General features: G+C 57.6%; 40 protein-coding genes and 1 pseudogene (2 of these 41 only partly in view). 26 read left to right on the forward strand and 15 right to left on the reverse strand.

The window, feature by feature from the left end; translation table 11 throughout:
- From KQP88_RS11890 to KQP88_RS11905, 4 genes and pseudogenes are all read left to right on the forward strand, one after another.
- Window positions 1-350, forward strand: partial view of an efflux RND transporter permease subunit gene (locus KQP88_RS11890; RefSeq protein ID WP_216705788.1) — the 3' end only. Its footprint begins 2,755 nt before the window's first position; only the last 350 of its 3,105 coding nucleotides appear in the window; its start codon lies off the left edge, out of view; its stop codon occupies window positions 348-350.
- A complete protein-coding gene (locus KQP88_RS11895; RefSeq protein WP_216705789.1) occupies window positions 347-1,807 on the forward strand; it encodes an efflux transporter outer membrane subunit in 1,461 nt (486 codons plus the stop codon). Before KQP88_RS11890 ends, KQP88_RS11895 begins: the two co-directional genes overlap by 4 nt.
- 179 nt (window positions 1,808-1,986) lie before the next feature.
- Window positions 1,987-4,050 (forward strand): annotated as a pseudogene (locus KQP88_RS11900) (putative bifunctional diguanylate cyclase/phosphodiesterase); the annotation flags it as partial.
- 172 nt (window positions 4,051-4,222) lie between these two features.
- Window positions 4,223-4,969 carry an SDR family oxidoreductase gene (locus tag KQP88_RS11905; RefSeq protein WP_216705791.1) on the forward strand — a complete coding sequence of 249 codons (747 nt, stop codon included), beginning with the start codon at window positions 4,223-4,225 and terminating at the stop codon, window positions 4,967-4,969.
- Window positions 4,970-4,972: 3 nt separating this feature from the next.
- Here the strand turns inward: KQP88_RS11905 and mapR are convergent, their stop codons facing one another.
- From mapR to KQP88_RS11920, 3 genes are all read right to left on the reverse strand, one after another.
- Window positions 4,973-6,400, reverse strand: coding sequence for a GntR family transcriptional regulator MpaR (gene mapR, locus KQP88_RS11910; protein ID WP_216705792.1), 1,428 nt, complete (start codon window positions 6,398-6,400; stop codon window positions 4,973-4,975).
- 161 nt (window positions 6,401-6,561) lie between these two features.
- On the reverse strand, window positions 6,562-6,738 hold the full coding sequence (locus tag KQP88_RS11915; protein WP_216705793.1) for a hypothetical protein: 177 nt from the start codon (window positions 6,736-6,738) through the stop codon (window positions 6,562-6,564).
- Window positions 6,739-6,936: 198 nt separating this feature from the next.
- Window positions 6,937-7,908, reverse strand: coding sequence for an IS110 family RNA-guided transposase (locus KQP88_RS11920; RefSeq protein ID WP_216704101.1), 972 nt, complete (start codon window positions 7,906-7,908; stop codon window positions 6,937-6,939).
- A 683-nt stretch (window positions 7,909-8,591) separates the two neighbouring features.
- Here KQP88_RS11920 and KQP88_RS11925 point away from each other — a divergent pair.
- The 3 genes from KQP88_RS11925 to glgB are packed head-to-tail and all read left to right on the forward strand — an operon-like array spanning window position 8,592 to window position 16,197.
- On the forward strand, window positions 8,592-10,622 hold the full coding sequence (locus KQP88_RS11925) for an alpha-1,4-glucan--maltose-1-phosphate maltosyltransferase (protein WP_216705794.1): 2,031 nt from the start codon (window positions 8,592-8,594) through the stop codon (window positions 10,620-10,622).
- Between the two features lie 17 nt (window positions 10,623-10,639).
- Window positions 10,640-13,969 carry a maltose alpha-D-glucosyltransferase gene (gene treS / locus KQP88_RS11930; RefSeq protein ID WP_216705795.1) on the forward strand — a complete coding sequence of 1,110 codons (3,330 nt, stop codon included), beginning with the start codon at window positions 10,640-10,642 and terminating at the stop codon, window positions 13,967-13,969.
- Window positions 13,966-16,197 carry a 1,4-alpha-glucan branching protein GlgB gene (gene glgB / locus KQP88_RS11935; protein ID WP_216705796.1) on the forward strand — a complete coding sequence of 744 codons (2,232 nt, stop codon included), beginning with the start codon at window positions 13,966-13,968 and terminating at the stop codon, window positions 16,195-16,197. Before treS ends, glgB begins: the two co-directional genes overlap by 4 nt.
- A 112-nt stretch (window positions 16,198-16,309) precedes the next feature.
- Here glgB and KQP88_RS11940 read toward each other — a convergent pair whose 3' ends face one another.
- On the reverse strand, window positions 16,310-18,976 hold the full coding sequence (locus KQP88_RS11940) for an autotransporter family protein (RefSeq protein WP_216705797.1): 2,667 nt from the start codon (window positions 18,974-18,976) through the stop codon (window positions 16,310-16,312).
- A 193-nt stretch (window positions 18,977-19,169) separates the two neighbouring features.
- Window positions 19,170-20,375, reverse strand: a complete 1,206-nt coding sequence (locus KQP88_RS11945; protein WP_216705798.1) for an MFS transporter — start codon at window positions 20,373-20,375, stop codon at window positions 19,170-19,172.
- A gap of 154 nt (window positions 20,376-20,529) precedes the next feature.
- Here KQP88_RS11945 and KQP88_RS11950 point away from each other — a divergent pair, with 154 nt between their 5' ends.
- Entirely contained in the window at window positions 20,530-21,660 is a 1,131-nt protein-coding gene (locus tag KQP88_RS11950) for a lactonase family protein (RefSeq protein WP_216705799.1), read from the forward strand.
- A 208-nt stretch (window positions 21,661-21,868) separates the two neighbouring features.
- Here KQP88_RS11950 and KQP88_RS11955 read toward each other — a convergent pair whose 3' ends face one another.
- Complete coding sequence (locus tag KQP88_RS11955; RefSeq protein WP_201000476.1) at window positions 21,869-23,458, reverse strand: ABC-F family ATPase; 1,590 nt, start codon at window positions 23,456-23,458, stop codon at window positions 21,869-21,871.
- Between the two features lie 403 nt (window positions 23,459-23,861).
- On the opposite strand from KQP88_RS11955, the gene KQP88_RS11960 reads away from it, so the two are divergent.
- The 4 genes from KQP88_RS11960 (at window position 23,862) to KQP88_RS11975 (ending at window position 27,945) form a co-directional block, all read left to right on the forward strand.
- A complete protein-coding gene (locus KQP88_RS11960; protein WP_253950582.1) occupies window positions 23,862-24,470 on the forward strand; it encodes a flagellar biosynthesis protein in 609 nt (202 codons plus the stop codon).
- Window positions 24,471-24,938: 468 nt separating this feature from the next.
- Entirely contained in the window at window positions 24,939-25,271 is a 333-nt protein-coding gene (locus KQP88_RS11965) for a hypothetical protein (protein ID WP_216705801.1), read from the forward strand.
- A 377-nt stretch (window positions 25,272-25,648) separates the two neighbouring features.
- Window positions 25,649-27,574: a hypothetical protein gene (locus tag KQP88_RS11970; RefSeq protein WP_216705802.1), complete on the forward strand. Its 1,926-nt coding sequence runs from the start codon at window positions 25,649-25,651 to the stop codon at window positions 27,572-27,574.
- 173 nt (window positions 27,575-27,747) lie between these two features.
- A complete protein-coding gene (locus KQP88_RS11975; protein WP_216705803.1) occupies window positions 27,748-27,945 on the forward strand; it encodes a hypothetical protein in 198 nt (65 codons plus the stop codon).
- A 218-nt stretch (window positions 27,946-28,163) separates the two neighbouring features.
- Here the strand turns inward: KQP88_RS11975 and KQP88_RS11980 are convergent, their stop codons facing one another.
- On the reverse strand, window positions 28,164-29,525 hold the full coding sequence (locus tag KQP88_RS11980; RefSeq protein ID WP_216705804.1) for a phospholipase D-like domain-containing protein: 1,362 nt from the start codon (window positions 29,523-29,525) through the stop codon (window positions 28,164-28,166).
- A gap of 191 nt (window positions 29,526-29,716) precedes the next feature.
- Between KQP88_RS11980 and KQP88_RS11985 the strand changes: the two genes are divergently transcribed.
- The 5 genes from KQP88_RS11985 to KQP88_RS12005 all read left to right on the forward strand — a co-directional run bounded on the left by KQP88_RS11985 (window position 29,717) and on the right by KQP88_RS12005 (window position 35,152).
- Complete coding sequence (locus KQP88_RS11985; RefSeq protein ID WP_216705805.1) at window positions 29,717-30,340, forward strand: glutathione S-transferase family protein; 624 nt, start codon at window positions 29,717-29,719, stop codon at window positions 30,338-30,340.
- Window positions 30,341-30,382: 42 nt separating this feature from the next.
- A complete protein-coding gene (locus KQP88_RS11990; RefSeq protein ID WP_216705806.1) occupies window positions 30,383-30,808 on the forward strand; it encodes a DUF3830 family protein in 426 nt (141 codons plus the stop codon).
- A gap of 55 nt (window positions 30,809-30,863) precedes the next feature.
- Complete coding sequence (locus KQP88_RS25260) at window positions 30,864-31,214, forward strand: 2-oxoacid ferredoxin oxidoreductase (protein ID WP_253950583.1); 351 nt, start codon at window positions 30,864-30,866, stop codon at window positions 31,212-31,214.
- 124 nt (window positions 31,215-31,338) lie between these two features.
- Window positions 31,339-32,544 (forward strand): amino acid deaminase, encoded by a 1,206-nt coding sequence (locus tag KQP88_RS12000; RefSeq protein WP_216705807.1) that lies wholly within the window; start codon window positions 31,339-31,341, stop codon window positions 32,542-32,544.
- Window positions 32,545-32,668: 124 nt separating this feature from the next.
- Window positions 32,669-35,152: a UvrD-helicase domain-containing protein gene (locus KQP88_RS12005; RefSeq protein ID WP_216705808.1), complete on the forward strand. Its 2,484-nt coding sequence runs from the start codon at window positions 32,669-32,671 to the stop codon at window positions 35,150-35,152.
- Between the two features lie 33 nt (window positions 35,153-35,185).
- Here KQP88_RS12005 and KQP88_RS12010 read toward each other — a convergent pair whose 3' ends face one another.
- The gene (locus KQP88_RS12010; RefSeq protein ID WP_122320400.1) at window positions 35,186-35,443 is read right to left on the reverse strand and encodes a DUF1652 domain-containing protein; all 258 of its coding nucleotides are present in this window, start codon (window positions 35,441-35,443) and stop codon (window positions 35,186-35,188) included.
- A 335-nt stretch (window positions 35,444-35,778) separates the two neighbouring features.
- Here KQP88_RS12010 and KQP88_RS12015 point away from each other — a divergent pair, with 335 nt between their 5' ends.
- The 5 genes from KQP88_RS12015 (at window position 35,779) to KQP88_RS12035 (ending at window position 41,875) form a co-directional block, all read left to right on the forward strand.
- A complete protein-coding gene (locus tag KQP88_RS12015) occupies window positions 35,779-36,858 on the forward strand; it encodes a polyamine ABC transporter substrate-binding protein (RefSeq protein ID WP_216705809.1) in 1,080 nt (359 codons plus the stop codon).
- Window positions 36,859-37,094: 236 nt separating this feature from the next.
- Window positions 37,095-38,720 carry a methyl-accepting chemotaxis protein gene (locus tag KQP88_RS12020; protein ID WP_200992297.1) on the forward strand — a complete coding sequence of 542 codons (1,626 nt, stop codon included), beginning with the start codon at window positions 37,095-37,097 and terminating at the stop codon, window positions 38,718-38,720.
- Window positions 38,721-39,150: 430 nt separating this feature from the next.
- Entirely contained in the window at window positions 39,151-39,831 is a 681-nt protein-coding gene (locus tag KQP88_RS12025) for a hypothetical protein (RefSeq protein ID WP_200992296.1), read from the forward strand.
- Window positions 39,832-39,931: 100 nt separating this feature from the next.
- Window positions 39,932-40,783, forward strand: a complete 852-nt coding sequence (locus KQP88_RS12030; protein WP_216705941.1) for an urea carboxylase-associated family protein — start codon at window positions 39,932-39,934, stop codon at window positions 40,781-40,783.
- Window positions 40,784-40,975: 192 nt separating this feature from the next.
- Window positions 40,976-41,875, forward strand: a complete 900-nt coding sequence (locus KQP88_RS12035; RefSeq protein ID WP_216705810.1) for a polysaccharide deacetylase family protein — start codon at window positions 40,976-40,978, stop codon at window positions 41,873-41,875.
- Window positions 41,876-41,889: 14 nt separating this feature from the next.
- On the opposite strand, the gene KQP88_RS12040 is transcribed toward KQP88_RS12035, so the two are convergent.
- From KQP88_RS12040 to KQP88_RS12055, 4 genes are all read right to left on the reverse strand, one after another.
- Window positions 41,890-43,152, reverse strand: a complete 1,263-nt coding sequence (locus KQP88_RS12040) for a metal-dependent hydrolase family protein (RefSeq protein ID WP_216705811.1) — start codon at window positions 43,150-43,152, stop codon at window positions 41,890-41,892.
- Window positions 43,149-44,459, reverse strand: a complete 1,311-nt coding sequence (locus KQP88_RS12045) for an MFS transporter (RefSeq protein WP_200992292.1) — start codon at window positions 44,457-44,459, stop codon at window positions 43,149-43,151. Before KQP88_RS12045 ends, KQP88_RS12040 begins: the two co-directional genes overlap by 4 nt.
- A 177-nt stretch (window positions 44,460-44,636) precedes the next feature.
- Window positions 44,637-45,533, reverse strand: coding sequence for a LysR substrate-binding domain-containing protein (locus KQP88_RS12050; RefSeq protein WP_216705812.1), 897 nt, complete (start codon window positions 45,531-45,533; stop codon window positions 44,637-44,639).
- A gap of 12 nt (window positions 45,534-45,545) precedes the next feature.
- Window positions 45,546-46,451, reverse strand: coding sequence for a LysR substrate-binding domain-containing protein (locus tag KQP88_RS12055; RefSeq protein ID WP_216705813.1), 906 nt, complete (start codon window positions 46,449-46,451; stop codon window positions 45,546-45,548).
- Between the two features lie 168 nt (window positions 46,452-46,619).
- On the opposite strand from KQP88_RS12055, the gene ydiJ reads away from it, so the two are divergent.
- Entirely contained in the window at window positions 46,620-49,658 is a 3,039-nt protein-coding gene (gene ydiJ, locus KQP88_RS12060; RefSeq protein ID WP_216705814.1) for a D-2-hydroxyglutarate dehydrogenase YdiJ, read from the forward strand.
- A 191-nt stretch (window positions 49,659-49,849) separates the two neighbouring features.
- On the opposite strand, the gene yghX is transcribed toward ydiJ, so the two are convergent.
- From yghX to KQP88_RS12075, 3 genes are all read right to left on the reverse strand, one after another.
- Window positions 49,850-50,737: a YghX family hydrolase gene (gene yghX, locus KQP88_RS12065; protein WP_216705815.1), complete on the reverse strand. Its 888-nt coding sequence runs from the start codon at window positions 50,735-50,737 to the stop codon at window positions 49,850-49,852.
- Between the two features lie 90 nt (window positions 50,738-50,827).
- Window positions 50,828-52,876 (reverse strand): TonB-dependent receptor, encoded by a 2,049-nt coding sequence (locus KQP88_RS12070; RefSeq protein ID WP_253950604.1) that lies wholly within the window; start codon window positions 52,874-52,876, stop codon window positions 50,828-50,830.
- A 139-nt stretch (window positions 52,877-53,015) separates the two neighbouring features.
- Window positions 53,016-53,405: a DUF2946 domain-containing protein gene (locus tag KQP88_RS12075; RefSeq protein WP_216705817.1), complete on the reverse strand. Its 390-nt coding sequence runs from the start codon at window positions 53,403-53,405 to the stop codon at window positions 53,016-53,018.
- A gap of 308 nt (window positions 53,406-53,713) precedes the next feature.
- On the opposite strand from KQP88_RS12075, the gene KQP88_RS12080 reads away from it, so the two are divergent.
- The 3 genes from KQP88_RS12080 to KQP88_RS12090 all read left to right on the forward strand — a co-directional run.
- Window positions 53,714-55,003 (forward strand): arsenic transporter, encoded by a 1,290-nt coding sequence (locus tag KQP88_RS12080; protein WP_216705818.1) that lies wholly within the window; start codon window positions 53,714-53,716, stop codon window positions 55,001-55,003.
- 227 nt (window positions 55,004-55,230) lie between these two features.
- Window positions 55,231-56,769, forward strand: coding sequence for a sugar ABC transporter ATP-binding protein (locus tag KQP88_RS12085; RefSeq protein WP_216705819.1), 1,539 nt, complete (start codon window positions 55,231-55,233; stop codon window positions 56,767-56,769).
- Window positions 56,762-57,671, forward strand: partial view of an ABC transporter permease gene (locus tag KQP88_RS12090; protein WP_216705820.1) — the 5' portion only. It continues 116 nt past the right edge of the window; the window shows 910 of its 1,026 coding nt (coding positions 1-910); it begins with the start codon at window positions 56,762-56,764; its stop codon lies off the right edge, out of view. Before KQP88_RS12085 ends, KQP88_RS12090 begins: the two co-directional genes overlap by 8 nt.

Raw genomic sequence — 57,671 nt, forward strand, 5'->3', positions numbered from 1 at the left:
TCGTGAAGAAAAACGCCATCATGATGATCGACCTGGCCCTGCATCTGGAACGTGAATCAGGAATGACGCCCCAGGAATCGATCCGCAGTGCCTGCCTGCAACGTCTGAGGCCGATCCTCATGACCACGATTGCTGCCATTCTGGGTGCCTTGCCGCTCCTGCTGAGTAATGCCGAAGGTGCGGAAATGCGCCGTCCGCTGGGCCTGACGATTATCGGCGGGCTGGTCTTCAGCCAGATTCTGACCCTTTACACCACCCCCGTGGTTTACCTCTATCTCGACCGGCTGCGCCACCGATTCAATCGCTGGCGTGGCGTGCGCACCGATGCTGCTCTGGAAACCCCGCTATGACTGACCATCCGGCAATCAAATCCAACCCGCAGTGGCTTGTCCGGCCCTTGGCAACGGGGCTTTGCGTCCTGCTGCTGAGCGCCTGTGCCGTAGGGCCTGACTACCACAAGCCGTCAGTGACCACGCCTTTGCAGTTCAAGGCGGCCGAAGGCTGGCGTCAGGCGACACCGAGCGATGCCATGGCCCGTGGCGCATGGTGGGAGGTTTATGGCGACAGTGAACTCAATGCGCTGGTGGAGCGGCTCAACAGCTCCAACCAGACGGTTGCGCAATACGAAGCCCAGTACCGGCAGGCCAGGGCATTGGTGCGCAGTTCCCGTGGCGCGCTGTTTCCCACGCTGGACCTGACGGCTGGCAAGACCCGCTCGAGCCAGGGTTCCTCCAGCAGCAGTACCTCAAGTTCCAGTGGCATCAACGACTCCTACAATGCTCAACTGGGCGTGAGTTGGGAGGCCGATATCTGGGGCAAGTTGCGCCGTGGCCTGGAAGCCGACACCGCCAGCGCCCAGGCCAGCCTTGCGGATCTGGCTGCCATGCAGTTGAGCCTGCAATCGGAGCTGGTGCAGAACTACCTGCAATTGCGGGTGCTGGATGAGCAGAAGCGTTTGCTGGAGTCCACTGTCCAGGCTTACGAACGCTCCCTGACCATGACCCGCAATCAGTATCAGGCCGGTATTTCCGGTCGTGAAGCCGTAGCCCAGGCCCAGACCCAGCTCAAGACCACCCAGGCCGATCTGATCGACCTGACCTGGCAGCGTGCTCAGTTCGAGAATGCCATTGCCGTGCTGATGGGGATGGCGCCGGCCGAGTTCAATCTGCCTGCCACGACCACGATCCCCGAGTTGCCGCAGATTCCGGTGGGTATTCCTTCGCAACTGCTGGAGCGCCGTCCCGATATCGCGGCTGCCGAACGCTCGATCATGGCTGCCAACGCCAATATCGGTGTCGCCAAGGCTGCTTACTACCCGGATTTCACCCTGAGCCTGAGTGGCGGCTATAACAGCAATTCGTTTTCCAACTGGATCAGCCTGCCGAACCGCTTCTGGTCGGTCGGGCCGCAAATGGCCCTGACGCTGTTCGATGCTGGCAGACGCTCTGCGGAAGTCGATCGCATTGAGGCCGTCTATGACCAGACCGTTGCGCAATACCGGCAAACGGTCCTGAACGGCTTCCAGGAAGTGGAAAACTACATGGTTCAGCTCAAGGTTTACGAGGAGGAAGCGGCCGTTCGGCAGGAAGCGCTGGATGCTGCCCGTGAATCCCTGCGCCTGACCAGCAACCAGTACAAGGCCGGAGTCATCGGCTATCTGGACGTGGTCAATGTGCAGACCACCGCGCTGAGCAACGAGCGCAGCGTCTTGAATGTGCTGCAAAGTCGCCTGATTGCCAGTGTGCAGCTGATCGCCGCAATGGGTGGTGGCTGGGATTCCCGGAGTGGTCTGCAGATCAAGGAGTGATCAGCACATAGAGGAGGGCGGATGGCGTCAATGTGCTATCCGTCTGAAATAGTTAATTTGTATGTGGCTAATAGCCATATTTGTGAGCGCCTGACGCGACATTTTCCTGCTTTTGCGTAGAATTGCCAGCAACTGTTTGGCATGGATGCGTTAACCGGATCCATGTCACAGGAGCGCTCATGTTGACTGGTCATTACACGCCCTCACTGGTCTTCATCTCCATATTCGTTGCGATTCTTGCTTCGTATACCGCTCTCGATCTGGCAGGCCGGATTGCTTCGGCCAAAGGCCGCGCCGTTTACATATGGATGGGCGGCGGAGCCTTTGCCATGGGCATCGGCATCTGTTCCATGCACTTTATCGGGATGCTGGCTTTCCAGTTGCCCATCGAGGTGGGGTTCGATATCTCCCTGACCCTGTGGTCACTGCTGATTGCCATGGTGTCTTCGGGGATTGCCTTGTGGCTGGTCAATCAACCGCAATTACCCCTGTCTCACCTTGCGCTCGGCGCCTTGTTCATGGGTGGCGGCATCAGTGCCATGCATTACACCGGCATGGCTGCGATGAGTATGCAGCCCGGCATCGAATACGACCCCTTTCTGTTTATCCTGTCCTTGCTGATTGCCGTGGGGGCTTCAGCGGCGGCCATCTGGATTGCCTTCCGTTTGCGTAACCGGACTTCCAATGTGTTTCTGGTCCGTGCCGGGGCTGCGGTGGTCATGGGCATGGCCATCGTCGGCATGCACTACACCGGCATGGCGGCGGCCAGTTTTCCCGAAGGCAGCTTCTGCGGCGCGCTGGGTAACGGGCTCAAAACCGACGGCCTGGACAAGCTGGTGCTGGTCACCAGCCTGGCGGTGCTGACGATCGTGCTCCTGAGCTCGATCCTCGATGCCCGCCTGGAAGCCCGCACTGCCGTGCTGGCCAATTCGCTGATGGAAGCCAATCGCGAACTGACCCACCTGGCCTTGCATGACAGCCTGACCAGTCTGCCCAACCGTGTACTGCTGGCGGATCGTATCGAGCAGGCCATGAAGAAGGCGAACGAAAGTGGCGGCTATTTTGCACTTATGTTCATGGATCTGGATGGCTTCAAGCCGGTAAACGATGCGTTCGGTCATCATGTCGGCGATCAGTTGTTGCGTCAGGTCGCGTTGCGCCTGCGGGAAAACCTGCACCGCCATGACACACTGGCGCGTATCGGTGGCGATGAGTTCGTGCTGCTGATGGAGTTGCAGGATGTCGAAGATGCATTGGCCGTGGCTTCCCGTCAGGTGAATGTGATTGCCCAACCGTTCGAGATTGCCGGGCACACTCTGCAGGTTTCGGTCAGCATCGGGATCTGCATGTACCCGGGCAATGGCCAGACCCTGCATGAACTGCTGATGAACGCCGACGCAGCGATGTACCACGCCAAGGCTGCCGGCAAGAACGGTTACAGCTTCTTCGAGTCCTCGATGAACGCCAATGCCCGCAATCAGATGCAAGTCCTGCAAGACTTGCGCACAGCCATCAAGCTCAAGCATTTCTCTCTGCACTATCAGCCCAAGTTCGATGCGGTCACCAATACGCCTGTCGGGGCTGAAGCCTTGCTGCGCTGGAATCACCCGGAGCAGGGCATGCTCGGGCCGGACACGTTCATCGAACTGGCGGAAAAGACCGGTCTGATTATCCCGATTGGCGAATGGGTGCTCGATGAAGCCTGTCGCCAGATGAGTGAGTGGTATGCCCAGGGCTACACCCACTGGCGTATTGCGGTGAACCTGTCGGCCTTGCAGTTCTGTCATGCCGGGCTGGTTATGACGGTCGCCAATACCTTGTCCAGACACCGGCTCGCGCCCAATTGCCTGACCCTGGAAATCACCGAAACCACGGCCATGAGCAACGCCGAGGTCACCATGGAGGTCTTGCAGAAGCTCTCGGCCATGGGCGTCGATATTTCCATTGACGATTTCGGCACCGGTTATTCCAGCCTGATGTACCTCAAGCATCTGCCAGCCAATGAAATCAAGATCGACCGTGGTTTCGTTCGTGACCTGGACCATGACCTCGATGATGCCGCCATCGTTTCAGCCATCGTCGCCGTGGGCCGGGCCCTGGACTTGCGTATTGTTGCCGAAGGCGTCGAAAACAGTGTCCAGCAGAGCTTTCTTACCAACCTGGGTTGCAATGCCTTGCAGGGCTACCTGCTGGGGCATCCGCTGCCTGCGCAACAATTCATGAGTCATATCCAGTCGATCGAGGAGGAGTCATCGCCGAGGCTGAATGGAACGATGGTTGAAATACAGGATGGCGTTCATATCAAAACGCTGGCAGGATCGATTCTGCATGCGAGCGCCGTGGGTCCGCTAGGCTCTGTGTGAGCAACGGATCCCTGGCGATCCCTGGCCCCTGAAAAACCCACGAGAGACATTCATGGATAAAGTCCTCCTCATTACCGGCGGCTCCCGCGGGATCGGTGCTGCCACGGCGCTTCTGGCTGCTTCGCACGGTTATCGAATCTGCATCAATTACCTGTCCGACCATGCTTCTGCCGAGAAAATATGTACCCGGGTACGGGAACTGGGCGCGCAGGCCATTACGGTACAGGCCGATGTCAGTAACGAGGACGAAATCATTCGCCTCTACGCGCGTATCGATTCAGAGCTGGGGCCTGTCACTCACCTGGTCAACAACGCCGGGACCATTGCCCATACCTCGCGACTGGACGACATGTCCGAGTTCCGCATGCTCAAGATCATGATGACCAACGTGGTCGGCCCGATGCTGTGCAGCAAGCACGCCTTGTTGCGCATGTCGCCGCGCCATGGCGGTAACGGTGGCTGCATCGTCAACGTGACCTCGGCTGCCGCCCGACTGGGCGCGCCGGGGGAATATATCGATTACGCCGCTTCCAAGGGCGCACTGGATACCTTCACCACCGGCTTGTCCAAGGAGGTCGCGGGCGAGGGGATTCGGGTCAATGCGGTAAGACCGGGGTTCATCTTCACCGATTTCCATGCCTTGAGCGGCGACCCGTTTCGGGTCAGCAAGCTTGAAGGAGATATCCCCATGTGCCGCGGTGGCAAACCCGAAGAGGTGGCCGAGACGATTATCTGGCTGCTGTCGGACCAGGCCTCATACGTGACCGGCACATTCATCGATGCGGCGGGCGGGCGCTGAAACTCAGTTGTCCAGCAGCGAACGAATGATACGCCCCAGGGTTTCCATGGCCTTTTCGCAGGCCGTGGTCCAGGGGCTGCCGTAGTTCAGGCGAATGCAGTTGCCAAAACGTCGGGTCGGCGAAAAGATCGGCCCCGGCGCAATACTGATCCCTTGTGCCAGCGCCACCTGGAAGACTTTCAGCGAGTCGAGGGGTTCCGGCAACTCGACCCACAGAAAATAACCGCCTACCGGCTGGCTGACCCGGGTCTGTGTCGGGAAGTACCGACCGATGGCGCCCAGCATGGCCCGCTGCTGATCTTCCAGTGCGTAGCGCAGCTTGCGCAGGTGCCGGTCATAGCCGCCGTGCTGCAGATAGTCCGCAATGGCTGCCTGAGCGGGCATTGAGGCGCACAGTGACGTCATCAATTTCAGGCGTTCGATCTTCTGTGCATAACGGCCTGCCGCCACCCAGCCGATCCGGTAACCCGGTGCCAGACTTTTGGAAAACGAGCCGCAGTGCATGACCAGTCCGTCGGTATCGAAAGCCTTGGCCGGCTTCGGTGCCTGAGGGCCGTAATAGAGTTCGGCGTAGGCATCATCCTCGATCAATGGCACCTGATGCTCGCGCAACAACTCCACCAGCTCACGCTTGCGCGCTTCGGGCACCAGCGCGCCGGTAGGGTTCTGAAAGGTGGTCATGCACCAGCAGGCCTTGATCGGGTGGTGCTCCAGCGTCTGCTTCAACACGCCCAGATCGATACCGTCACGGGGATGCGTCGGAATCTCCACCGCCTTGAGTTTCAGGCGCTCCAGCACTTGCAGGCAGGCATAGAACGCCGGAGCTTCGATGGCCACCAGATCACCCGGCTCGGTGACGGCCTGCAGGCACAGGTTCAGGGCTTCCAGTGCGCCGTTGGTAATCAGCAATTCCTCCATGGGCAACACCAGGCCGTTGACCATGTAGCGCAAGGCAATCTGGCGACGCAACTGTGGATTGCCCGGCGACATGTCGGTGACCACCATGCGCGGGTCCATTTCACGGCTGGCGCTGGCCAGTGAGCGGGAAAGGCGCGGCAGCGGAAACAGCATCGGACTGGGGAAAGCCGAGCCGAAGGGCACGGTATTGGGGTCCTTGATGGAGTCCAGCACCGAAAACACCAGCTCACTGACATCCACCTCGGTGGATTCATTGACCTGAGTGCTGGCCTGCGGCTCGCTGAACGGTTTGGGAGCATTGCCGACAATGCTGTTGACGAAATACCCCGAGCGCGCCCGCGCCCGAATCAGCCCGCGACGCTCCAGCAGGTAATAGGCCTGGAACACGGTGGAAGGGCTGATGCCATGGGTCTGGCTTGCATAACGCACAGAAGGCACCCGCTGATCCGGCCCCAACACGCCACTGCGAATCAACTCGGCTACATCGTCGGCATACTTCTCGTAACGCTTCATGGCATCACCATTGATCAAGTGGCCTGACTATAGAGGCGAGACTGTTTGCAGAACAGATGCAGGTTGGGTTGGAAAATACGGATCAGATGTGTTCGGCTCTTCGCGACTGAAGTCGCTCCTACAGGGGGGGGTGGGAGCGAATTCATTCGCGAAAAGCCCGGTCATTTCGGCAAGTCATCCATCACAATCACAGGTGGCTCCTGCGGCGGTGGATCGCCCGCCGGTGGCTGAATCACCGGCGGCATGGTCGGTGGCGGCTCTTCGGCGGGAGGCGGCACGGGCAGGGCGGGATTATCGATATTCGGATCCGGTGTTTCGGCAGGAATGGGGATATTCATGGTGTTCACCTCGATACCAGATAAGTGGCGGTCGTGATGTTTGACAGTCGGGTGCGGTTTTGAATTCAGACTGTTTTGTCCTGAGATGACTGCGCACATTTACCTCAAAGCCATCTCTCATCAAACAAGATGGAACATGCGGCATTGTAGATACCGTCTTGATCAGCCCCTTGCAATACCGGATGTAAGGGGCGTCTTTTACACAGCCATCGCATATTTAGGATCGTATGGCTTGCCTGACTTGATCACGCCATACACCAGGTGCAAGAGCTTACGCATGGCTGCGCAGATGATCTGTTGGGGCGCTTTGCCTCGCGCCTTGAGCCTATCGCTTTGAGCCTTAATCACGGCGTTATGGCGGGAGGCCACAATGCCGGGCATATACAGGCTTTTACGCAGTCTGGCGGACCCGGTTTTGGAGATGGGCGTCGGCCCTGTGTATTCACCTGATTGGTCAGGTACCGGGTTAAGGCCGGCAAATGCCACAATGGCACGAGCCCCTTTGTACTTAAGTGGATCCCCAAGCTCTGCCAGCAGAGAGGCCGCACTTGTGTCACCCAGACCGTCGATTGATACGATCAAATCACGCTTGCCGCGCAGATCGGGATCGTCATCAATGTGCTGACGAATCTTTTTTCTGGTGTGTTCGATCTGCTCGTCAAGGGAGTCGATGAGCGACCGTATGGAGTGCTGAACGCTGACGTCGCAAACTTCCAGGCGATTGGCTTCCATCTGCCGCATTTCCTGCAAGTCCTCCAGTCGGCGTACCAGCGCCCGTAAACGCCGCTGTGACGGAGGTTCCGGTGTCCACTCTCGCAGTTTGTGAGTTCGCTCAGAACCGTACCGGGCAATGAGCTTGGCGTCTGCCTTGTCCGTCTTGACTCGCCGCAGATCCTCTTTGCCATAGGCATGAATGATGGCTGGATTGAGCACTGCGACCTTGAATCCTCTGGCGTAGAGAAATTCAGCCAAGGCTTCGTAGTAGATGCCCGTTGCTTCCATGACGACCCAGCAGGCTTTCTCTGCATGCGTTTCCAGCCACTGCTCGAACTGATTGAAACCAGCCTCCGTATTGGCCAGCTTGGCTTTGGTACGAAATTTTTGGTTGCCCTGGAGCAGAGCGATATCAAAGGTTTTCTTAGCGCAATCGACGCCGACAGCTACAGGCATATGGGCTCCTTGATCAGTTGGGTGATGATCGAGCTGCACTCTGTCCAGCCTTGCAATTCAATACGTGCTCACGTCACTGACGGGCACCAGATACCGTTCGGACTTGCTGAGTGAGGGTGGAGGGCCAGAGCTCAATCTACGTATTGCAGGCTCTGGGCCTTAGGAGCGCGACAGCTTCTTGGCCCTCCCTCGATGATCAGTCGAGAACTATCGACACCAGAAATGTCGATAGTTGCCATACAAGGAGCGCGCTTGCCCGCGACCGGCTGCGTAGCAGTCGTAGATTTTGCGAGCGCTTCGCACTCGGTCGTCGGAGTGCCGCCTAGGGCAAGCGCGCTCCTTGTTTGCTGCGCGACAGCGCGGCTCCGACTCCCACCGCTTCAACGCTGCCCGCTTGACATACCTCCCCAAAAAAGCCGACAAACGGTCGTCCAGGTTTTGCTTTCCTTAGCCGCTCAGGCGTTATGCGCTGTGGAATGGCCCAGCTCTGAGCTGACAGATTCGTCTACGCTGAGGCTCGTTCTCAAACTTTTTGAACTTTGCCTGTGCAGGCGGCTCGGAAAACCATGCGACAGATTGAGACGAATCAGGACTGTCTTTCCCTGTCCGCACCGCATCGATACAAAACCTTTTTCTGCATGGATTGCACAGGAGCGTCCCAGGGGCGTGAGGAGTGATGCTCGATGAATGTGACTGCTGATCAGCCATACGGCCCGGATTCTCTGGCCACTGATGTTCCACACCCAACCCGTCCCTTGACCCTGACCCAAGCCCTGCAATTGCCGCGCATCGTGATCGAAGACACCATGCCGGTGATCGATGGCGGGTTGTTTGCCGTGAAGGGCATCGTCGGGCAGAAGGTCACGGTGACCAGCAAGGTGTTTGCCGACGGGCATGACAAGCTGGCGGTGCGTGTCTGTTGGCGGGCCGATGGTGAAGAGAACTGGCAGGATGCTTCGCTGCGTGACCTGGGCAATGACAGCTGGATCGGTGAGTTCACCCCGACATCGGTTGACCGTTACGTGTTTCGCCTGGAGGCCTGGATCGATCAGTACGCCAGCTATCGCTACGAACTGGAGAAAAAGTTCGCAGCCGGTGTGTCAATCGAGCTGGAGCTGGAAGAAGGGCGCCTGCATCTGCTGCATGCGGCCGAACGCAGTCAGGGAGCCTTGCGTCAGCAGATCGAAAGCGTTCTCGAACGTCTCGGCCAGATAGACGCCGATGGCCGTGTCGCATTGCTCTTGCACAGTGAAACCTCGGCCTTGATGGTTCAGGCAGACAACCGTGCGTTTCTGAGCCGCAGCATCGAGTTTCCGCTGGATGTGGAACGGCAACTGGCGCAGTTCGCCAGCTGGTATGAGTTGTTTCCCCGCTCGATCACTGATGACCCGGCGCGGCATGGCACCTTCAATGATGTGCACTCGCGCCTGCCGATGATCCGGGACATGGGCTTCGATGTGCTGTATTTCCCGCCCATCCATCCCATTGGCCGCGCCCATCGCAAAGGCCCCAATAACTCGCTGACCGCAGGCCCGGATGATCCTGGTAGCCCTTATGCCATTGGCAGTGAAGACGGCGGCCATGAGGCCATTCACCCGCAACTGGGTACCCTTGAGGACTTCCGTAGTCTGGTAGCGGCCGCCGCAGAGCATGGTCTGGAAATCGCTCTGGATTTTGCCATTCAGTGTTCTCAGGATCACCCGTGGCTCAAGCAGCATCCGGGCTGGTTCTCCTGGCGTCCGGACGGCACCATCCGTTATGCGGAAAACCCGCCGAAGAAATATCAGGACATCGTCAACGTCGACTTCTATACCGCCGATGCGATTCCCAGCCTCTGGCTGGAGTTGCGGGATATCGTGCTGGGCTGGGTCGAGGAGGGTGTGAAGATCTTTCGGGTCGATAACCCGCACACCAAGCCGTTGCCGTTCTGGCAGTGGATGATCGATGACATTCGTCGTCAGCACCCCGATGTGATGTTTCTGGCCGAGGCTTTTACCAAGCCCGCGATGATGGCACGGCTGGGCAAGGTCGGTTACTCCCAGAGCTATACCTATTTCACCTGGCGCAACACCAAGGCCGAGCTGTCCGAATACCTGACCCAGCTCAATCAGGCGCCATTGCGTGATTGCTATCGCCCCAACTTCTTCGTCAATACGCCGGACATCAATCCGTATTTTCTCCATGAGTCGGGGCGCGCGGGTTTTCTGATCCGTGCTGCGCTGGCCACCATGGGCTCGGGCCTGTGGGGCATGTATTCGGGCTTCGAGTTGTGCGAGTCGGCTCCGATCCCCGGCAAGGAGGAATACCTGGACTCCGAGAAGTATGAGATCCGGGTCCGGGACTTCACGGCACCGGGCAATATCATTGCCGAGATCGCCCAGCTCAACCGCATTCGCAGGCAGAACCCGGCCCTGCAGACGCATCTGGGCCTGAAGCTGTATGCGGCCTGGAACGACAATATTCTGTATTTCGGCAAGCGCTCGGATGATGGCAGCAACTTCATTCTGGTCGCGGTCAGCCTCGATCCGTTCAATGCCCAGGAAGCGCACTTCGAGTTGCCGCTGTGGGACATGGGGTTGCCCGACGATGCTGCAACGTCGGGTGAAGACCTGATGACCGGGCATCGCTGGACCTGGTACGGCAAGATTCAGTGGATGCGAATCGACCCTTCGTATCAGCCATTTGGCATCTGGCGTATCCAGGCCGCGAATTGAAGAGGCAGGAGCCCGCAATGGCGAAGAAGAAAGCACCTAACGCCACATTCATCAACGACCCGCTCTGGTACAAGGACGCGGTCATCTATCAGGTTCACGTCAAGTCGTTCTTCGATTCCAACAACGATGGTGTCGGTGACTTTGCCGGCCTGATCGACAAGCTCGATTACATTGCCGAGCTGGGCGTCAACACCATCTGGCTGCTGCCGTTCTATCCCTCGCCACGGCGTGACGATGGCTACGACATTTCCGAATATCGCGATGTGCACAGCGATTACGGGACCATGGCCGATGCCAAAAAATTTATCGCTCAGGCTCACAAGCGCGGCTTGCGGGTCATCAGCGAGCTGGTCATCAATCACACCTCGGACCAGCACCCGTGGTTCCAGAAGGCGCGGCACTCCAAGCCCGGCTCCAAGGCTCGCGACTTTTATGTGTGGTCCGATACCGATCAGAAGTACGAAGGCACGCGGATCATCTTCCTGGACACGGAAAAGTCCAACTGGACCTGGGACCCGGTGGCCGGTCAGTACTTCTGGCACCGTTTCTACTCCCACCAGCCGGACCTGAACTTCGACAATCCCCATGTGATGGATGCGGTGCTGGATGTCATGCGCTTCTGGCTGGATCTGGGCGTCGATGGCCTGCGTCTGGATGCCATTCCTTATCTGATCGAGCGCGATGGCACCAACAACGAGAACCTGCCCGAGACTCATCAGGTCCTCAAGCGTATCCGCGCCGAGATCGATGCCCATTATCCTGATCGCATGCTGCTGGCCGAGGCCAATCAATGGCCGGAGGACACGCAACAGTATTTCGGTGACACCCACGGCCCGGATGGCGATGAATGTCATATGGCGTTTCACTTTCCGCTGATGCCGCGCATGTACATGGCGCTGGCTCAGGAGGACCGCTTCCCGATCACTGACATTCTGCGCCAGACACCGGAAATTCCGGCCAACTGCCAGTGGGCGATCTTTCTGCGCAATCACGATGAGTTGACCCTGGAGATGGTCACCGATCGTGAGCGGGACTATCTGTGGAATTACTACGCGGCCGACAAGCGTGCCCGCATCAACCTGGGCATTCGTCGACGTCTGGCTCCGCTGGTGGAGCGTGACCGTCGCCGGGTCGAACTGCTCAACAGCATGCTGTTGTCCATGCCGGGTACGCCGACGCTGTATTACGGCGATGAAATCGGCATGGGTGACAACATCTACCTGGGCGATCGCGACGGGGTTCGCACGCCGATGCAGTGGTCCATCGACCGCAATGGCGGTTTCTCGCGAGCCGACCCGGCCAGTCTGGTATTGCCGCCGCTCATGGACCCGCTGTACGGCTATCAGTCGGTCAACGTCGAAAGCCAGGAGAAAGACCCGCATTCCTTGCTGAACTGGAATCGCCGCATGCTGGCCGTACGTAAACAGCAGAAGGCCTTCGGGCGCGGCACCCTGAAAATGCTGTCGCCGTCCAATCGTCGCATCCTGGCCTACATTCGCGAATACACGGGGTCGGATGGACATAACGAGATCATTTTGTGCGTAGCCAACGTGTCCAGTGCCGCCCAGGCCGCCGAGCTTGAGCTGTCGGCCCATGCGGGCACTGTTCCGGTGGAAATGCTCGGCGGCAGTGCCTTCCCGCCGATCGGGCAACTGAGTTATCTGCTGACGCTGCCACCTTATGGTTTTTACTGGTTTCTTCTTGCCCCGGAGAATCAAATGCCCAGTTGGCACGTGGAACCTGCGCAAAGCATGCCGGACTTCCCCACGCTGGTACTCAAGAAGCGTCTTGAGGAACTGCTCGACGAGCCGTTGCGCAGCACGATGGAAAACACATCCCTGGCGGTCTATCTGCCCAAGCGCCGCTGGTTTGCGGGCAAGGACAAGGCCATCGACGATGTCCATATCGCTTATGCCGTGCGCTTTGGCGACCCGGCGCATCCGGTTCTGCTCAGTGAAATCGAGGTCACGGCCGGTGGTCAGCCAGAGCGCTATCAACTGCCTTTCGGGCTGCTGGCCGAAGACGACATCAGCAGTGCCTTGCCCCAGCAACTGGCGCTGGCCCGTGTACGACGCGGTCGACAAGTCGGTCTGATTACCGATGCTTTCACCTTGGAAACCTTTATCCGCGCAGTGATTCAGGGCATGCAGGATCAGACTGTACTGGCCAGCAGCGAAGGCGAGTTACGCTTCGAGCACACCTCGCAGCTGGCTCCGTTGGGACTCGGCGATGAGTCCGAGGTGCGCTATCTCTCCGCCGAGCAGTCCAACAGCTCGGTGGTGGTGGGCAGCAGTCTGGTGCTCAAGCTGATCCGCAAGGTCAGCGCCGGGACTCACCCTGAGCTGGAAATGGGTGCTTACCTGACCAATGCCGGTTATCGGAACATTTCGCCTTTGCTGGGTGCCGTGACCCGAGTCGGCAATGACGGGCAACCGCACCTGTTGATGATTGCCCAGGGCTACCTGAGCAATCAGGGCGATGCCTGGGAGTGGACCCAGAACAACCTTGAGCGTGCAGTGCGTGATGCCCTGGCTCATGGTGTGTCCGAGCAGGAGCAGCATTACAACGCCTTGCTGGAACTGGCGGACTTCTCCCGCTATCTGGGGCAACGGCTGGGAGAAATGCACCAGGTTCTGGCCGCTCCCACCGATAACCCGGATTTTGCGGTGCAGGTTACCAGTGTCAAGGACAGCCAGGCGTCGGCGATGAGCGTCGGCGCACAGCTTGATCGTGCCCTGGAGTTGCTCGATCAGCGCAAGGATTCGCTGGATGCCAATGATCAGCAACTGGTCAGCGACCTCATCGCCCGGCGCAAGTCCATCCAGAATCATGTGCAGGATCTGGCCAGACGCTCGGTGGGCGGTTTGCGCATGCGTGTTCACGGCGACCTGCACCTGGGCCAGGTATTGGTGGTCAAGGGCGATGCCTACCTGATCGATTTCGAGGGCGAACCTGCCCGCAGCCTGCCCGAGCGGCGCGCCAAACACAGCCCGTTCAAGGACGTCAGCGGCGTTTTGCGCTCTTTCGACTACGCTGCCGCCATGGCCGTGCGCAGCGCACAGAGCGTTGATACCTCCGAAGAGGCTGGCGTGGCCCGGAAGTCTGTGGCAGAAACCTATCTGTCTCAGGCCCGCGAGTCTTTTCTGAGCGGTTATCGCAAGGCAACCGCCGGTCTGGCCCATGAATGGAAAGACAAGACAGGGGAGAGCGCCGCGCTGGAATTGTTCACCCTGGAAAAAGCTGCTTATGAAGTGATCTACGAAGCCGAGAATCGTCCGAGTTGGTTGGCCGTGCCTTTGCAAGGCTTGCGTGGGTTGCTGGAATTATCCGATGGAGAAACCAAATGAATTTGCCTGACAAAATCGGCACGGGCCGCCAACCAATGCCCGCAGCCGTCGATATGGATGCGTTGATCCGTGCGGAGCACAGAGATCCCTTTTCCATTCTCGGGCCACATGACGATGGCGCTCACGGGCAGTTCATCCGCGCCTATCTGCCGGGTGCCTTGAGTGTCCGGGTGCTTGCCCAGGATGACGGGCGGGATCTGGGCGAATTGCAGATGAGCGAAGTGCCGGGTTTTTTCGTCGGGCATTTCGAGCAGGCACAGCCCTACCTGTTGAAGATCAACTGGGCAGGCGGTGAGCAGGTCACTGAGGATCCCTACAGTTTCGGTCCATTGTTGGGTGAAATGGACCTGTACCTGTTTGCCGAAGGCAATCATCGCGACCTGAGCAGTTGCCTGGGCGCACAGATCACCAACGTTGCTGGCATCGATGGCGTGCGCTTTGCGGTCTGGGCACCCAATGCCCGCCGGGTTTCGGTGGTAGGCAACTTCAATAACTGGGACGGACGCCGCCATCCGATGCGCCTGCGTCATCCCACCGGTGTCTGGGAAGTGTTCGTGCCTCGCTTGCAGGCAGGTGAGATCTACAAGTACGAGATTCTGGGCAGTCAGGGCATCCTGCCTCTGAAATGTGACCCGGTGGCCCTGGCAACCACCTTGCCGCCCGATACCGCATCAAAGGTCGCCAAACCTCTGCAATTCGACTGGCAGGACCACGACTGGCTGCATTCTCGTGGCGACCGCCACACCCATGCTGCGCCACTGTCGATCTACGAGCTGCATGCCGGTTCCTGGCAGATGGAGCAGAACGAGGACGGCAGCCAGTGGCGGCAATACAACTGGCGTGAACTGGCCGACAGGCTGATCCCTTACGTCAAGGAACTGGGTTTCACCCATATCGAACTGATGCCGATCATGGAGCATCCTTTCGGTGGCTCCTGGGGTTATCAATTGCTGGCGCAGTTCGCTCCCACGGCGCGTTATGGTTCGCCCGAGGACTTTGCATTCTTTGTCAACGCCTGCCATCAGGCTGAAATCGGCGTGATCCTGGACTGGGTGCCTGCGCATTTCCCTACCGATGCCCATGGCCTGGCCCAGTTCGACGGCACGGCACTGTATGAATACGGCAACCCTCAGGAAGGTTTTCACCAGGATTGGGACACCCTGATCTATAACCTGGGCCGCACTGAAGTGCATGGCTTCATGCTGGCCTCGGCGCTGCACTGGCTCAAGCACTTCCATATCGATGGCTTGCGGGTGGATGCCGTGGCGTCGATGCTGTATCGCGATTACTCGCGCAAGGCCGGAGAGTGGGTGCCGAACCGGTTTGGCGGTCGTGAAAACCTCGAAGCCATCGATTTCCTGCGTCACCTCAACGACGTGGTCGCCATCGAGGCACCGGGCACGATGGTGATTGCCGAGGAGTCCACGGCATGGCCGGGGGTGACCCAGAATACCCAGCAGGGTGGGTTGGGGTTCTCCTACAAGTGGAACATGGGCTGGATGCATGACTCGCTGCATTACATGCAGCAAGACCCGGTTCACCGTGCCCATCACCATAACGAACTGAGTTTCGGCCTGGTGTACGCCTGGTCGGAGCGTTTCATCCTGCCGATTTCCCATGATGAAGTGGTACACGGCAAGCACTCGCTGATCGACAAGATGCCGGGTGATCGCTGGCAGAAATTCGCCAACCTGCGTGCCTACCTGACCTTCATGTGGACGCATCCGGGCAAGAAGCTGTTGTTCATGGGTTGCGAGTTCGGTCAGTGGCGCGAGTGGAATCACGACGAGCAACTGGACTGGTACCTGCTGCAATATGCCGAGCATATCGGCGTGAAAAAGCTGGTATCGGACCTCAATCGTCTGTATCGCCAGGAAAAGGCCCTGCACGAGCGTGATGCCGAGCCGATGGGCTTCCAGTGGCTGATCGGTGACGACGCGGCGAACAGCGTGTTTGCGTGGCTGCGCTGGAGCAAGGAGGGCGAGCCGCTGCTGGTGGTCGCCAACATGACACCGGTGCCTCGTGAGGGTTACCGTGTGGGCGTGCCTTTTGCCGGGACCTGGGTCGAGTTGCTCAACAGTGATGCTGAAACCTATGCCGGGTCGAACCTGGGCAATGGTGGTGGCGTGCATAGCGAAGACAGCCCGAGCCATGGCATGCCGACTTCCGTTTCATTGAGCCTGCCGCCGCTGGCGGTGTTGATCCTCAAGCCTAAAGCGCAGGAGTAGCTTGAGTAGGAGCGAATTCATTCGCGAAGGTCCGTACATCCGAAGAGAATGTATCGCCTTCGATGACGTCTCGCGGATGAATCCGCTCCTACAGATTTACGCAGCGCCTTTCCTACCAACTCACTCTGACCCCCAGATTCCCCCGCAAACCATCCAGGTCATTGTCATCCAGATTGCTGCTGTAATCGGCGCTGAGGTAAAGGCTGATCTCACGGGACAATCTGGCTGTCAGACCCACTCCCATATCCGCCGTGGTGGACTTGTGTTCAGTCTTGATCCGGTCGCTGTAATCGAAGGTCAGGGTGTCCGAGCCGTCAAAGTTGTGCCACAGGTTGCCTTGCAAAAAGGGTTCGACCGGAATGCCACGCACCTGATAGCGTCCTTCAAGTCGCCCGCCAAGGCGTGCGCTGGTGTAGGGCTGTGAGTCGAAGGCGACATGGGAAATGCCATCGTTCTGGCTATCAAGATCGATACGCTGGTGGATTACTTGCGCCTGGGGTTCGATGATCCAGTCCGGGTTCAGCTCAATGGGATAACCTGCCTCGACTGAAAGACTCAGGGCATCGCCTTCAGTGTCCATACGAATTCCCCGTTGCGAGCGCGTAGAGCCATCTACCCGCGTGCCCATCGCCACGGCATCCACATACCAGCCTTTCGGGTCGATCAGGGTCCAGTACAGGCCCAGGCTGTCGCCCTGGATTTTCAGTTTGCCGGTGCGGCGATCCTTGAAGCCTTCGGCAAAGCCTTTGACGTGGCCGTCCATGCGTGTGTGAGCCACGAACAGGCCGATCCGCTGGGTGCGCCCGTTGCCGGTTTGCAGCGCCAGCAAGTCGTGGCCGATCTGATAACCCTTGAGCGATGCATCCAGGCTCGGGGCCACGGTGCCCGACCAGTCCTGCCTGAAGTCATTACCGAACAGGCGTGCCCAGCCGGCAGGTAACACGCCGGTTTCGGTCAGCAGGTTCTGGTCGCCCTGACGCTCATGGAAGGTGCCCAGTGAAGACAGGGCCAGTGTTGCGACCGCTGGCGTCACCACGGCGTAATTGGGAACTTCCAGGCGATACAGGGGAACCGGCGCAGCGCCACGTACCGGTTCGGGAAGCGGCGGGGTGCCCGGAGCCGGAACGGGCTGGGCGATTGCCGGTTGCACGGTTGGCGGTGTGGGATTTGTCGGTGTGGGGACTGGCGTTGGCGCAGGGGCTACAGGAGGTGTTGGAGGGGGGATGGGTGTGGGTGGCGCAGGAGGAGCGGGTGTCGAGGGTGGTGTCGGAGTGGGTGGCTCTGCGGCAGGCTCTTCGGGCACGGACATGGCCGCCAGAGGTGCGGAAATCACCGAAGAGCGCAGAAACCAGCTGTTCTCCGAGCCGGCAGTCGCGCCGCCTTTGAACAGGTAGTACTGATAGGCACCGACCGACAATGAGTTTTTCAGGGAGAAGGCCGAGTTATCGCTGGTTGCGCCGTTGGCGGCCTGTACCACCTCGATCCCGTTCTGCAGGGTCAAGGCCCCGGTGCCTCCCAGATTGCTGACGGCGATCTGAGTCGTACCGCTGATCGCTCCCCGGGAAACCACCAGCTTGTCACTGGGCGAGTTGTCACCGCCCAGCACCGATTGCAGCAACAGTTGTCCGTTGCTGCCCACGTAATTGCCATTGACCGTCAGTGTGTCACTGGCACTGCCGGTGCTCATGTCCAGAGTACCGGCGTTATTGAGTGTGACCAGGCCGCTGCTGGTAAAGGGCGAAATGCTGCCCGATACGGATGTCAGGGTACTGCTGGCATCGACATTCATGACCCCGGTTCCGCTGACGCTGTCTCCCAGTGTGAAAATGCCTGCCAGATCCAGTTGTGAGCCGTTATCGAGATTGACCGTTTCCCAATTGGCATAGCGTTCGGGCTTGGCGGAGGTGGTTGCATCGAAGGTCAGCAGATCCGTGCCTGCGCCGCCATTGAGCAGAGGGTTCGGCCCCAGATGGTTTTCATCCAGATTGCGCAGTGTTGCGCTGTCATTGTCGCTTTCCATCAACACGCTGCCGCGTATGGAGCCGCCATTGAGCCAGGTGAACGTGTCATTGCCAAAGCTGGTGCGTATCCCGCCACGAATCTCGCCGCCACTGACGGTCACCCGGTCGTTGCCACCGCTGATGCTGATCAGCCCGCCAATACTGCCGCCCGACACAATAATGGTGTCGCGGCCAAAGCCGGCCACCAGATTATTGACGATGGTTCCGCCCGACATGTCGAAGGTATTGTCATCCAGCTTCATATCCACGCGTCCGATACTGCCGCCGGTCATTTTTGCCAGGTCGCCATCCTCGAAAGCATTGCTGATCGTACCTCCCGTCATCAGGAAAGTGTCCAGGCCATCGCCCTGGGTCAAGGAGCGCATGGTGCCGCCACTCATTGCAAAGTCGTCGGGATCGAAGCTCTGGTTGACGTCTCCGGTAATGGTCCCGGCCGTGATATTGAACTGATCGACACCGGCTCCCTGATTGAAGTTGCCGACGATACTGCCCGAGTTCATGTCGATCCTGTCCCTTCCCGCACCATAGGTGACGCTGCCGATAATCGACCCCGTACCTCCGGCCGGGAAGACCAGCGTGTTGTTGCCGCCGGGATTGGTCAAAGGGCCGCTGCTGCCGCTGTCGCAGATCTGTACATCGCTGCCGATGGTGGAAACGAGGTCGCAGGCGCCATGGGCGTGTGGAGAAGCAAGGGTCAGGACTGCCAGGGGAAGGATTTGCAGGGGGTAGCGCAGAGGAAACCGATGATTGATTCTCATGACTGCTCTCTCTGGACACGTGGTCAGGGAGGCTGTTCATGGTTTCGCTACTGGCCTGTCCACCACGCAAGGGACGTCCATGTAGGGTTTTTATCAGCCTGATCAATGGCTAACAGAGCTAAGTCAAGATCTGATTGTCAGGGTCGTCAATTAGTTGACCGACAGGTGGTGTCAGCTTTGTCTGCCTGCAGGCTCAGAGGGCTTTTTGAGGGCGGCGTGATAACCAGAACGTCAGCGCCAGGGCGATGATCGACAGCAAAGAGGCATAAAAGAAAATCCAGCCATAGCCCTGACCCAGAGCAATGAAGCCCATCACGGGTCCGGCAATTGCCAGTGCCAGGTCGAAGAACACCGCATAGGCGCTCAGGCCTGCGCCACGACTGGTGGTGGGGACTTGCTTGATAGCCTCCACACCCAATGCCGGATACACCAGCGACAGCCCCAGGCCGGTCAGGCCCGCACCGGCCAGGGCAAAACCGGTGCTGGGCGAAAGCCACAGCATCACCAGGCCGACGGTTTCCACCGCCATGCACAGCATCGCCGCCGTGAAGCCGCCCAGGCGATTGATGGCGCCGATAAAGAGCAGTCGCGCAAGGATGAAGCACACCCCGAACATGCTCAGGCACCAGGCAGCGCCTTCCCAGCCACGGCTGATATAGAACAGGGTGATAAAGGTCGTCAGGGTGCCGTAGCCGATGGAAGAGAGTGTCAGCCCAAGGCCATAAGGCGCAATACGCCCGAACACCGACCAGTAGGGCAGGCGCTCGCCGGCAATCACCGGCACCGATGGCTTCTTGCGGATCATCACCAGTGCCAGGGCCGCCATGGCGATCAAGGCAATGCCCAGGCTGTTGAATCCTGTGTGATCGATCACTACGACCCCGACTGGCGCGCCAATGGCAATGGCGCCATAGGACGCGATGCCATTCCAGGAGATCGAGCGCGCCGTATGTTCCGCGCCGACCTTGCCAATGCACCAACTGATGGTGCCGACCCCGATCATGCCTTGGGAGACGCCGAGAAACAGACGCGCCACGATCAGAATCCACAGGCTGGCCAGCGGGATACTTTCCAGCAGCGTGGCGATCAGCGTCAGGACACCACTGATCGCTATCCCGCCCAGGCCAAGAACGATAGCGCGCTTGCTGCCCATATTGTCCGTCACCCGGCCGGCAAAAGGGCGGCTGAGGAGGGTGGCCAGGTATTGCGAGCCGATGGTCAGCCCGGCGACCACAGCGCTGAAGCCGAGCTGGTCATGCACATAGCCAGGCAGCACGGCAATCGGTAGGCCGATGCACAGGAAGGCGATGAAGGTATAGAAAACGATGGAAACGATCTGCAGCGTGATCGTCATGGAACTGGGCTGCGCTGAAGGTTTTTGACTTGAGGCGGCAGGCATCGGACTCGTTCGCTGGCAGGCGGTTGGAATGCAGTCATCATGGCCCGGTAACGGCTTAAATGAAAGCTTGCTAACAATCTGGTGGGGCGTATTGCTGTTATTCGTGACTAGTCATAGGATGACTGACCACAAACACAATAACAAAAGGTGCGGCATGAAAAGAAATCTCCTGTTGGCGGCTGCGGTTTCCTGCTCGTTCGGTCTGTCTGCTCACGCAGCGACTTTCGCCTACATCTCCAGTCCTGCGGACGGGCTCATTTCCCAGTACCGGCTGGATGCGAAAAGCGGAGCACTGAACCTGGTCGAGCAGACCAAGGCGGGCGATCAGGTCAATCCCATGGCACTCTCTCCAGATGGCAAGACACTGTTTGCCGCCTTGCGCGCCAAGCCTTATCAGGTGGTCGGCTTTGGCGTCGAGCCCGGAACGGGGCATCTCAAGCAGATATCTCAGGGGCCGCTGGCCGAGAGCCTGGCTTACCTGTCCACTGACCGTAGCGGTCGGTTCCTGATGGGGGCGTCCTATGGCGGCGACTTGCTGAGTGTCCAGCCCATCGATGCCCAGCAGCGCCCAAGCGACAACATTCAGACCTACAAGACCGGCCTGCATGCGCATTCGGTACGCACAGACCCAAGCAACCGCTTCGTGTATGCCGGTAACCTGGGCGTCGATCACGTCCTGCAATACCGACTGGAAAAGGACGGCACACTTGCGCCGATAGGGACGGGCTACGTCACCGTCGCAGACAAGACCGGCCCACGCCATCTGGCTTTCTCGCCGGACGGCAAATTCCTGTATGTGGTGGGAGAGATGAGCGGCACCGTGACCGGCTTTTCGATTGATGACAAGACTGGCGCGCTGACTCAGGTAGCTCAGGCTGCCGGTATCCCGGAACGCCTGAAACTCGCCCATGGCGAAGTGCGCGACGCCCGCAATAACGACCTCAAGGATGATCCGACTCCGCGCATCTGGGCGGCCGATATCCGCATGGCGCCAGATGGCAAACTGCTGTTTATCAGCGAGCGTACGTCCAGCAGCGTATCGGCTTTCAAGGTCGAGCCTTCGACCGGCAAGCTGACCTACCTTGAAAACTACGCGGTTCAGGAGAAGCAGCCACGCAATATCGCAGTCTCACCCGATGGGCACTGGTTGCTGGTGACGGGAGAGAAGAGCGAGGTCGTGGGCAGTTATTCGATTGGCGCAGAGGGCGCCTTGAAGCGAGTCAGCGAAGCACCGTCGGGTAAAGGTGCGCTGTGGATCGAGATGCTGGAGCAGCCTGGCACGTAAGACTGATGCCGTTCAGTTAATGCACAAACAACACTTGTGGGAGGCAGCTTGCTGGCGAAAAAGCTGTGAAAACGACAGATATTCTGCGTTTGTACTCTGAAGTCGCCAGCAAGCTGCCTCCCACAAAGTGATTTATTGACCTTGGATCGGCATTAACACGTAACGAATGAATCCGCCTCAAGGAGCGGACTCATTCGCGGCAGGCGTTTTAGATCACTACACCCTGGCTGCGCAGGTAGTCATCGTAGGTGCCGCTGAAGTCGATCACGCCGCTCGGGCTGAGTTCGATGATGCGGGTGGCCAGCGACGATACGAACTCACGGTCATGGCTGACGAAAATCAGCGTGCCCGGATAGTTTTCCAGCGCCAGGTTCAGGGCCTCGATGGATTCCATGTCCAGGTGGTTGGTCGGTTCGTCCATCACCAGCACGTTCGGCTTTTGCAGGATCAGCTTGCCGAACAGCATACGGCCTTGCTCACCACCGGAAATGACCTTGACCGACTTGAGGATCTCGTCGTTGGAGAACAGCATGCGGCCCAAGGTGCCACGAACCAGTTGTTCGCCGCCCTGAGTCCACTGGCCCATCCAGTCGAACAGGGTGCAGTCGTCTTCGAAGTCGTGAGCGTGGTCCTGGGCGTAGTAGCCGATTTCCGCTGACTCGGTCCACTTGATCGAACCGGCATCCGGCGTCAGATCGTTGACCAGAGTACGCAGCAAGGTGGTCTTACCGATACCGTTCGGGCCGATGATCGCAACGCGCTCGCCGGCTTCGACCGTGAAGCTGAAGTCCTTGAACAGCGTGTTGCCATCGAATCCTTTGGCCATGTGCTCGACCACAACGGCCTGACGGTGCAGCTTCTTGGTCTGTTCGAAGCGGATGAACGGGCTGACACGGCTGGAAGGTTTGACCTCGGCCAGCTGGATCTTGTCGATCTGCTTGGCGCGGGACGTGGCCTGCTTGGCTTTCGAGGCGTTGGCCGAGAAGCGGCTGACGAACGACTGCAGCTCGGAAATCTGTGCTTTCTTCTTGGCGTTGTCGGCCAGCAACTGCTCGCGGGACTGGGTCGCCACGGTCATGTACTCGTCGTAGTTGCCCGGGAACAGACGCAGCTCGCCGTAATCCAGGTCAGCCATGTGGGTGCACACGCTGTTCAGGAAGTGACGGTCGTGAGAGATGATGATCATCAGGCTGTTACGCTGGGTCAGAACGTTTTCCAGCCAGCGAATGGTGTTGATGTCCAGGTGGTTGGTCGGTTCGTCGAGCAACAGCACTTCAGGATCGGAAAACAGCGCCTGAGCCAGCAGGACGCGCAGTTTCCAGCCCGGCGAAACTTCGCTCATCGGGCCATTGTGCTGCTCGATGCCGATACCCAGGCCCAGCAACAGCTCGCCGGCACGGGACTCGGCGGTGTAGCCGTCCATTTCAGCGAATTCGGTTTCCAGCTCGGCAACGGCCATGCCGTCGTCTTCGGTCATTTCCGGCAGCGAGTAGATACGGTCGCGCTCGGCCTTGACCTTCCACAGCTCTTCGTGACCCATGATCACGGTGTCCAGAACGGTGAATTCTTCGTAGGCGAACTGATCCTGGCGCAACTTACCCAGGCGCACATTCGGCTCCAGCATCACCTGCCCACCCGAAGGCTCCAGGTCACCGCCCAGAATCTTCATGAACGTGGATTTGCCGCAGCCGTTGGCACCGATCAGGCCGTAACGGTTGCCGGCACCAAACTTGACCGAGACATTCTCGAACAAGGGTTTTGGGCCGAATTGCATGGTGATGTTAGCGGTGGAGATCAATTGCCTTACCTATCAATAACTTGGGAAATGCCGATGTGAGCCGTACCCCATAGGGCGGCTCGCTCCAGTCGGAGCTTGAGTGGTTCCAGCGAGGCATACGTCGATAGCAACCAGCCTGCCATGGGCGGGTTGCCGGAATATGAATGCGGGGTTCATGCCAGACTTTGGCGCGCATTGTCGCATAGGTGGGGCGGTAGTTGTACGGTGGTGGGTAATGAATGCGCGGCTTTCTTGTTGTCCACAGATGCATGAGTGCAGGTTAAAGGCTGTTCGGTGATGGCACTTTGATTTTTCTTGCATCGCTTCTGACTGGTTTTCGCTTAGAATTTTCCCGACCGGTATTCGGTCAGGCCAATGACGGCGAAAAGGGGCGGGTATAGTGATGGGTTTTCGGATAGCGGCAATGGTAGTTGCACTGAGTTTGCTGACGGGCTGTGCAATGGGGCGCTCGGAAGTCGATGTGAAGTTTACTCCCCTCGAGGCAGCTCAGAAAACGGCGCCGGCCAATGGCAAGAAGGTTCTGATCAGTGCTGTCGATGAACGTGTTTTCAAAATCAATCCGCGCAGTGCTGATATCCCGTCATTGAAAGATGATGAAATCACCGACAAATCCATCACTGAGCGTGCTGTTGGCCGCAAGCGTAATGGTTATGGAATGGCGATGGGCGATGTAGTGCTTCCCTCTGGTCGCACGGTGTCCCAATTGGTGAGCGAGGCCGTCTCTGATGCCTACAAGAATGCAGGTTATGAGGTCGTGACTGACAAGAGTGCCAAGGATGCCACTGCTGTAAACGTTCATATCGTGGAGTTCTGGTCATGGTTCTCCCCAGGGTTTCTATCGATTGCGGTCAACAACAAGTCTCACCTGAGAATCGAAACCGCAGGGGCTCCGGATCTGGATGTGGTTACTCGCAAGAGCGAAAACATGCAGGCTGCGACCGAGTCCGACTGGAAAGAAATCACTGAATCCGGTCTCCAGGCAATTACACTCGAGACGAAAAAGCAGCTCTAGACATCTTTGATATTGGGGGGAGGCAGCAAGAGTGCTGTGGGGCGATATCGGTTCTAGGCGAAGATACGCTGCCTTCCTAAGCCAATGAGGTAGGCTACGATTGATTGTGCCACCTTGAGCTTGCTATGAACCGATTGCTGGACAATTGCAAACTCCTTTGAAAATTATCTTGTGAGTATCTTCGGCTGGATCAGCCATCAGAATTGAGCGGGAAACCTGGGTGTCGGTAAATCTCACTCTCGCATCCAGGCCTACGCCAGTGGACGTCAAGACCGGTTGGCGCTGACTTTTTCTTCCGACATAGCTGTCTCCGCCGGAGTGTATTGAAGGCCTAGCTGCTGAAACGTCGGCGAATTCAGGCGTTTTGCGTCGAAACTATAACAGTTATCGCCCAAGCTGGGCTGGCTAATAGTGGCAAACTGGTCTATTTCTTGATGGAACGATACGCAGTTAGAAGGGAGGGGGGGGATGATTGGAGTCACTGAGCTGAAGGCTCATCACAAGCTGACCAACAAGGCGCTTGATATACATCGTCAATGGATTGATCTGAATGCCAATGAACTGCTGCCTCTGGCTGTTGCTCTGAAGGGGCTAGCGTTATCTGTCATTGATTTGTCTGGATCTGACTGGGATAGGAGGTCAAAGCTTCAAAATCACTTGTGCTGGCTTATCACTCGCTTGCAGCAAAATGACAAAGAAAGTTGCAAGTCGGATATAGATGATCTCATCTACATCGACCTTCCGGCTCTTGGGGCTCAATTAATGAGGCTTTTCGAGAGCGCTAGACAGATCTCTAGATAAATCATGCTGCTACCTGAGTGGCTTTTGTGCTTTCTAATTTTATGCCAATAATTTGTATGGCTAGTCTCTGATTGTTTCGCATTTCCAACATTACTTGCTTTTTACGCGAGGCAGGGAGGGATTATAATTTATATCCATGAGCTTGCTATTGTGATATGAAAAAAACGCATGAATGTTGCGTGAGCGCCTCAGGTCTATCGTTGCGCCTGTAGGTTGAGTATGACAGCTATTTCTGAAATTTTGGCAATCAACTTGCTTCTGAGCTTGGAAAGCCTTTTGATAGCGTCTACGGAGTTGATCGCTGATGTGTTCAGCATTGGTAGGGCTTGAAGATTTTATTAGCCCGGCGCTAAATTGATTATGGATTTACGATCTTCATGAATGAACTACGCTGGTATTTGCCTTTAAGTGGAAACCTCAGCGCTGCCCTTTCCAACGCAGCGTTGCCAGATATAGTCCGTCTTTCTCGTTATGAGATAGCGGCGATTCTCTACGTTCTTCAGCTGCCCAAGCTGCCTATTCGCTCTCCGCTGGAGATGGAGAGGATATTTGCGAATTTATTGACCCATCACTCAGATAAGCTTAGGTCAGCTCTTGCTGAGGCCTACAGCCAAGTTGACTTTGAGGCTGGACTTATCCAAGCCTCTGCGTTGGCGATCGGTTTAATGGATCGAGAATCGGTCGTTCGCGGTCAGTACATACATTATGATGGTACATGGAACTTCGATTATGCTAAACAGCACAAGGCTTCATTGGGTGCTATAAAGCATGAGCATGTTCGCTCCAGCGGATTAATCGTAAAGCTAAGTGATCATCAGCTCAGATTGGTTCATAACATTAGGGCAAATCTAGACGATTCCATCGAGGCTCAAGCATATGCGGGTACTGGGAAGTCTTTCATTTTGGAGGAAATCTTAGCTCTCATGCCCGAGCGTAAAATCCTGTTTCTCGCCGATGTGGATGCAAAGCTCGATTTTGTCCGTCGTAGATTTAGTAGTAAGCGCGTTTGGGCCGACACTTTCAAAGGTATAGCAACTCAACTTCTATCTGGGGGAGACAAAAAGCTGAAGAACAGATTGATTGCTATATCTAACCTGCCATTCTCCTACTCTTTGCTTGCCGAAAAAGTGGGTCTTAGCCCTGTGGGTAGCCGTGATGCAGCTCAGGTAGCGGCGTTATGCTGGGTAGTGATTTTTAAATTCTGCTCAACTAACGACACTCGGATAACTACAAAGCACATACCTCGCGATCAGCTTCGCTGGCTCCCTGCCTCTGAGCAAGAGGTTATTGCAGCAGCTGCTGGCAAGGTCTGGTTCAAAATGACAAGTTTTGAAAATAATGAAGATCCGCTTCCGGTCAAAAACTACCATCTTGTGAAAAAAATGGCTTTGTCTGGGCTTTATATACCTGAGTTCATTGATACTGTTATCGTCGATGAGGGCCATGATTTAACCGCGCCAATGGTCGATATCCTCGATCGGTCGCCTCAAACGGTAATTACCTTGGGGGATCAGTTCCAAAATCTTCAAGGGCGGTACATGCCTCACAACGCTATGATTCGCCATCGTGAAATGGCAGTATCGTTGCGGGCAGGTCCTGCATTAGTCGACTACATAAACCCGCTTTTAGCTGAGTTTCCCGATGCAAACGCTTTGCCGTTCGTGGCTGACAAGGCAAAAGACACAGTTGTGATGGAGTATAGAGCTGACTCATTTCCTTCCGAGCCCTCAGTGATTTTAGTTGCCGATGAGTGGGGGATTTTTGATTGGTTGATCCGTAATCGTGCCTTGAGCCAAGGTGCTGCAGTCGTCGATTGGGGAAGGAAGTTTGAACCTTTTATGGAGGGGTGCCTTGGGCTATTTATGCATGGTCTACGACCTCGTCATGAAGCTATTGCCCGATTTAAGAGCTGGGAGCAATTACGTGCAGTCATGGGATGGAATGAAGCCTTCCTAAGGGTCGAGCAGTGGCTTGATACCGTAGGTGCTAAATTTGGTGTTTCCGGATTGTACCAGCATGCATCACGGGTTGAGCTAGCTTATGGAAAACCATCACGTCCGTTGCTTGCGACAGTGTTCACCGTTAAAAACTTTGAATTCCCGAGAATGGCTATATCTGAGGATCTGTACTATTTTGCTGACCTGCGAAGCAAAACCGAACTGTCGAAAAAACTAGCATTGCTGTATACAGCAATTACGAGATCCTCTGGAAAAATCTACTTCCCAGACACCCATCAAGAACGTATTGCTTCAATCCTTAGTTCCCAAAGCTTGAGAGCACGACCGCTGAGTTTCTTTACCTAGATGTGTAGGCTCATTCAGATTGCGGAAATTTACGAAGAGGCCCTGCTGAGTGCACGAGCTGATCATCGGCAATCTTCATATCAGCAGCCTGCGTCATTTGCCAATAACGTATTACAGCCTAGGCTTTGTACCTGATAGACCGGATAACGGTCCTTGCATTTAGGAGTAGTCCGATGTCGAGTAAACCACCACTCTTTAATGACGACATTCAAGCATGGGATCTGTACGCCTCTGCCGCGCTCAGTGCATTTATTGCTAGCGGGGAGTCCGCAGACCCTGCGGTCGAGGCTGCAGCCGATCTTGCGGATAACCTTCTCAAGGAGCGCGCAAAACGCATCAAGGCGGCGAGAGAGCATCTTTTTCAGCATTGAACGTATCATGCCAGGTCATCGCGCCTGGTACTGTTCTCCAATGCGGAACGGTCTTGCTATCTATGTAGCCGGTTTTTTGAAATATCACTGCTCTTTTTTCTTCAGAATCGGAGTGGTGAAACGCAAGAATTCTTTCAGTGCGGTTTCAGATCTGCCAGTTGTCTATTTGCTGCAGCGGCTCTTTCATCGACCTCTCCTGTTGAGCACACGCTCGAGCGCTAAACGTTAAATCGCATGTCTGAATCCGGATCTGCCAACAGTTTGTTGTACACGCTCATGAATTCACGGTCTTGCAGTTCGCGTTCATAAAGGCGGTCAATTTCCTTGACCAGATCCCTCCCCAGGGCAATCACATTCCTGGCCCAGTTCTGTTTCACGAGCCTGTGTATGTGTTTGTCCAGGTCTTTAAGAATAGGGCCCAAGTCTATATGTTCGAGCTGGTAATGAGCAGGAATGGAGAAACTGCCGTTGGTTTGTGATAGACGCAAATCGAGCAGTTCCGCATTGAGGCTTCCATCGTTGTCAATGGCACCTCTCAGGTAGCTGGCTGAGGAGTCGGGAGACTGCATTATTGTCTGAATGATTGAGGAGCGCTGGCGCGCCAGAAATTCTTCAAGGTCATTCAGTCCATAGTTGTGAGCAAGCTCCTGAATAATTTCAACAAGCTCCGTTTCCGTTTCGTCAGCATGCTTCGGTGATGCTTCCAATACCTTCAAAAATGCATCGCAAGCAGGAATATTTGCACTGATTGCCGAGGATATCTCCAGAAGGTCGTAGGTGTTGTTACATTTGATGTTTTCCAGATCCGTGTCGCCGTAAACTTCCTCAAGAAGTGCTGACACTCTTTGGTCAATCAAGTGCCCACGGGCGATGTCGTGGAGAGCACGGCAAACTTCTGCCGGGTACTGACTGCTGCCCTCTACATCTACCAATACCAGCGAACTATCGAGAAGCTCGCGCAGCCTTTGGCCTGCGATCATGTTCTCGATTGCGCTATTTACGCTGCTCGCGCGTTTGAGCGTTCTCACAACCCCTGACGGTAGAGAGTTCTTTTTCACTTGAGTACACAACGCCTGGTCAGCCAATACTCGAGCGCACAGATCATCGACCCATTTGGAATCTGCCGGGTCTACTTTGATCAAGGCTTCATGGTTACGGTTGAAGTGAGTTTTCCAATCGTACCGGATACCGGAAAACCAGGGTTCTGCGCCACGAGTGATGTTTTGCGATCCAAGCCATGCAATGCCATTGTGGGCAAGCAATTTTATGTGGCATGCCGCGTGTAGGTATAACAGGGCATCCTGGCGAAGATTCTCCGTTATTTTTTTCAGGGCTTCCCGAAGAGTGTTATCGGCAGTCTTATCAATGTTGGCCAAGCCAATGATGAGCCGCGGTGGGACACCTTTGGCATGAGCTATATAGGTTTTGTTCAAATATCGGAAAAGCGCATCCAGGTTCGATGCGTCTGCATAGGTAATGATCGTCAAGTCCCTGACTGACGTGGGGGCCGAAGGTTTGAATGCACGCTCCCCGTAGTGGCGATGAAAAAGTGTTGCTGTAATCGTTGCGATTGGATTCATGGTTTAGCCTTCCTGGCAAAAGAATCTTGAAGTTTACAAGCAGTCTGAGGTATGGGACGAGTCATCCAGCAGTCAAAATCAGGCAAGGTTCTGTTTTCTTTGAGGTTCATAGGTTTGTGCTGATTGTTTGTCCATTAGTCCGAACAGAACTGATATCGTCATACTATCCTTTGTTATGCAAGAAGTTCGAAATGCTGCGAATACTCGGTAAGGCATCGTCAATCAACGTCAGAAAAGTCCTCTGGGCATGTGCCGAAACAGACCGGCCTTTTGAGCGGGAAGACTGGGGAAGCGGTTTTCGGGCGACGGATACGCCCGAGTTCATGGCCTTGAACCCCAATGCCATGGTGCCCGTGATTCTCGAAGACGACTTTGTCTTGTGGGAATCCAACACCATCATCCGCTATCTGGCTGCTGCACACCCGGATGAGGGTTTCTATCCGGCCCAGCCCAGAGCCAGGGCCCGTATAGATCAGTGGATAGACTGGCAGGCAACGGACCTCAACAAGTCCTGGACCTATGCGTTCATGTCCCTGGTCAGGCGTTCGGCCGAATTTCAGGATACAGACGCGTTGAAGGCCTCATGCAGCAGTTGGTCCAGGCATATGCAGATACTGGACAGGCAGCTTGAGCGGACGGGCGCTTATGTGGCCGGCCAGTCGTTTACCCTGGCCGATATCCCGATTGGCCTCTCGGTCAATCGATGGTTTGAAACGCCGCTGGACCATCCCGACTTCCCCGCAGTTGCTGCTTACTACGAGCGCCTGAGCGAGCGTCCCGGTTATTTGCTGTATGGCCGAAATGGAACCCCGTGACCTGTTATTCACAGAATCCCTTCGTAAACAGGAGTTGCTGTCGTGACCACCATAAAAATAACCGCTGGCGGGTATGAGTTTCTGGCCGATGCCAATCCCGATGCGCCGCAGACCGTTGAGGCTTTTTTGAAGTTACTGCCTTACCGGCAGAAGTTCATTCATGTGCGCTGGAGCGGAGAGGGTTGTTGGGTGCCGCTGGACGATTACCAGCTCATGCTCGATGACAAGCCGATCGGCTTCGAGAATGCGACCAGCCATCCTTCGGTGGGCGACATCCTGTTCTATCCGGGTGGCTACAGTGAAACCGAAATTATCCTGGCCTACGGTTCCTGCTGTTTTGCCAGCAAGATGGGGCAACTGGCGGGCAATCACTTCCTGACCATTGTCGAAGGTAAGGAAAACCTGCGCAAACTGGGCGTCAAGACCTTGTGGGAAGGCGCTCAGGATGTGGTTTTCGAGTTGGCCTGAGGCTGACCACTGCGCTGCGGTGCTAGAATCGGCTTTTTTTCGACGAAGGCATGTCATGAAATTTCCGGTTTCTATCATCGCGGCCACTCTGTTGCTGGCCGGATGCGCGGCCCCCTCTGATTCGGCCCGTTCGGCCGGGCCGAGCAAAGTTCTGTCCAGCAGCAAACAGGATGCGGCCGTGGCCCAGTGCATCCAGGTGTCCTGGCAGAACGAAGCCATGTTCGGCACGTCCTCGGATGTGTTCCTGCACAAACTTTCCGGTGGCGGCTTTACGGTCTTCACCACCGAGGCCAAGTATTTCGCCGACGTGCGCAGCAAGGGCCCGACCACCGACATCGAGTTCTATGCGCCTGCTGGCGACAGCCACTCCGCGCTGAGGGCAGCGGCAATCGCTACGTGTTTGTGAGAGGGGAAAGCTGAAAGGGGCAAGCTACAAGCTTCAAGCTTGAGGCTTACGGCTTGAAGCTTGCAGCTGTGAACGGCTTGAAACTTGCTTGAAGCTTGCAGCTTGTAACTTCCCGGAGTCCCCCATGCCTATCCCTGTCCCCGATAAAGGCTCTGCCGAGCCGGGTCAACGCTTGTTGTGTGATGTAAGTCTGCCGGCTCTGGTGATCCATAATCAGGCGCTGGAGCACAATATTCGCTGGATGCAGGGCTTTGTCACTGACAGCGGTGCGGAGCTGGCGCCTCATGGCAAGACCAGCATGGTGCCAGCCTTGTTTCGTCGCCAACTGGAGGAGGGTGCCTGGGGCATGACCCTGGCCACTGCGGTGCAGACCCGCGCCGCTTTTGCCCACGGTGTGCGTCGCGTGTTGATGGCCAATCAGTTGGTGGGTGCGCCCAATATGGCGATCATCGCCGAGATGCTGGCCGATCCGTTGTTCGACTTTCACTGCATGGTCGATCACCCGGATAACGCTGTGGCGCTGGGTGAGTTCTTTGCCGCACGCGGGCTGCGGCTGAATGTCATGATCGAGCACGGCGTGCCCGGCGGGCGCTGCGGTTGTCGTACCGAGCAGGAAGTGCTGGCGCTGGCAGAGGTCATCAACGCCCAGCCAGCCCTGGCCCTGACCGGTATCGAAGGCTACGAAGGCGTGATTCATGGTGATCGGGCCATTGACGATATCAGGGCTTTTGCCGCGTCACTGGTGCGGCTGGCCGTCGAGTTGCAGGACAGGCAAGCCTTTGCTCTGGATCGCCCCATCGTGACCGCTTCGGGTTCGGCCTGGTATGACCTGATTGCCGAAGCCTTTGACGCCCAGGCCGTGCGCCAGCGTTTTCTCAGCGTCCTGCGTCCAGGCTGCTATTTGGTGCATGACCACGGCATCTACAAGGCGGCGCAGTGCAGCGTGCTGGATCGCCGCGCCGACCTGAGCGAAGGGCTGCGCCCGGCCATGGAAGTCTGGGCTCATGTGCAATCCTTGCCTGAGCCGGGTTTTGCAGTGGTCGCCCTGGGTAAGCGCGATATTGCCTACGACGCTGGTTTGCCTACTCCGCTGCTGCGTTACAAGGCAAATGGCATGTCCGGCAAGGGCGATGATGTCAGCGCCTGCAAGGTCACGGCAATGATGGATCAACATGCGTTCATGACCATCGCGCCGGGCTGTGAACTGAAAATCGGCGATATCATTTCCTTCGGTTCTTCCCATCCGTGTCTGACCTTCGACAAGTGGCGCTCCGGGTGCCTGGTTGATGATGATCTGAAAGTCATCGAAAGCTTCAATACGTATTTTTAATGGCGCGATCAACTGTTCAACATGCAGTTGATCGCCTAACACCCTGAAACGAAAGCATTTCGCTGGAGCTTGCGGGCGAATCCGGCGACCATAGGCGTCCGACGATTCTCACTCTGGAGCCTGCGTGCCTGACGATCTGCCTTCTGCTCTTCCTCCCGACCTGGATATCGAACTCAATCCGCCCGAGCGCCTGCCGCTGTTCAAGCGCCTGTTGTCACGCCTGATGGGGCGTGGTCTGACGGGACTTGGCGCGCAGCACAGGCCTTCGTGGTTTCAGGGGCATGCCGACGGGTTTCTGAGTGGGCATATCGAGGGCGTGAACGAGGGCTACGCCGAAGGTCGACTGGATGGGCTGGAGCAGGGGCGCAATGTTCTTTTGATTCGCGATACCCGTCCCGGCGAGCATCGCGGGCCGAAGGTCGATGATCATCTGTTCGATGACTGGCGTCTGGGTCTGACCCCTGAGCTGAAAAAACGCATCAAGGCCGATGTGGCGCAAAAGCTGCCGCCCCATGCCCAGCCCAGCCCGGCGCAATGGAAAATGATCTTCAGCGATACGCCTTCCACCTACGTGATTGCGGGTGCAGGAGCGGGCAAGTCCACATCGCTGGTGCTGCGGGTACTGTTGCTTCACCACTATCTGGGGTTCGAGCTGGAAGCCATGACCGTGGTGACGTTCACCCGCGAGTCGCGCAAGGACTTCATCGGCAAACTGATCGAGATAATGGCTTTGTGGGGGCATACCCTGAGCCACAAGCAGGCCCGGGATCTGGTTCGCACCTTCCACTCGCGGATCCTGCCTCTGGTTCGCAGCCTGCCGGGCTTCGAGCAATTGCGCGCTTTCGAGAATCTGGGTAATACGTCGGCCTCTGGGGATGAGGCCGACAGTAACCCGTTCGATTTGCGCATCAACGACGCCCAGCGTCAGCAATTGAACCTGTGCTATCGCGACCTGTATGCCAGCAACGAACGCTTTCGCGAAGTGATTGCGCCGCTGTACCGCCATGCGCTGCAACTCAAGGAGCTGGATCGCGATCACCCGGATGTGCAAAAGCGCATCACCGTGACCGAGCTGTCGGCCAAGCGCGATGAAGAACTGTGCGACATCATCGAAGACCTGTGGATACGGGCAAAGGCCTGGCCTATAAAGGGCATTGAGCCCATGCGCCAGACCATTGAAATCAATGGCTTTGCCTTTCACGTTCATGGCTATATCGCCGAGCTGGATGCCTGGGTTGTGCTGGGGCTCGACTCCAGTGAAGACCAGCAGATGAAACGCCCCGGTGCCAAGCTTCCGGTCTGGGCCGAATGGGTCATCAAGCGCACGCTGTTTCAAGCTTTCTGCCGCAAACCGTTGATCTGGTTCGAGAACTACGAAGCGGCAGGCAAGGTGCTGCAATCCCTGGCCGGATCGGCCGTAGCGGGGCCGGGGTTCGATTACCGGGTCAAGGGTGAACTGGGCGCGGCACCGCTGCTGGATTGCTTTGTCATGGCCGCCAGCTTTATCGAGAACCTTGGCCTCGATGTGCCCGCTGCCGTGGCTGAAATGAGTTTTGCCAGCAATGACCCTGACCGGTTTTTCTTCGAGGGCCTGAGCCTGTTCTGGAAGGCCTTTGAAAACCATCTGCTGGATCAGAAGCCACCGATCATGACCTACAACCGGATGTTCGCCCTGTTTGGCGAAACATCACCGGAAAACCTGCGCCAGGTCAGCGATGAAATGCTCAGGCCTCTTGCGCACCTGATGATCGATGAGTTCCAGGATGTCTCACCGCAGATCGTGTCCTGGATACGGGCCAGCCTGCAGGAAATCCGACGCCGTGGTCCGGCCATGCACACCGGCCGCGTGGCCAGGCATTCATCGCTGTTGTGTGTGGGTGATGACTGGCAGTCCATCTATGGCTGGCGAGGCAGCTCGCCACACTACTTCATGGAGTTTCCCAAGGAGTTTTCATCGCCCGCGACCACCAAGGTCATGCTCAGCGATAACTTTCGCAGCCATCAGCACATTATCGATGCCGCCGAGCATATCGTGCGCGCTGCGCCTGCCATTGCGGGCAAGAAGGCCAAGGCCAGCGGCGCAGTCCAGGAACGGGTGCCGGTCACGGTGCTGAACCGCGATGACAATGAGCTGGCCGAGCGTGTGGCCGAGCACTACAACGCCGGTGACTCGATCCTGCTGCTGTATCGAAAGAACAGTGAGAAGGCCATGATTTCCGAGTCGTTGAAATCCCTGATCCAGACCGATGCGGCCATGGGGCCGCAGGCAAGGCGAATCAGGATGCTGACCTATCACAGTTCAAAAGGACTGCAGGCCGATGCGGTATTCCTGCTAGGGGATTGCCAGCACTCGACGCTGTCGCCCTACAAGAATCAGGTGTATCGCCTGGCCGGTCTTGGTGATGCCGGAGATTCGCAGTCGTTTGACAATGCCCAGCAGGACGAAGTCCTGCGTCTGGCCTATGTGGCCATCACTCGTGCGATACGCCATTGCTACTGGTACATCGACGAAAGCTCTGCGGGGAGCGACCCCATCAAGGTGCCCAAGGCATCGGACAGGGTTGCCCAGGACAAGCCTTTTTTCGAGGACCTGCGCAAGAATCGATGAATGAGTGGGCGGGAGCTCAAGGCTCTCGTCTGTTTACAGGAAGCCAGCCAGTTGATTGCTGCCGAACAGTTCCATCTCGGCTTCGATGGCCTCGATGATCCGTTCGACGTCGCTGGCGTTCATGACAGTTGCGCAGGGCAGGCCGGCAATTGCTACTACCGTTTCACCGCTGGCCCGGTCGAACAGCCGGGCAATCATGCTGCTGGGTGCATCCATGGTGGCTTCAAAGCCAACCGGATGAAAGTGCCAGCGCATCAGTTGGCATGCATTGGGGAACGTGACTTTGGTCATGGAAGCGGCCCACCTGATTCAATCGAGCAATTCCTTCAGCCCCAATGGGTAGGGAGACCAGTCTAGATGCGACCGATAAAAGCCGAAGTGACCAAACAGTGCACAATCCTGAATGATCGTACTGCTTTCCTGCGGGATGATCTGAACGGTCTGACGAGACCTAAAAATAGCACCTGCCTGCACACAGCTGGAAAATATTTTCAGGCGCCAGTCGAATTTTTCGAATAATTTGATGCACGTCAAAAACGTTTGATCCTTCGAGCTGTTTGCTTCAAGTATTGAGGTGTGCCCGCTGGATAGGGCAAGCTGGTTTCATTGACCCATGGAGTTGAAGAATGCTGAGTAAATCCGTTGCTGCACTGATGTTGCTGGCCTCCACCAGTCATGCAGCAGACAGGGTCAATATCTACAACTGGACCGACTACATCGCGTCCGACACCTTGAAGAACTTTCAGGCGGCGACCGGTATCGAGCCTGATTACCAGACCTACGAAACCAATGAAGCCCTCAATACCAGGCTCATGGCCCGTCACTCGGGTTATGACGTCGTGGTGCCGTCCGTGCATTTCATGGCACGACAGATCGACAAGGGCGCCTTGAAGGTGCTCGACAGGCATCAGCTACCCAACTGGAAGAATCTGAACCCGGTCCTGCTCAAGGCGCTGGAGGTCAACGATCCCGGCAATCAGCATGGGTTTCCGTATCTATGGGGCAGCACCGGCGTCGGTTACAACGTGGACAAGGTCAAGGCTGTACTGGGCGACAATACGCCGCTGGATTCCTGGGACCTCATCCTGAAGCCGGAGAATATGCAAAAGCTTGCCCAGTGCGGTGTCGCGATCCTTGATAACGCTACGCAAGTGTTTCCGATCGTCCTGAATTATCTGGAACTGCCTCCCCATAGCGAGCAACCCGAAGACTATGCAAAGGCCGAAGCTGCACTGGCCGCCATTCGTCCTTATGTTCTCTACTTCGACTCGGTCAAGTACATCGAGGATCTGGGCAGTGGCAAGATCTGCATGGCATTGGGTTTTTCCGGTGATATGGCTCAGGCCCAGGATCGTGCAGATAAAGCCGGTAACGGCATAAAAATTGGTTACACCGTCCCGAAGGAGGGCGCGCCGATGTGGTTCGACATGGTTGCCATGCCCATCGATGCCCCCAATGAAAAGGCTGGCTATGCCTTCATGAATTACCTGTTGCGTCCGGAAGTGATGGCCCATATCACCAACGAGGTCAAATACGCCAATGGCAATGAAAAGGCCGATGCATTGATCGACCCCGCTCTTTGGGCCGATACGAGCATTTACCCTAATGCCGAAATGCTCAGCAGGATGTTCGTGCTTGAGCCGGTCGAGATGAAAACCGAAACGTTGCGCACACGTATCTGGGCCAGCACCAAATCAGGAAATTGAATAGGACGGGGTAACTTTCCAATCGGGAAGTATCAGTGAAGTACAACTGAAGGTCGGCACTTTGACGCCAGAAAAGATTTTCTGTTTTTGACTCCATTTATTCTCAAGTGCGACCGATAACCGGTTTATGGGGTATGGCTTTTATGCTGTAGTCCCTCTAATTGGCGAGGGTTCTGACTCTCTCGTTTCGTTATGCACGGATCGCATCGGGTTGTATCTCCCAAGAGAATGATTCCATGTCACTACGAAGCATCAATATTGCGCCTCGTGCTTTTCTGGGCTTTGCCTTTATTGCCGTTCTGGTAATAGGGCTGGGCATTTTCGCACTCAACCGCATGTCGATCATTCGCCAGGCCACCACGGATCTGGAAACCAACATGCTGCCCAGCATCGGCTATCTGGGGGAAGTAGACGAGAACCTGTTGCTGTTACGCATCATGTCGTTCAGGTACCTGATCAACCGGGAGCCCGAGCAGATACAGGAAACCGAAACTCGTGCCCAACTGTTGACTCAAAAACTCAAGAAAGCCGAGGCCAACTATGCAGCCTTGCCGTCGGAGGATGATGAAAAAGAGGTCTATAGAAAATTCCAGGCGGCGCTGGCCGAATACCTGGATATACAACAAGCCGCAATAACGCTGTCGCGCAGTAATGATCTTGAAGCGTTGAAGATACTGGTAAACACGAAAGTGAAAGCCAGTACGGATTTGATTTCTTCGCTACTTGATCAATTGATTACGATCAATAAAAAGTCTGCCGCGGAAGCTTCCGAGCTTTCAAGCATGCACTTTGATAATGCCAATACCGCAATCATTCTGGTTTCGGTGCTGGCGGCGGCCTTGACGGTTCTTCTGGCGTGGTTATTGACGCGCAGTATTGTCATGCCATTGTCCAGAGCAGTACGTGCTGCACAGGAAATCTCCGACGGGAACCTGACCCGGCATATCGAAGTAGACGGCAATGACGAACCTGCACGCCTGCTGGAAGCATTGGTAGTGATGCAGCAGAACCTGCGCAAGACCATCGAGCAGATTTCCGGTTCTGCGACCCAGTTGGCGTCGGCTGCCGAAGAGCTGAGTGCCGTGACTGAAGAGTCTTCCCGCGGGCTGCAACGGCAGAATGACGAGCTTGAGCAGGCCGCCACTGCCGTCAACCAGATGACCGCTGCTGTGGAAGAAGTAGCCCGCAACGCGGTATCCACCTCGCAGGCCTCGCAGCAATCCAACGAAACGGCGCGTCAGGGGCGGGACAAGGTGGTGGAAACGGTCAGGGCAATCCAGGTCATGACCCAGGATGTGCAGAGCGCTTCCAGTCTGGTCGAAGGGTTGGCCACTCAGGGGCGCGAAATCGGCAAAGTGCTGGATGTGATCCGTGGCATCGCCGAGCAGACCAACCTGCTGGCACTCAACGCTGCCATCGAGGCTGCACGTGCAGGCGAGGCGGGCAGAGGGTTCGCGGTCGTGGCAGACGAAGTGCGGGCGCTGGCGCATCGTACCGCCCAGTCGACCCGGGAAATCGAGCAGATGGTGGCAGGCATCCAGAGCGGAACGGGGCAGGCTGTTGAGTCCATGACCCTCAATACCGGCCGTACCCGAGTCACGCTGGATCTGGCTCAGGCCGCGGGCGATGCGCTGGAGCGGATCACCGATGCCATCTCGCAGATCAACGAGCGCAACCTGGTGATTGCCAGTGCTTCCGAGGAACAGGCTCAGGTTTCCCGGGAAGTTGACCGCAACCTGGTGAATATCCGTGACCTGGCTAATCAGTCGGCTGCAGGTGCCAATCAGACCAGCGCTGCCAGCCACGAGCTGTCACGACTGGCTGTGGGACTGAATACGATGGTGGGTCGATTCGTGATCTGAAAGTGAATGGGAGGCGGCAAGCGGCAAGTTGCAAGCTGTAAGCTGTAAGTCGCCTCCCACTCATGCCAATTTTTGAAACAAAATCTCATTCGCAATGTTTTTGCCAATATTCGCTGGTTTCTCGCAACAACCCCTCCTGATCCCCCGCTTAATGAGCTTATAAAGCTCGTCGATGAGCCTTTATTGGCGATCTTTTCTCTCGCGTTTTGTCTGTTTTTGCCTGCCGAATGCAACAAGAAGGCTTTTTTGGACTCCTACCATCCGAATTCTTCATATCGAAACATAACGGTATTAGTCTTTAAGCGTGATCAAGGGTACGTATTCGACTGATCCACAAAGGATTTCCCGGGGGCTGCGAACCCGCTCATGGCTGGCATATTCGCATCAGCGACACGCTGAATTTACATAAACACGTGCCGGACTCCATACGATGAATATGTCAAAACTCTCCTCAATAAGCCGGGTCTATCGCCGTTACGCCTGGTTTCTTTTCCCTGCCTTGCTGGTTTTCTGCGCTGCCTTCTGGCTCTCCATCGGTCGCGGAGTGCATGCCGAGCCGAAAAACGGTACTCAAACCCTGGTATTCCTGCGCCATGCAGAGAAGCCTTCCATGGGCCTCGGACAGTTGAATTGCCAGGGCCTGAATCGGGCCATCGATTTATCCGAGCTGTTGCCAAGGACTTATGGCAAGGCCGACTTCATCTTTGCCGCCAACCCGAGTCGTCATGTGGAAGAGGGTGAGGGTGATCAGTCCTACAGCTACCTGCGACCCTTGATGACAGTCGGACCCAGCGCCATCAAGCTGGGCCTGCCGGTCAATATCGACTTTGGTGCCAATGACACCGGCGCCCTGGCCGATGAGTTGATGCACGACAAGTATCACAACGCGACCATCTACACGGCGTGGTCTCATGGTTATCTGCCTGAGCTGATCAACAAGGTGGCCCAGGAAGCCTCGGGCCAGAAAGTGAAGCTGGTGGATGACTGGACAGGCGACGACTTCGACTCGGTGCTGGTGATTACCCTGAAATGGGTCAACGGCAAGGCCACGCTGGATTACGAGAACCACAAGCAGGGCCTCGATAACGGCACGATTTCCTGTCCGACCTGATCGAAACCGTCCATACATGTCTGCCCACGTCATGCCTGCTTGACGATCTGCCGGGGAAGTCTGTTATCTGTGGCCATTGCCCATGGTCGAGGAACAGCGCATGTACAAGGATTACCCCGCCGCTTATCAGGTCAGCAAAGGTGCTGCGCTGCAGGTAGACAAGGCGTTTTACGAGCGTATACGCGCCAGTACCGGACAGCGCACGCTGATCGAGACATTCGAGGTGCCGATTCGTACCGGGCGGGCCTGGAAGGTCAAGGCGGGGCAGGTATTTCGTGTCACCACTCCGGTCGGCCCGCAGGTCGGCGATTTCAATGTCTGGAATGCCGACGATCCTCGCGAGCGTCTGTGGGCTGCCAGAACCCGCCAGTTGCAGGGCGCTCATGTGAGCACTCATGACAGACTCTGGTCGAACCTGCCGTTTCTGCGCCCCATGGTAACCATTACCGACGACAGCCTGGCCAGTTACGGCATCGACGAGCACGGCGGTCGGCTGCATGATCTGCTTGGCACCCGCTGCGACCCTTACGTCAACAAGATGCTGACCGGCGAAGACTTTCACCACCACTGCCACTCCAACCTGACCCGCGCAGTGTTGCCCCACGGCCTGACCGAATTCGATGTCCATGACGTGCTGAATATCTTCCAGTGCACGGGGCTCAATCATGACGACATGTATTTCATGAAAGCCTGCCCGGCCCGTCAGGGCGATTACCTGGAATTCTTCGCGGAAATCGACTTGCTGTGCGCCTTGTCCACGTGCCCCGGCGGTGACCTGTCATTGCCCATGTGGGGGCCGGACGCTCAGGATCCGCTGTCTGTCTGCCGTCCCTTGGGCGTGGAAATCTACAGTCTTGATGACTCGCTGCTGGAAGGCTGGATGTCGCCTCGGCGGGCCAGCTATGACGGTTTGCACGGGCTGAAGATTTCACCGGCAGAATGGGAAAAGTAGCAACCGGCCATCAACTTTATCCTTTGCCCATGGCTTTACTGTCCGAGCCCGGATAATGTGTGAGCCCCTGTGTTTACCTCAGCGCAGTACAGGGGCGCGCAGGGCGCGAATGCCCGCGCATGAGCCGATCACGGAGGAATGGCCGGACCCGAAAAGGGCATTACTGCTGGCTATCCGGATTAGAACCTACTCATGTGCCCTGTTTTTCGTACCCTGGCGGTGCTGGTTGTCGCGCTCGGCCTTTCGGGCTGCATCGCCAATCCCATTCCCCTGACGCCACAGACGGTCGAGCGCCTGCATCAGCAGCCACCGGTTCGGTTTCTGCTGACATTCGACGACGGGCCCAGCGCATCAAGCTTCTACAATCCGACGCTCACGGTGCTGGACAGCCTGGCCACTAACCCCGTGCAGCCGGATATCAAGGCCGTGTTCTTCGTCCAGACCGGTGCAAGTGGTGCAGGCGGCAGTGAGCAGGGTCGAGCGATCATGCAGCGACAGCATGCAGAAGGGCATGTGCTGGGTTTTCATACCAGCACACCCCATCACACCAATCACCGCTCGCTGAACCCTGAAGATCTTGAGCAATCCCTGACGCAAGGCAGTGCGATCATCGCCGGCATCACGGGCACGCCGACGGTTCTGCTGCGTCCGCCATTCTGGAACTATGACAAGCGCACCTTCGCGGCCTACCAGCAGCATGGCCTGCATGTACTGCTGACCGACCTGAGTGCCAATGACGGCAAGATATGGGGTTACAACTTCAGCCTGCGCCGCCGCTCCAATATGGTCCGGCAGCTATCGGAAGTGCGCGAGCGCATCGCCGCAGGCGAGCTGCCGTCGGTCGAGGGCGTCATACCGGTGGTGGTCACGTTTCATGATCTGAATCGCTACACCGCCCGCCATGCTCGGGAATACCTGCAGATCCTGATCGACAGCGCCCGTGAAACCGGCGTGACCCTGGATCAAAAGCCTTTCTACGACGACAGCGCCCAGCTCAAGCGTGCAGCGCTGGCTCGTACGGTCAAGAGCAGTGATGAGCCCGTGCGGCTGCCGGGCATCTGGAACTGGCTCTGGGACCAAAACTCGCACTAGGCTTTGTAGGCCTGTCACTGCTCCAGCGTATTTTTCCGGATATGACCATTCTGGAAAATCATCGCCAGGTGTTCGCCCTGGCCTACAAGGCAGTCAATGTCCGTGAGCGGATCGCCGTCCACCACCAGCAGGTCGGCCTGTGCGCCTTCGGCGATGCAGCCCAGCTCACCCTCACGCTGAAGGATCTGCGCTGCCACGCTGGTGGCGCTGCGCAGGGCTGCAAGATTGCCCAGCAGTTCGGCACGGATCTTCAGTTCGTGGCTCTGATACTCATGCATTTCACCGAGCAGGTCCGAGCCGTAGCCCATGGGCACGCCCGCTTCGGCGAACAGCAGCAGGGCATTGCGTCCGGCCTGACGCACGTCTTCGATCTTGGCCACCGAGTCGGCTGGGAGTCCGAAACGTTCGCCGTACTGGGCGAGCATTTCATAGGTGACTTGAGTCGGTACTGCAAACGCGCCTTTTTCAGCCATCAGGCGAGCGGTGTCGGCATCCACCAGATTACCGTGCTCGATGGTGCGCACGCCGCATTCGATGGCGCGGCGAATGGCCCGAGCTGTGTAGGCGTGAGCCATTACGTAGGTGTTGGCGGCTGCGGCTTCGTCGACGATGGCGCGGATTTCGGCTTCGCTGTATTGGGTATTGGCAATCGGGTCGGTGGGTGAAGAAACACCACCTGAAGCCATGATTTTTATCTGGTTCGCGCCTTGTTGCAGCTCTTCACGAACCGCCAGACGCACATTGTCGACACCGTCCACTACCCGGGCGATGGCCCCGGCGCGGAAGCAGCAGGAGCAGGGCTCACTCGTCAAAAGGTCGCCGCGGGCGCGCATGTCGCCGTGGCCGCCTGTCTGCGACAAGGCCTTGCCCGAAGCAAAGATCTTCGGCCCGGGAATCAGCCCCATCTGGATGGACCGAGCCAGTGCCCAGTCGGCGCCGCCAGCATCGCGCACTGTGGTGAAACCGCGCTGCAGCATGGCTGCCAGAATCGGCAGGGCGCGGTACATGATGATGGCGTTGGGTTGCAGGGCATTGAAACCCAGGTTGGCACTGGAGGCCAGAACGTGAACATGGCAGTCGATCAGGCCGGGCATCAGGGTCTTGCCGCCCAGGTCGATAATTCTGGCCCCGGCTTCGGCGGGTTCGCCAGCAGGGCGTACGGCGACAATGCGCTCACCCTCGATCACGACTTCCTGGCCGTCGATCAATTGACCCTGTTGCAGGTCGAGCAAGCGCCCGTTGCGCAGGATCAGCGTGGAAGAGTCAGGGGTATTCATTGATAGGCTCCAGTCAGAGGAAGGCGTGACACGGGTTCTCTGTCGCGATAGAGCATCGCGCCCACGCCGCTGATGATTGCTGCAAACATGATGTAGAAGGCCGGGGCCACGTTGCTGCCCGTAGAGGCGATCAACCAGGTAATGGTGAAGGTGGCGAAGCCGCCGAAGATCGTGACCGCGAAGTTGTAGGCCACCGACAATCCGGTCGAGAGCACGTGGGTCGGCAGCAGTTCACCGAAGGCGGCGAGGATCGAGCCGATGTAGCCCGAAATCAGCAGGCCGAGCACCAGTTCAAAGACCAGCAGCGAAAACAGCCCCGGCATCTGGTTGATGAAGAGAAACATCGGGTAGGCGCTGAAGAAAATGGCCAGGGCCGAGCCCAGGAGCCAGGGCCGACGACCATAGCGGTCAGCCAGGGCACCGACGATAGGCGTGGCCACGATCAGCACGGCGCCACCCATCATGCCGGCACTGAATCCCATCCATGAAGGCAGACCGAGGACCCGCTGAGCATAAGAAGGAATGTAAAACAGGACGGCGTAGGTACAGACGGTCCAGAGTACGACCAGCGAGAAGCTGATCAGGGTCTGGCGCGGATAGGTACGCAACACTTCACGCAAGGGCGATTCGACGGTCTTGCTGGCCTTGTAGACCGGCGTTTCATCGACGCGGCTGCGAATATAGAAGCCTACCGGGCCGATCAGGGTGCCGATCAGAAATGGCACGCGCCAGCCCCAGCTTTCCAGTTGTTCCTGAGTCAGGTAGCTCGACAGGACAGCACCCAGTGCGGAGCCGAGCAATACGGCCACGCCAATGCTGGCTTGAATCCAGCTGGAGTAGAAGGCTTTCTTGCCTTCGGGGGCGTGTTCGGTCAGGAATGCCGTGGCGCTGCCCATCTCGCCGCCCGCCGAGAAACCTTGCAGCAGGCGCGCCAGCACGATCAGCACTGGAGCCATCAGGCCTATCTGCGCATAGCTGGGGGTGATGGCGATGATCAGCGTACCAAGGGCCATGAGCAGGATGGTCAGCGAGAGTGCTGCCTTGCGTCCGTGTTTATCCCCATAGATACCCAGCACGATGCCGCCCACCGGGCGCATGAAAAAGCCGACGCCAAAGGTGGCCAGGGCCAGGAGGTAGGAACTCAGTTCATTGCCGGTCGGGAAGAATACTTTGGCGATGATGACGGAAAAGAAGCTGTAGACCGTGAAGTCGAACCATTCCAGGCCATTGCCGATGACCGTGGCGGTCACGGCGCGACGTGCCTGCTGGTTGTGGGTGCGTGATGGAGATGTTTGTTCTGTGCTCACTTTTTTGACTCCTGCATGCAAGACATGCAGGAAACAACCCTGCATTTATAGGGGGGCAGAGTTGAAAAGTTGAAACATTATTCGGATCTGATGCCCGGTTGCGTTCGAGATTAGGCTGCGGCCTGAATTTGAGAAAGCGATCATTACGCAGGTTTGCATGCGTGTGGTGCATGCAAGTCAGCTGGCAATCTCATTGCTCAGCCATTTCTCGAAGGCTCGGGCGGCACGTCTTGGCATCTTGCCGCTGGGGGTGAGCAGGTAGTAGCCGCCGATAGCACCAATATCTGCGTTGCATGCAGGGACCAGAGCGCCGGATTGCACATGGCGATCGATCATCGGGCGCCAGCCCAGCACAATGCCGTGCCCGGCGATGGCCAGATCCACGAGCACCGGGTAGAGGTTCACGGTCATGCGCTGGTGAATCAGCGAAGCGTCCACGCCCTGGCGACCGAACCAGTCGTTCCATGACAGCCACTGGCGCTGGCCGTCTTCGAGCATCAGCAGGCAATGGTCGAGCAGTTGCACCGGTTCCAGTGTCTGTCCGCCCAGATAATCCGGTGAGCAGTAGGCATTCACCGATTCGGCAAACAGCAGGCGGCTATCCAGCCCGGGCGGTGACTGCTCGCGCAGGAAGTACAGCGCCAGGTCGAACTCGGCCCGGATCAGAGAGTCCAGCCCGTCGACCACCCGCAGGCGTATGTCCACTGCCGGGAATTCATCCTTGTAGCGACCCAGTAACGGACCCAGCCACAGCGCTGCCACGCCGCTGGAGCAGGCCAGCGTCAATTGCTGTTCGCCGCTGTGGGTGATCACCTGAGCCGTGGCTTCGGCGCACTGAGTCAGTATCCGGTGAATTTCTTCGGCATAGATCTGGCCCGCGATCGTCAGGTGAATGCGCTTGTGTTCGCGGCGAAACAGCGCCCGGCCCAGAAACTCCTCCAGTTGCGCGACCTGCCGGCTGATTGCGCTCTGGGTCAGGTGCAGTTCGGCGGCAGCCCGGGTGAAACTGCCATGTCGAACCGTGGCTTCAAAGGCGATCAGGTTCTGTAGTGGCGGAAGAGGTTCTATACGCACGGGCGCTCCGTATTACAAACCATCGGGAAAGGGTGTCGACAGCAGCCAGTCCCTGAACACGCAGAGCGACGGCAGGTTCTGGAAGCGTGTGGCATACACCAGATAGTAATTGCGGCCGCTGTCCATGGGCTCGAACAGTGTCACCAGCTCACCGCTGCTGATTTCGTCCTGCACCAGAATGCGCGGCACCAGCGCCACACCAATACCCGCTGCCACGGCCTGGATCAGGTGCGCGGTCAGCTCGAAACTCGGGCCGGGGCGCATGATGTGGTGGTCGAGCCGATTCTTGTCGAACCAGTCGGACCATGTATTGGGGCGCGAAACAACGCTCAGCAGTGATTGCTGGGCTATCTGGCCCGGCGTCAGCGACTTGTGGTCTGGCAGTGCCGAAGGGCTGGCGATGAGCACCAGCTTTTCCTCGATCAACGGGTGGGCGATATAACCCGGCCAGTTGCCTGTGCCTGCACAGATGATCGCGTTCATGTCGCTGGCAGCAGGCATCAGGTCGGCATGCACGATCCGCGAGTGAACATGCACCACATGGCCCGGATGCCGGGCATAAAAGTCATGCATGCGCGGCAACAGCCACTTTGAGCCGAAGGTTGGCAGCACGGCGAGGTGCAGGGTTCCGCCTTCGGATTTGTGGGCGATAGTCTGCAACGTTGCACTGCGAATCCGGCCAAGGGCGGCAGCCAGCTCATGCTGATACAGCGCACCGGCCGTGGTCAGTTCGATACGTCGACCATCACGCTTGAACAGTTCCACCTCCAGTTGTGCTTCAAGCGCCTGCACCTGACGGCTGACAGCGCTCTGGGTCAGGGCCAGTTCATCGGCAGCCTTGGTGAAGCTGACATGGCGCGCCGCTGCTTCAAAAGCGATGAGCAACGACATCGACGGCGTGAGTCTTCTCGGGTTCATTCATAAAACTCATGGAAAAACGGCAGGTTTTACATTTGCGCTCATGGCCCTGAAGCCTGAAAATCAGCGTCAACCGTTGCTGAAGCACTGTTTCAGAGCGCTCTGAAGCATACGTGCTTTGCCCATAAAAGTTTGCATATAAAAAGCCTAGCCTGTCAGGAAGCCACCATGATTGCCCTCTTGAATCCGACCCTCGAACAGGTCGATCACTACGATCGATTCCTCAATGCACTGGCGCAAGAGGGGTTTGGAGGCGAAATCGCCAGGGATCATGGCTCGCGAACCGTTCTGGCCACCGATAACTCGATCTACCAGCGCATGCCTCAGGCGGCGGTGTTTCCTCGTGACAGCGCCGATGTCGAAATCCTTGCGCGACTGGCCGGGTGTGCCGAGCACAAGCAGGTGGTACTGACGCCACGGGGCGGCGGTACCGGAACCAATGGCCAATCCCTGACGGATGGCGTGGTGGTCGACCTGTCGCGGCACATGAACCGCATTCTGGAAATCAACGTCGAAGAGCGCTGGGTGCGGGTGCAGACCGGCGTGGTCAAGGACCAGCTCAACGCGGCACTCAAGCCCCACGGCCTGTTCTTCGCCCCTGAGCTATCCACCTCCAACCGTGCAACGGTCGGCGGCATGATCAATACCGATGCCAGCGGCCAGGGTAGCTGCACCTACGGCAAGACCCGTGACCACGTACTGGAGTTGTCGACGGTACTGCTCGGCGGCTCGCGTATAGACAGCCTGGCCATGGGCACCGAACAACTGGACGCGGAACAGGCCCGAACCGACCGTGCTGGGGATGCTTATCGTTGTGCCCGTGAGATTGCCGATACTCAGGCGCAACTGATCAAGGATATCTTTCCGCCGCTCAATCGCTGCCTGACCGGTTACGACCTTGCCCATCTGCGCGAGACCGATGGCCGCTTCAATCTCAATAGCGTGCTGTGTGGTTCGGAAGGCTCGTTGGGCTTTATCGTCGAAGCCAAGCTCAATGTGCTGCCCATTCCCAAGCACTCGATTCTGGTCAACGTCCGTTATGCCGGTTTCATGGATGCCTTGCGCGACGCCAAGGCACTCATGGCGCTCAAGCCGCTGTCCATCGAAACCGTGGACTCCAAGGTCCTGATGCTCGCCATGCAGGACATCGTCTGGCATGGCGTGGCCGAATATTTTCCTCAGGATCCCGATACCCCGACTCTGGGGATCAACCTGATCGAGTTCTGCGGTGACGACGCGGGCGAAGTGGAGCAGCGGGTTCATGCCTTCGTGGAGCACTTGCAGAGCGACACCTCGGTGGTCCGACTGGGCCACACGCTGGCGGTGGGCAGCGCGGCGGTCAACCGCGTCTATGCCATGCGCAAGCGTTCGGTAGGCTTGCTGGGTAACGTCAAGGGCGAGGCCAGGCCTCAGCCTTTTGTCGAGGACACCGCCGTACCGCCTGAAAACCTTGCCGATTACATTCAGGAATTCCGGGCGCTGCTGGACAGCTACAACCTGCAATACGGGATGTTTGGCCATGTGGATGCTGGCGTGCTGCACGTACGGCCGATCCTGGACATGAAAGATCCGGCCCAGGCCGCGCTGGTGCGTCCGATTTCCGATGCGGTTGCGGCCTTGACCAAGCGCTACGGTGGCCTGCTCTGGGGCGAGCATGGCAAGGGCTTGCGTTCGCAATATGTGCCGGAGTACTTCGGCGAGCTTTACCCTTCATTGCAGGCGCTCAAGGCTGCTTTCGACCCGTTCAACCAGCTCAACCCCGGCAAGATCGCGACTCCCGCAACCGTACCTGCTGCCAGACTGACGCTGGTGGACGAAGTGCAGTTGAGAGGCGATCTGGACCGTCGTATCGACGAGCGCGTCTGGCAGAGCTACGAAAGCGCGGTGCACTGTAACGGCAACGGCGCCTGCTACAACTATGATGCCGACGACGCCATGTGCCCGTCCTGGAAGGCCACCCGCAACCGCATTCACTCGCCCAAGGGCAGGGCTTCTCTGGTTCGCGAGTGGCTGCGCCTGCAGGGCGAGCAGAATGTGGATGTACTGACCGCCAGCGCCCGTGCCCGCTCGGCCAATGTCATCAGGAGTCTGGTGAGTAAAACGGCCAATACCCTGGGCCGTCTCAGGGGCCAGAAAGACTTTTCCCACGAAGTCTATGACGCCATGGCCGGTTGCCTGGCCTGTAAATCCTGTGCTGGGCAGTGCCCGGTAAAGGTCAATGTGCCGGAATTCCGTTCGCGTTTCCTGGAGCTGTACCACAGCCGTTACCTGCGCCCGCTGAAGGACTACCTGATCGGCTCGCTGGAGTTCAGCATCCCGTATCTGGCTCGCTTCCCGAAACTCTACAACGCCATGATGGGTGCCAGGCCCGTTCGCTATCTGCTTGAGCATGTGGCGGGCATGGTGGACAGTCCCTTGCTGAGCCTGATGGATTTCCGCGCCGCCTGCGCCCGCTGGAATGTCGGCATCGCCACGCCAGAGCGTCTGGCTGCTCTGTCTGAACAGGAACGCAAGCGTACGGTGATCCTCGTTCAGGATGCCTTCACCCGCTACTTCGAAACGCATCTGGCTGCTGACTGGCTGGAGCTGATTTCGCGTCTGGGCTATCAGGTTTACCTGGCGCCTTTCGCGCCCAACGGCAAGCCGCTGCAAGTGCAAGGCTTCCTGGCTGCCTTTGAAAAGGCGGCCAGCTTCAACAGCCAGTCGCTGCGCAAGCTTGAGGCTTACGGCATCCCGTTGGTGGGCCTTGACCCGGCCATGACCCTGGTTTACCGGCAGGAATACAGCAAGACCCTGGGCAGCGAGAATGTGCCTGTGGTGCTGCTGCCTCAGGAGTGGCTGGCTGCGCAGATGGCAGAGCCCGAGCAAGTCCAGCCGCGGGAAACTTATTACTTCCTGCCGCATTGCACCGAGAAAACCAACGAACCGGGCAGCGTCGGCCTGTGGCAGAAGGTGTTTGCCCGCGCAGGCCTCAAGCTTGAAGTGCTGGCCAGCGGTTGCTGCGGCATGTCAGGCACCTACGGCCACGAAACCCGCAATGCCAAGCACTCCGACACTATCTACAGCCAGTCCTGGCAACCGTTGGTGGCTCGTCATAACGGGGAAGGGCGACTGGTTGCCGATGGCTATTCCTGCCGCAGTCAGGTCAAGCGCCAGGATGGGCAGGTGGTGCGGCATCCGTTACAGGTATTGCTGGCTCATATCTAAAACTGTGCAGACTGTGTGGGAGCGGACTTGTCCGCGAAGACGGCACGGTGGCAGTGGCGCAATCCGTGGGAGGGGCCTTGGCCGCGACAGCCAGCTTTTCAGGCGCTGAAAATGTATTGCCTATAAGTAAGTCGTCGCGGCCAAGGCCCCTCCCACAAGTGACAGGTATGTCTCCTGATTCGCGAATGGGGTCAAACCAGATACCGCCTGAACCAGTCCACGGTCCTGTCCCATGCCAGATTCGCCGCCGCCTCGTCGTATCGTGGCGTGGAGTCGTTATGGAAACCGTGGTTGGCACCGGGGTAGATATAGGTTTCGTAATGCGTGCCGGCCGCTTTCAACGCCGCTTCATAAGCGGGCCAGCCTTCGTTGATGCGCGTATCCAGCTCGCCGTAATGAATCATGATCGGCGCCTTGATCCGCACCACGTCTTCGGACTTGGGCTGACGTCCATAGAATGAAACCGCGGCACCCAGCTCCGGATAAGCCACGGCCGCAGCATTGGCGACGCCACCGCCGTAACAGAAGCCGGTGATGCCGACCTTTCCGGTGGTTGCGTCATGCTTCATCAGCCATTCGATAGCCGCGAAGAAGTCGTTCATGAGCTTTTCAGGATCGACTTTCTGTTGAAGTTCGCGGCCCTTGTCATCGTTGCCCGGATAACCGCCCACGGAGGACAGGCCGTCAGGCGCCAGTGCGATGAAGCCTGCCTTTGCAGCGCGTCGGGCGACGTCCTCGATATAGGGATTGAGCCCACGGTTTTCATGGGCAACCACAATCGCCGGCAGCTTGCCGCTGGCTTTCGCCGGACGAACCAGATAACCACGCACCTGGCCATGCCCCTTGGGTGAAGGGTAGTTGACGTATTCGGCAATGATATCCGGGTCGGTGAACGCCACTTGTTCGGCCAGCGCGTAGTTCGGGCTCAGGGAGGCCAGCAGGGCCGTGGCGGTCAGGCCTCCCAAGGTGAACAGGGCAGCACGGTCGAGAAATTCGCGCCTGTTGATCTTGCCATGGGCGTAGTAGTCGTACAGCTCAAGCAGTTCAGGGGCAAAGTCTTTGGCGGTGAGACGATCCATCTGCATGCTTCCTGTCAGATCATTGGGGTTTCTATTAAAGCAGCTTTGATGTCGAGGTGCCGTTGATAGCACCTCGACATTTATTGCGGATCAGAACTCCAGCGTGACCCCGGTATAGAGTGCGCGTCCATCACCCGGCGAATGCAGGGAGTCGACGGCGCCGTCCGGGTCGTACCAGACATACTCGTAGTAGCGGTTGGTGAGGTTCTTGAGCTGCATATCGAGACTGACCGAATCGCTGATCTTCCAGGTCGCGCCCAGGTTCATCAGCACATAACCGCCATAGGTGCCCTGGGTGTTTTCCCGCTCCAGATAATAGTTGGTCTGGCCGTTCATCCAGGCTGTCAGTTGCAGGGCGGGAGTGGCCTGATAGGTCATGCCGGCGTTGTAGACGTGATGGGGAATATGGTCGATTTCCCGGCCCTTGCTATTGGGCAGTGTCGCGCTGGGTTGAAGGATTTTCGAGTATTGCCATGAGTACGCCATCCATATTTCCGTGCGCTCGTTCGGGTGCAGGTTCACCTGCAGGTCATAACCCCAGCGCTGGGTTTCCCCGACGTTATCCGATTCGCCACTCGGGTCGTTGAGCCGGCGGCTGACCTCGCCACTGGCTTCCTGCTGCCAGTAGGCAACCCGGCCATCCACCCAGTCGGTTGGGGTGAACTTGATCCCGGTTTCCCAGCCTTCGTTGATCGACGGTGCCAGATCGGTATCCCGTGGCGGAATCTTGTAGGCCGCAGCCCCCGTGCCGACCTGAAAGGTACGCCCCCAGTTGGCATAGAAGCTGGCCACGTCCCAGGGCGAATACACCACGCTGAGTTTGGGCTGCTTGATCAGGCCATAGTCGTTGATGTCGTAATCCAGGCCTGTCATTTCGTTGGTGAAGTCGCCCTGGATCTTGTCGACCCGGTAAGCCGGGATGATCTTCAGCGATTCGAAAGGCTTGATCTCGGCCTGGACGTAAGCGCCGTAGGTGTCGAAATCGAATTGCTGATCCCGGGTCTGGGCCTGACGAACCCGGTTGAGAGTGCGATAACGCTCGCTCTTGTTTTCCTGCTGCTGCATGTCTGCTCCACCTTCCACGGCAAAGTCATACAACCAGCTGACTTCCGGGCGCCAGGTCAGAGAGGTGAGGGCGCCGTACTGGGTTTCGTAGGCATCGCGCTCCTGCTGGGACGTCGTTCTCCAGTACTGGGTCCAGCGTCGGTCATCGAAGGTGTTGATATAGGTTTTGGCCGACCATGCAAGGGTGTCTGCCAGATCGGTATCGAAATGCAGGCTGACCTGATTCATGCGCCGGGTGCCCTTGTCCGTGGCGTTGTAGCTGTTGGTCATGGTTGGATGATGACGGGCATTGTCTTCGCTCAGGTAGCCGGGCTCCTGGGCTTCGGTTTCGTAATGCCGGGCAATCAGGCCGATGCGATAACTCTCGTCGTCCGGGGTGTAGAACCACTTGCCGGACATGGAGAATTTGTCGGCTTCGGAGTGATCGCGATAACCATCGGATTTTTGATAGGCAAAGAAGTAGTTCTGGCTCCAGTTGCTGTTCTCAAAACCTTTGGAAAGCTGGGTTTCCCGGGTATTGAAGCTACCGTAGCGAATCCGCGCCTTGGTGTAATTGCCGCCGGTGCGGGTCAGCATGTTGACGTTGCCCGCGATGTTGTTCAGGCCGTAACGGGCATCGCTGGTGCCGCGCACCACCTCGATGCTGTCCAGCTCCATGGGGAAAATCATGTCCATGAACGGCATGTTGCCGTCGTTGCTGTTGCTCGGAATGCCGTCGATCAACAGTTTCACCGCATTGATTTCGCCTTCACCGTTAAAACCGCGGAAGGAAATCTTGCCGGACGTGGTGCCCTGATTGAATTGGGTAAGGATCACGCCCGGAGCACGACTGAACAGCTCCCAACTGTAATTGACCGGCATCTTTTCAAGGATGTCGCCACCCAGAATATCCACCGAACTCAGCACGCTGCTGGTGCTGAGCGGGCCGCTGCTGTTGCCCTGAACGGTGACGGAACCGAGGGTCAGGGTCGAGTTTTCAATCTGGGTTTCGGCCAGTGCCGCGGACAGCGGCGTCAGGGCAAATACCCCACAGGTCAGCGCCTGACAGAGAGAACGGGACACAGGGGCATGCATTGCACGTGGCAATGTAGAAAAAACAGGCATAGCACTTACTTCCTGGAGACCAAGATATTTCGAGGACGTGGAATGGCCGTTCAAGGCGTTCCAGCGCCAGACAGGAAAAGCCGCGCCAGAGTCGGCGGGCAAGGCGTGGTCAGGCCAGGGGAGAAGCGCGCGGGGTCAGACTGGGCCAGCGGACCCTGGGATGCAGCGTTGGCTGCTCGGGGTTGGCCAGTGCCGTGTCAGGGGTGTAGCGAGGCAGGAAGTGACGGTAGTAATCGGATGGCAGGGCTGCCAGTCCGGCATGGCCACAGCAACAGTCGCCATGCTGCATGGCGGCTTTCGAGGAAGCGGGTTGCAGGGTATCGATCAGTTTCTTGAAGCCGGGCGGCAAGGCGGTCGAACCGCTCCCCGAGCAAAACCCGCCCCACAACAATAAATGAGTATCCGGCGTCTGCATGGCGCGGCTCATCGGCATGGCCAACATATTGAGCAATATGGCCAGGCAGGCGATCCAGGGACTGATGCGTTTCATTGAAGCCATGGGTGGGCCCGGAGCAGGAAGGCCGCCATTTAGCCGTATTTGATCAGGGAATGTAAATGCTTCTGTGGGCAGGATTTTCAGTGCATGGAGCGTGATACAAGGGGTGGGGTGTGGCTATTTGGCATCTTGATATTTTGCCAGCACGCGCGTGGCCTGAGGGACGGCTCTCTGGATATTTCGCTTCAACAGGAGAGCTGCATTCCCAAGGCTCATCAGCCGCTACCGGCAATCTCTTGTAACGAGAGGAACCATTGACCGTTCAATCCAGTCATTTGTGACTGATCCGGTCCTGCCATCGAGTTGTAGTCATGCTGATTGCGCTGCTGATTTTCGTTGTCACCATCATTCTGGTCATCTGGCAACCCAAGGGGCTGGGCGTCGGCTGGAGCGCAACCTTCGGTGCGGTTCTGGCGCTGTTGACCGGTGCAGTCAGCCTGAATGACATTCCTGCCGTCTGGCATATCGTGTGGAATGCCACCGGTACGTTCATCGCCCTGATCATCATCAGCCTGTTGCTGGATGAAGCCGGTTTCTTCGAGTGGTCTGCGCTGCACGTGTCGCGTTGGGGCGGGGGGAGCAGCAAAAAGCTGTTTGCCTTCATCATCCTGCTGGGCGCTGCGGTTTCTGCCTTGTTTGCCAATGACGGGGCCGCGCTGATTCTGACGCCCATCGTGATTCCCATGTTGCTGGCGTTGCGGTTCTCACCGGCGGCAACCCTGGCGTTCGTCATGGCTGCCGGATTCATTGCCGATACAGCCAGCCTGCCACTGGTGGTTTCGAATCTGGTCAATATCGTTTCAGCCGACTACTTCGACATTGGTTTCAAGCGCTATGCCTCGGTCATGGTGCCGGTCAATTTCGTCAGTATCGCGGCCACGCTGGGGATGCTGATGTGGTATTTCCGCAAGGAACTGCCTGCCACTTACGACGTGCAGCATCTCCAGCGACCTGCCGAGGCGATTCGCGATCGTGCGACCTTTATCGCAGGCTGGTGGGTTCTGGGATTGTTGCTGGTGGGCTGCTTCGTGATCGAGCCTCTCGGCATACCGGTCAGTGCTATCGCTGCTTTCTGTGCCCTGGTGCTCTATGTCATCGCGGCGATGGGGCACAGGATCGGAACCCGCAAGGTGCTCAAAGGCGCGCCTTGGCAGGTGGTGGTGTTTTCCCTGGGAATGTACCTGGTGGTCTACGGCCTGAAGAACGCCGGCCTGACCGATTACATCGCCGGGATTCTTACCGTGTTCGCCGGGTATGGCGTCTGGGGCGCCTCTCTGGGCACCGGGCTTTTGAGCGCCTTGCTGTCGTCGATCATGAACAACATGCCGACCGTCCTGATCGGGGCGCTATCCATTCATGCCACCGGAGTCGATGGCGTCATCCGCGATGCCATGGTCTACGCCAACATCATCGGCTGCGACCTGGGACCCAAGATCACCCCCATAGGCAGCCTCGCCACACTGCTCTGGCTGCACGTACTCGCCCGCAAGAACATCACGATCGGTTGGGGCTACTACATGAAGGTCGGCATCGTGCTGACGCTTCCCATCCTGCTCATTACGCTGAGTGCGTTGGCGGTAAGGTTGGGGGGAGTAAGCTAGAAGCTGCAAGCCGTAAGCTTCAAGCTGCAAGCTTTTAACTTGCAGCTTGAGGCTTGTGGCTTGTGGCTTGTGCGCCAAACCCCTTCTAAACATATTCAAATTAGTTATTTATCGACTTCAATCAAGTCCATTACGCTATATGTAATCGCGTCTTTTCCGAGGCGTCGTTTATTGCAGTGTGATTCGTCGCGGTCTGCTTTTCTCTGGTTTCCTGTGTCGAGTTCTCCATGAAAGATCCCTTGGTCAGTACCCGTGGGCTGGGCAAGTCGTTTGGTTCGAGCCGGGTCTTGCAGGGGATCGATCTTGATCTTTATCCCGGTGAGGTCGTGGCCTTGCTGGGAGCCAATGGTGCTGGCAAGTCCACTCTGGTAAAGATCCTCTCCGGCAGCCATGGCCATGATGCGGGCGAGTTGCAGGTCGGGGGCAGGGTATGTGCTTTTGCTTCACCTCATGAGGCGCGTCGCGCTGGCATCGTTGCCGTTCACCAGCAGGTTGACGAGGCGGTGGTGCTGGGTTTCAGCGTGGCCGAGAATCTGGTGCTGGATGAACTGTGTCAGCCACAAGGTTCCATCTGGAGCAGGCGGCGAAGTCTGCATGAGCGGGCGGCACAGATTGCCGCTGGTCTGGATTTGCATCTGCCGCTGGATTCCACCATCGAAAGCCTCGGCACGGCTGAACGGCAACTGGTGGTGCTGGCTCGTGCGCTTGCCCTCAAACCCCGATTGCTGGTGCTGGATGAGCCCACGGCTTCGTTGTCAGCGACCGAGGCCGAGCGTCTGTTCGCGTTGATCGACGTCCTGCGCGAGCGTGGCGTCTGCATTCTCTATATTTCTCATCGTCTCTCAGACCTTCAGCGCATTGCCGACCGGGCAATCGTGTTGCGCGACGGGCGCCTGGCAGGCGAGTTCGCAGCTCCGCTGGATCTTGCCGCTGCCGTGCAGGCCATGCTTGGCAGTGAGCTGGCGCCGGTAGTTCATCAGCAGACAGAACAAGGCCGTGAAGTCCTGCGGGTGCGTGGTTGCCGACTCACTGAATCCAGCGCGACGTTCGATTTCAACCTGCACGAAGGCGAAGTGGTCGCCATGACCGGCTTGCTGGGCGCGGGTAAAAGCGAGATCGCTGAACTCTTCTACGGCCTGCGCAAGGCTGTTGCAGGTGTCATGGAACTGGATGCTCGGCCCTGGGCACCGAAGTCGCCACGGGAGGCCATTGCGGGTGGGGTGTTCATGGCCAGTGAGGATCGCGTACGTGGTTCGCTGGTGCCGGGCTTTTCACTGAGCCGGACCCTGACCCTGCCTTTTTTGCAGCGGTTCAGCCGTGGCGGCTTCATTGATGCTGGCGCAGAGCGTGCGGCAGTGCAGGCGCAGGTTCAGGCCCTTGGCATCAAGTGCTCAGGCCCTGATGTGCCGATGGAGACGCTTTCCGGCGGCAATCAACAGAAAGTGGTGCTGGCCCGCTGGTTGCTGGGCAATGGTCGACTGCTGATTCTCGACGAGCCGTTTCAAGGCGTTGATATCCGCGCTCGCCGGGAGATTGGTGCGCGGATTCGGGACAGTGCCGGTCATCGCGCCACGCTGGTGATCTGCTCCGATCCCGACGAAGCACTGGAAATTGCCGACCGGATTCTGGTGATCCGTAACGCCAGTGTCGTCGCCGACTGTCCCCGTGCCGGTCTGCAGCGGGAGCGACTGGTGGCGCACATGGCGGGCGTAGCGCCGCAACCCTCTATCAACCCTTTGCATCGCCAAGGAGCCACGCTTGCCTGAGTCGATTTCTTCAAACGCCCTGAAGCCAAGGCCATGGGAGTCATTGCTGCGCTTCACCATCCATTACGGGCTCTTGCTGCTCCTGGCGCTGGTGGTCGTGTTGTTTGCGGTACTGGAACCCGCGTTTCTGCGGGTCGGTAATCTGTTCATCATTTTGCAATCGGTTTCCATCGTGGCGCTGCTGGCCTTGGGAGTGACCCTGAGCATGTCGGTGGGCGGGCTCGACCTGTCAATCGGCGCGGTGGCCGCCATGAGCCTGATGTGCGCCAGCTATGTGATGGTGGTTCTGGACTGGGGACCGTTGCCTGCGATTTTCATCAGTCTGGGCTGCGGGGCGCTTGTGGGTTTGCTCAACGGATTTCTGATCGTGCGCATGGGCATCCCGGATATTCTCGCGACCCTGGGCAGCATGTTTCTGATTATTGGCCTGCAACTGATCCCCACGGGTGGCCGTTCCATTGCGGTAGGCATGACTCTGCCCAACGGCGACGAAGCGTCCGGCAGTTTCAGTGCGGCTTTTCTGGCGATTGGTCGTGCCCGCTTGTGGGACACGGTACCGGTACCGGTACTGGTCATGCTGGTGGTCGCGCTACTGGTCTGGGGCTTTCTTGAACTGACCCGCTTTGGCCGGGTGTTCTACGCCATCGGTGGCAACGAGCGGGCGGCGCGTCTGGCCGGTGCTCCGGTGGAAAAATACAAACTGCTGGCTTATGTGCTGTCGGCATTGCTGGCGTCACTGGGTGGCCTGTTGCTGGCTGCCCGGCTGGGGCGCGGCGATGTCAGTTCCGGCAATGGTCTGGTGCTTGATGCACTGGGGGCAGCACTGATCGGTTTTGCCGTGCTCGGTGCACGCAAACCCAATGCGTTTGGCACGCTGGTGGGCGCACTGCTGGTTGCAACCC

The sequence above is a fragment of the Pseudomonas lijiangensis genome (genome assembly GCF_018968705.1).
Lineage (GTDB): Bacteria > Pseudomonadota > Gammaproteobacteria > Pseudomonadales > Pseudomonadaceae > Aquipseudomonas > Aquipseudomonas lijiangensis.

Bases quoted from the DNA above. Each gene is read 5' to 3' on its own strand.
- KQP88_RS11915 (WP_216705793.1), bottom strand. From the start codon at position 6,738: ATGAATATCCCCATTCCTGCCGAAACACCGGATCCGAATATCGATAAT.
- KQP88_RS11960 (WP_253950582.1), top strand. From the start codon at position 23,862: ATGGTAGTTGCACTGAGTTTGCTGACGGGCTGTGCAATGGGGCGCTCG.
- KQP88_RS12010 (WP_122320400.1), bottom strand. From the start codon at position 35,443: ATGACCAAAGTCACGTTCCCCAATGCATGCCAACTGATGCGCTGGCAC.
- yghX (WP_216705815.1), bottom strand. From the start codon at position 50,737: ATGGATCGTCTCACCGCCAAAGACTTTGCCCCTGAACTGCTTGAGCTG.
- KQP88_RS12080 (WP_216705818.1), top strand. From the start codon at position 53,714: ATGCTGATTGCGCTGCTGATTTTCGTTGTCACCATCATTCTGGTCATC.
- treS (WP_216705795.1), top strand. From the start codon at position 10,640: ATGGCGAAGAAGAAAGCACCTAACGCCACATTCATCAACGACCCGCTC.
- KQP88_RS12055 (WP_216705813.1), bottom strand. From the start codon at position 46,451: ATGAACCCGAGAAGACTCACGCCGTCGATGTCGTTGCTCATCGCTTTT.
- KQP88_RS11905 (WP_216705791.1), top strand. From the start codon at position 4,223: ATGGATAAAGTCCTCCTCATTACCGGCGGCTCCCGCGGGATCGGTGCT.
- KQP88_RS12070 (WP_253950604.1), bottom strand. From the start codon at position 52,876: ATGCATGCCCCTGTGTCCCGTTCTCTCTGTCAGGCGCTGACCTGTGGG.
- KQP88_RS12075 (WP_216705817.1), bottom strand. From the start codon at position 53,405: ATGGCTTCAATGAAACGCATCAGTCCCTGGATCGCCTGCCTGGCCATA.
- KQP88_RS12020 (WP_200992297.1), top strand. From the start codon at position 37,095: ATGTCACTACGAAGCATCAATATTGCGCCTCGTGCTTTTCTGGGCTTT.
- KQP88_RS12040 (WP_216705811.1), bottom strand. From the start codon at position 43,152: ATGAATACCCCTGACTCTTCCACGCTGATCCTGCGCAACGGGCGCTTG.
- KQP88_RS11945 (WP_216705798.1), bottom strand. From the start codon at position 20,375: ATGCCTGCCGCCTCAAGTCAAAAACCTTCAGCGCAGCCCAGTTCCATG.
- KQP88_RS11895 (WP_216705789.1), top strand. From the start codon at position 347: ATGACTGACCATCCGGCAATCAAATCCAACCCGCAGTGGCTTGTCCGG.
- KQP88_RS12035 (WP_216705810.1), top strand. From the start codon at position 40,976: ATGTGCCCTGTTTTTCGTACCCTGGCGGTGCTGGTTGTCGCGCTCGGC.
- KQP88_RS11940 (WP_216705797.1), bottom strand. From the start codon at position 18,976: ATGAGAATCAATCATCGGTTTCCTCTGCGCTACCCCCTGCAAATCCTT.
- KQP88_RS12085 (WP_216705819.1), top strand. From the start codon at position 55,231: ATGAAAGATCCCTTGGTCAGTACCCGTGGGCTGGGCAAGTCGTTTGGT.
- glgB (WP_216705796.1), top strand. From the start codon at position 13,966: ATGAATTTGCCTGACAAAATCGGCACGGGCCGCCAACCAATGCCCGCA.
- KQP88_RS12000 (WP_216705807.1), top strand. From the start codon at position 31,339: ATGCCTATCCCTGTCCCCGATAAAGGCTCTGCCGAGCCGGGTCAACGC.
- mapR (WP_216705792.1), bottom strand. From the start codon at position 6,400: ATGAAGCGTTACGAGAAGTATGCCGACGATGTAGCCGAGTTGATTCGC.
- KQP88_RS11920 (WP_216704101.1), bottom strand. From the start codon at position 7,908: ATGCCTGTAGCTGTCGGCGTCGATTGCGCTAAGAAAACCTTTGATATC.
- KQP88_RS11970 (WP_216705802.1), top strand. From the start codon at position 25,649: ATGAATGAACTACGCTGGTATTTGCCTTTAAGTGGAAACCTCAGCGCT.
- KQP88_RS11985 (WP_216705805.1), top strand. From the start codon at position 29,717: ATGCTGCGAATACTCGGTAAGGCATCGTCAATCAACGTCAGAAAAGTC.
- ydiJ (WP_216705814.1), top strand. From the start codon at position 46,620: ATGATTGCCCTCTTGAATCCGACCCTCGAACAGGTCGATCACTACGAT.
- KQP88_RS12025 (WP_200992296.1), top strand. From the start codon at position 39,151: ATGAATATGTCAAAACTCTCCTCAATAAGCCGGGTCTATCGCCGTTAC.
- KQP88_RS12015 (WP_216705809.1), top strand. From the start codon at position 35,779: ATGCTGAGTAAATCCGTTGCTGCACTGATGTTGCTGGCCTCCACCAGT.
- KQP88_RS11965 (WP_216705801.1), top strand. From the start codon at position 24,939: ATGATTGGAGTCACTGAGCTGAAGGCTCATCACAAGCTGACCAACAAG.
- KQP88_RS11980 (WP_216705804.1), bottom strand. From the start codon at position 29,525: ATGAATCCAATCGCAACGATTACAGCAACACTTTTTCATCGCCACTAC.
- KQP88_RS12030 (WP_216705941.1), top strand. From the start codon at position 39,932: ATGTACAAGGATTACCCCGCCGCTTATCAGGTCAGCAAAGGTGCTGCG.
- KQP88_RS11925 (WP_216705794.1), top strand. From the start codon at position 8,592: ATGAATGTGACTGCTGATCAGCCATACGGCCCGGATTCTCTGGCCACT.
- KQP88_RS11975 (WP_216705803.1), top strand. From the start codon at position 27,748: ATGTCGAGTAAACCACCACTCTTTAATGACGACATTCAAGCATGGGAT.
- KQP88_RS25260 (WP_253950583.1), top strand. From the start codon at position 30,864: ATGAAATTTCCGGTTTCTATCATCGCGGCCACTCTGTTGCTGGCCGGA.
- KQP88_RS11950 (WP_216705799.1), top strand. From the start codon at position 20,530: ATGAAAAGAAATCTCCTGTTGGCGGCTGCGGTTTCCTGCTCGTTCGGT.